General features: G+C 41.9%; 32 protein-coding genes (1 of these 32 only partly in view). 16 read left to right on the top strand and 16 right to left on the bottom strand.

Translation table 11 applies throughout. The annotated features are described in order from the left end of the window. Window positions 1–280 precede the first annotated feature (280 nt). The 8 genes from HMPREF1154_RS08285 to nth all read left to right on the top strand — a co-directional run bounded on the left by HMPREF1154_RS08285 (window position 281) and on the right by nth (window position 9,348). Window positions 281–514 carry a hypothetical protein gene (locus HMPREF1154_RS08285; RefSeq protein ID WP_034567165.1) on the top strand — a complete coding sequence of 78 codons (234 nt, stop codon included), beginning with the start codon at window positions 281–283 and terminating at the stop codon, window positions 512–514. A 68-nt stretch (window positions 515–582) separates the two neighbouring features. Continuing rightward, window positions 583–1,275, top strand: a complete 693-nt coding sequence (locus HMPREF1154_RS08280) for a GLPGLI family protein (RefSeq protein WP_009642075.1) — start codon at window positions 583–585, stop codon at window positions 1,273–1,275. A gap of 92 nt (window positions 1,276–1,367) precedes the next feature. After that, a complete protein-coding gene (locus HMPREF1154_RS08275) occupies window positions 1,368–3,989 on the top strand; it encodes a carboxypeptidase regulatory-like domain-containing protein (protein WP_009642071.1) in 2,622 nt (873 codons plus the stop codon). Between the two features lie 89 nt (window positions 3,990–4,078). Beyond that, window positions 4,079–5,512 carry a copper-containing nitrite reductase gene (gene nirK, locus HMPREF1154_RS08270; protein WP_009642115.1) on the top strand — a complete coding sequence of 478 codons (1,434 nt, stop codon included), beginning with the start codon at window positions 4,079–4,081 and terminating at the stop codon, window positions 5,510–5,512. A 52-nt stretch (window positions 5,513–5,564) separates the two neighbouring features. After that, complete coding sequence (locus HMPREF1154_RS08265; protein ID WP_009642105.1) at window positions 5,565–6,338, top strand: formylglycine-generating enzyme family protein; 774 nt, start codon at window positions 5,565–5,567, stop codon at window positions 6,336–6,338. A 188-nt stretch (window positions 6,339–6,526) separates the two neighbouring features. Further along, a complete protein-coding gene (locus HMPREF1154_RS08260; protein WP_034567164.1) occupies window positions 6,527–7,198 on the top strand; it encodes an SCO family protein in 672 nt (223 codons plus the stop codon). 91 nt (window positions 7,199–7,289) lie between these two features. Next, window positions 7,290–8,720 (top strand): L-serine ammonia-lyase, encoded by a 1,431-nt coding sequence (locus HMPREF1154_RS08255; protein ID WP_009642059.1) that lies wholly within the window; start codon window positions 7,290–7,292, stop codon window positions 8,718–8,720. Between the two features lies 1 nt (window position 8,721). Beyond that, window positions 8,722–9,348 (top strand): endonuclease III domain-containing protein, encoded by a 627-nt coding sequence (gene nth, locus HMPREF1154_RS08250; RefSeq protein WP_009642125.1) that lies wholly within the window; start codon window positions 8,722–8,724, stop codon window positions 9,346–9,348. 295 nt (window positions 9,349–9,643) lie between these two features. Here nth and metE read toward each other — a convergent pair whose 3' ends face one another. Further along, entirely contained in the window at window positions 9,644–11,950 is a 2,307-nt protein-coding gene (metE, locus tag HMPREF1154_RS08245) for a 5-methyltetrahydropteroyltriglutamate--homocysteine S-methyltransferase (RefSeq protein WP_034567162.1), read from the bottom strand. 289 nt (window positions 11,951–12,239) lie between these two features. Here metE and HMPREF1154_RS08240 point away from each other — a divergent pair, with 289 nt between their 5' ends. Then, window positions 12,240–15,062, top strand: a complete 2,823-nt coding sequence (locus tag HMPREF1154_RS08240; protein ID WP_009642083.1) for a TonB-dependent receptor — start codon at window positions 12,240–12,242, stop codon at window positions 15,060–15,062. A 65-nt stretch (window positions 15,063–15,127) separates the two neighbouring features. Here the strand turns inward: HMPREF1154_RS08240 and HMPREF1154_RS08235 are convergent, their stop codons facing one another. Together HMPREF1154_RS08235 and rpe are read right to left on the bottom strand one after the other, a co-directional pair. Continuing rightward, window positions 15,128–17,128, bottom strand: a complete 2,001-nt coding sequence (locus HMPREF1154_RS08235; RefSeq protein WP_009642116.1) for a hypothetical protein — start codon at window positions 17,126–17,128, stop codon at window positions 15,128–15,130. Between the two features lie 59 nt (window positions 17,129–17,187). Continuing rightward, the gene (rpe, locus tag HMPREF1154_RS08230; protein WP_009642065.1) at window positions 17,188–17,832 is read right to left on the bottom strand and encodes a ribulose-phosphate 3-epimerase; all 645 of its coding nucleotides are present in this window, start codon (window positions 17,830–17,832) and stop codon (window positions 17,188–17,190) included. Window positions 17,833–18,173: 341 nt separating this feature from the next. On the opposite strand from rpe, the gene HMPREF1154_RS08225 reads away from it, so the two are divergent. Beyond that, window positions 18,174–19,037, top strand: coding sequence for a sigma-70 family RNA polymerase sigma factor (locus HMPREF1154_RS08225; RefSeq protein WP_009642063.1), 864 nt, complete (start codon window positions 18,174–18,176; stop codon window positions 19,035–19,037). Window positions 19,038–19,088: 51 nt separating this feature from the next. Then, the gene (gene rlmD / locus HMPREF1154_RS08220) at window positions 19,089–20,507 is read left to right on the top strand and encodes a 23S rRNA (uracil(1939)-C(5))-methyltransferase RlmD (protein WP_009642100.1); all 1,419 of its coding nucleotides are present in this window, start codon (window positions 19,089–19,091) and stop codon (window positions 20,505–20,507) included. Here the strand turns inward: rlmD and HMPREF1154_RS08215 are convergent. After that, window positions 20,502–20,828 (bottom strand): MerR family transcriptional regulator, encoded by a 327-nt coding sequence (locus HMPREF1154_RS08215; RefSeq protein WP_009642061.1) that lies wholly within the window; start codon window positions 20,826–20,828, stop codon window positions 20,502–20,504. The genes rlmD and HMPREF1154_RS08215 overlap by 6 nt on opposite strands. Beyond that, complete coding sequence (locus tag HMPREF1154_RS08210; protein ID WP_009642124.1) at window positions 20,828–21,802, bottom strand: M23 family metallopeptidase; 975 nt, start codon at window positions 21,800–21,802, stop codon at window positions 20,828–20,830. Before HMPREF1154_RS08210 ends, HMPREF1154_RS08215 begins: the two co-directional genes overlap by 1 nt. 357 nt (window positions 21,803–22,159) lie before the next feature. Here HMPREF1154_RS08210 and HMPREF1154_RS08205 point away from each other — a divergent pair, with 357 nt between their 5' ends. The 3 genes from HMPREF1154_RS08205 to HMPREF1154_RS13530 all read left to right on the top strand — a co-directional run bounded on the left by HMPREF1154_RS08205 (window position 22,160) and on the right by HMPREF1154_RS13530 (window position 24,644). Continuing rightward, window positions 22,160–23,638 carry a YfcC family protein gene (locus HMPREF1154_RS08205; protein WP_009642066.1) on the top strand — a complete coding sequence of 493 codons (1,479 nt, stop codon included), beginning with the start codon at window positions 22,160–22,162 and terminating at the stop codon, window positions 23,636–23,638. 121 nt (window positions 23,639–23,759) lie between these two features. Continuing rightward, a complete protein-coding gene (locus HMPREF1154_RS13360; RefSeq protein ID WP_034567159.1) occupies window positions 23,760–24,215 on the top strand; it encodes a lipocalin family protein in 456 nt (151 codons plus the stop codon). A 183-nt stretch (window positions 24,216–24,398) separates the two neighbouring features. Next, the gene (locus HMPREF1154_RS13530; protein WP_009642087.1) at window positions 24,399–24,644 is read left to right on the top strand and encodes a hypothetical protein; all 246 of its coding nucleotides are present in this window, start codon (window positions 24,399–24,401) and stop codon (window positions 24,642–24,644) included. 89 nt (window positions 24,645–24,733) lie between these two features. On the opposite strand, the gene HMPREF1154_RS08190 is transcribed toward HMPREF1154_RS13530, so the two are convergent. Genes HMPREF1154_RS08190 through HMPREF1154_RS08175 form a run of 4 tightly spaced genes read right to left on the bottom strand, consistent with a single transcriptional unit; the run spans window position 24,734 to window position 30,400 of the window. Further along, window positions 24,734–25,522, bottom strand: coding sequence for a class I SAM-dependent methyltransferase (locus HMPREF1154_RS08190; RefSeq protein ID WP_009642064.1), 789 nt, complete (start codon window positions 25,520–25,522; stop codon window positions 24,734–24,736). Between the two features lie 31 nt (window positions 25,523–25,553). After that, window positions 25,554–26,783 (bottom strand): hypothetical protein, encoded by a 1,230-nt coding sequence (locus HMPREF1154_RS08185; protein WP_009642117.1) that lies wholly within the window; start codon window positions 26,781–26,783, stop codon window positions 25,554–25,556. A gap of 21 nt (window positions 26,784–26,804) precedes the next feature. Then, window positions 26,805–28,049, bottom strand: a complete 1,245-nt coding sequence (locus HMPREF1154_RS08180; protein WP_009642085.1) for a hypothetical protein — start codon at window positions 28,047–28,049, stop codon at window positions 26,805–26,807. A gap of 23 nt (window positions 28,050–28,072) precedes the next feature. After that, entirely contained in the window at window positions 28,073–30,400 is a 2,328-nt protein-coding gene (locus tag HMPREF1154_RS08175; RefSeq protein WP_009642109.1) for a TonB-dependent receptor, read from the bottom strand. Between the two features lie 182 nt (window positions 30,401–30,582). On the opposite strand from HMPREF1154_RS08175, the gene HMPREF1154_RS08170 reads away from it, so the two are divergent. After that, window positions 30,583–31,572: a helix-turn-helix domain-containing protein gene (locus HMPREF1154_RS08170; protein WP_009642088.1), complete on the top strand. Its 990-nt coding sequence runs from the start codon at window positions 30,583–30,585 to the stop codon at window positions 31,570–31,572. A gap of 49 nt (window positions 31,573–31,621) precedes the next feature. Here HMPREF1154_RS08170 and HMPREF1154_RS08165 read toward each other — a convergent pair whose 3' ends face one another. Continuing rightward, complete coding sequence (locus tag HMPREF1154_RS08165) at window positions 31,622–32,848, bottom strand: hypothetical protein (RefSeq protein WP_009642101.1); 1,227 nt, start codon at window positions 32,846–32,848, stop codon at window positions 31,622–31,624. 26 nt (window positions 32,849–32,874) lie between these two features. After that, window positions 32,875–35,199 carry a TonB-dependent receptor gene (locus HMPREF1154_RS08160; RefSeq protein WP_009642122.1) on the bottom strand — a complete coding sequence of 775 codons (2,325 nt, stop codon included), beginning with the start codon at window positions 35,197–35,199 and terminating at the stop codon, window positions 32,875–32,877. Window positions 35,200–35,432: 233 nt separating this feature from the next. Here HMPREF1154_RS08160 and HMPREF1154_RS08155 point away from each other — a divergent pair, with 233 nt between their 5' ends. Continuing rightward, entirely contained in the window at window positions 35,433–36,422 is a 990-nt protein-coding gene (locus tag HMPREF1154_RS08155; RefSeq protein WP_009642114.1) for a helix-turn-helix domain-containing protein, read from the top strand. A 1-nt stretch (window position 36,423) separates the two neighbouring features. Here HMPREF1154_RS08155 and HMPREF1154_RS08150 read toward each other — a convergent pair whose 3' ends face one another. From HMPREF1154_RS08150 to mtaB, 5 genes are all read right to left on the bottom strand, one after another. Then, on the bottom strand, window positions 36,424–36,831 hold the full coding sequence (locus HMPREF1154_RS08150) for a hypothetical protein (RefSeq protein ID WP_009642119.1): 408 nt from the start codon (window positions 36,829–36,831) through the stop codon (window positions 36,424–36,426). 11 nt (window positions 36,832–36,842) lie between these two features. Further along, the gene (locus tag HMPREF1154_RS08145; protein ID WP_009642072.1) at window positions 36,843–37,076 is read right to left on the bottom strand and encodes a hypothetical protein; all 234 of its coding nucleotides are present in this window, start codon (window positions 37,074–37,076) and stop codon (window positions 36,843–36,845) included. 131 nt (window positions 37,077–37,207) lie between these two features. Next, window positions 37,208–38,158 carry an acetyl-CoA carboxylase carboxyltransferase subunit alpha gene (locus HMPREF1154_RS08140; RefSeq protein ID WP_009642104.1) on the bottom strand — a complete coding sequence of 317 codons (951 nt, stop codon included), beginning with the start codon at window positions 38,156–38,158 and terminating at the stop codon, window positions 37,208–37,210. Window positions 38,159–38,303: 145 nt separating this feature from the next. Continuing rightward, entirely contained in the window at window positions 38,304–40,406 is a 2,103-nt protein-coding gene (gene recG, locus HMPREF1154_RS08135; protein WP_009642093.1) for an ATP-dependent DNA helicase RecG, read from the bottom strand. A 5-nt stretch (window positions 40,407–40,411) separates the two neighbouring features. After that, window positions 40,412–40,496, bottom strand: partial view of a tRNA (N(6)-L-threonylcarbamoyladenosine(37)-C(2))-methylthiotransferase MtaB gene (gene mtaB, locus HMPREF1154_RS08130; protein WP_009642077.1) — the 3' end only. It continues 1,232 nt past the right edge of the window; 85 of the gene's 1,317 nt are visible here — the last part of the coding sequence; the start codon falls outside the window, past its right edge; the stop codon is at window positions 40,412–40,414.

The raw sequence follows: 40,496 nt of genomic DNA, 5'->3' as shown, positions 1-40,496 counted from the left end.
AAAAGATAATAATTATATATATTATCATTTTGTTGTAAATTTATATTTATAAATAATATACGTATATTGTTATTAATTTGATATTTTCTATGGATTAGAAATATATAGGAATCTTGTTTACAGAACTTTGATTAGTTCTTAAGAATATGGTACTTATAAGATGGAAATTTGTAGAATATATCACATGAGGCGCAACTAACTAAATACAGCCCTTAAAGTCGTCTCCTAAGGTAAGGTGTTTTTTAGTAAGCATACAAGCAAATAGGGCACAAATTCAATTATGAAAAATTTATTTTTAATGGTAGCTTTTACATTTACAGCTACAGCAGTTTTCGCACACCAAAAGGAAACAAAGAAAGAGGAAACAAAGCAAGAAGCCAAAAAGGAACAACAGCAAAAAGAACAAAACTCTGATGATTTATATTGTAAAGTTAAGAAAGAGGATGGTTCAGTTGTAGTATGTCTTTTTTGTAATTGTGCAGAAGTAACAAAGGCAGCTTTGTCTGGTCAGTAAAATTATTTAAAGAAATATAGAGATATTGTATAATATCTCTATATTTTAATTATCTAAATTATTTAATTATGAAAAAATTACTAATTCTTTTATTCTTTTTGCCTTTTTCCTTTGTATATGGGCAAGGAAATGATAAGATATTAAAAGTAACTTATATTAGAGGAAATTTTATTTCTCCTGAGGGAGATTTTAAGGTTTATTTATATGCAGATGATAAGAAATCTCAATTTGTTTATCATCAAAAAAAAGGCGTATTTTCTAAAGGAGATTTTGAAATGTCACTTCCATTCTTGAAATACATAAATGACTATGATTTTTTAACACAAGAAGTACAAGATAATAGAGTGTTACAAGATAGTACATTGTTATTTTCCCAATGGAAAAATGATTTGATATGGGAAATCACTGATGAAGAATCAGAATTAGAAGGCTATAAAGTACGAAAAGCAATTGCAACCAATACACTTGAGAAGTATTATGGAAAAAAAGTAATAGCATGGTTCACAACAGATATACCACTACCTTTGGCTCCTGCTCGCTATTATGGTTTGCCTGGACTTGTCGTAAGATTGTATTATCAAAAAGAGAACGAACCTTTTTATACCTTAGATAAGGTAGAATATATCCCAAAAGATAAATATCATTTTGTTCCATTGGATAAGGAAAATTTGGTGGAAAAAGAGGATGTTGTGTACTATTTCCATAAAAATCCCAAAATGATAAAGGAAATTCAAAAAGCTGCCAAAAAGAAAAAGAAATGATTTCAGTCTCTTGTATTTTAATTAGTTAAAAAGAGGAAAGTGCTTATTTCCTCTTTTTTAATTTAAAGTCCTAACGCTCTAATAAAATAATTATGAAAAAATATATCTTTATATTTCTCTCTGTTCTAAGTAGTTATATCGTGAATGCACAGACACAGGTAAAGGGAAAAATCACCGAGGAAGGGAGTGGTACTCCACTTTCCAATGTGATGGTGCTCTTCTACAACGAAACTAATAACAAAATAGAGACCTATACCCAGAGCAACGAGCAAGGGGAATATACCCTTGGGAAGCGCTTTGCCGAGGGGATTTATAAGCTGGAGGCCTCCAAGTTGGGCTATCATAAGGATGCCAAGCGGATCGTGATAGGTACAGAGGCGGATAAGGTGGTAACCTTTGACTTTGTCCTAAAGTCCAAAGTATATGAGGTAGAGGAGGTTACCTTTGAGAAACGCGCGCCTATAGTGGTTAAAAAGGATACCATTATCTATGACATTCCCCACTTTACCGATACCCATGACGAGAGTTTGGAGGAGGTGTTGGCTAAGATTCAGGGCTTTAAGATCTTGCCCAACGGAGAGATAGAAGTCAATGGTAAGAAGATTCGTAAGGTGCTGGTAGATGGCAAGGAGGTATCGGACTTTGGGGCGGCGATGATCACCCGTTCGCTCTCCCCTGAGAAGGTGGAGAAGGTGGAGGTGCGTTTTGATGAAAAAAATGAGAAGCTCAAGGAAAGCCTTTTGGATGCAGAGAACTTCGTGGTACTGGATATTACCCTTAAGAAAAACGTAAAGAGATCTCTCTTTGGCAAGCAGCGGTTTTCGGCAGGCTATCAGCAGCGGCCTAAGATAGGGGGGCTGACCAATCTCTTTTCGCTTAACTCTAAGGCCAATATACAGTTCTTTGCCGAGAATAATAACTTTAATAAGAATGAAATAGACCTCTATGCCATACGCAATATAGGAGAGGAGGCCTTTGCCCGAATCTTCACTACTCCTGTGGATATGGAGGACATCAAAACCAGACAAACCTATCAGGAAGAGACCTTTGGTTTTGAGGATTTTATTACCAATGACAATGCTATTGTAGGGCTGTCCATGAACTTTCCACTGAGCAATACAACTGACCTCTATATAGGGAGCTTTAACAATTATCATTTCTTAGAAAAGGAATATGCCCAACAGAGTTTTTTTGATGGGCAGCAGGTCTATGCACAAGAGCAACAGCACTATAGCAACGAATACAACTCCAAGAACAAAATCCAGCTCAAGCATACCTCTGAGGGCTTGAAGGTGAATGCTGACCTGAACTATGTGTATTTTGACCAAGCCCTACAGGGCGATGTAAGGGACACCTACCAAAACCTTTTTAAAAAGAAGCACTATACGAGCAACTTCTATTTCAACCAACGTATGGAATACAAGCTCAGTGAGGCGTGGGGAGTGTTCTCGGATTTGTCCTTCTCCAAGGAGGATTTTACCATCCATTCGCGGCTCTTCACCAATCACCCTTTGGCGCTTTCTTTCTTTGGTATAGCGGAAGATTTTCGTCAGGAAAACAGAAATGTACAGCGCTTGTTGCAAACAAGGACAGGACTGGTCTACCAATCAGGACTTTTTGGTACTCATACTTTCGGATATAAGTATCATGGCAACAGTCTTGAGAACGAAAAGCTGTCCCAAGTAGCGGCTTTTGCAGCCCAACATAGGAAATACCATAGTGAGAACCGCTCTTTGTTCTATAAGAATGTGTTGTATCTAGGAGATTTTGATCTGCAATTGCAAGGAGAATACACCTCGGCTCGTTTTCCCTATGGTGATGGCAGTGGTTATGGAGAGAAAACCAAGTCATACTTCCAATACAATGCTCATGTGGGGTACAACTTTAGCAGTCGTAGTTCCTTATGGGCAGAAGTCTCTCACCTGTTGGATTACTATCCCTTGCAGAAAGCTACCTTTGGCGATGTACTGCAAGACTACCAAACCATATATAGAACCCAGCAAGGGATACAGCCTTTTTATAACACCTCTTATGCACTGCGCTTCTCCAATAGTTTTTACAATGGAGGAGAGCTATATGTGGCCTATCTGAGGGGGATTTCCAATAATGTAAATAGTCAGTCGTTTAATGACTATTTTATCTTTACCAATGCCAACCAGTTATCGAGCCATTATGACCTGTTTTCTTTCCAATATGAGGGCAAAATCAGCGACTGGAAGCTAAGCTATAGGGCAGAGCCAGAGTTTCTTTTTAATAGTTCAGAATACCTCTATAGGGGAGAGGTTGCTCATACGACCGCTTATCGCTTATTTGCAGGGCTGAAATTCACCTATACGCCCCATGAGCAGGTAAGGTTGTATTACTATCCTAAGTATAGCTATTTTATCTTTGACAACAGTATCTCGCAAGGGCAAGGGAAGTTTGATTTTCTAACGAATAAGTTGGAACTCACCACTTATTTCTTTGATAAAAAGCTATTGGCAGAAGCAGGATTTCAGCAGGTGAATTTCTTTCAAACGCCTACGAGCTTTAACAACCTGACCCTTAGGTTAGTGTATAAGACAAAGAAATACCGCTGGTATATAGAGGGGGACAACCTTTTGGGGTCTAAGTACTTTATGACCCAAGATTTCAACCAGTCGCTGCTAAATGTAGCCAACAATAGGGTTTTTGGCCGCTATCTCAATGTAGGGTTTGAGTTTAAGATTAATTAGTGGTTAGTGGTACTGAATTTTTTTTGAAAAATATTTGTATTTTTAAAAATAAAGTATTACTTTTGTGGCACGTATAAAAATACTAATAAATGAAGAAGTATACAGTAAAACTAATGACTATTGCTGCGTTCGCTTCCCTTTTGGGAGCTTGTGGAGGCAGCGAACCCGAACAAAAAACAACCTCTGTACCTGCTACTGATATTGTAGCAGAAGGAGAGCAAGAAGTAGCCGAGCTTACCTCTCCGCCATATGTACCTAAGCCAGTGGGCACTCGTCCTGCCAAGAAGCTCAAGGTAGATTTGGAAATCATAGAGAAAGAAGGCGAAATCATGGATGGCACCAAGTACCTATTCTGGACTTTCGGGGGTACTGTACCAGGTAGCTTTATCCGTACTCGTGTGGGAGATGAGGTAGAATTTACCCTCAAGAACCATCAGGACAACAAGCTCCCTCACAATATAGATCTACATGCCGTAACAGGCCCAGGAGGAGGTGCGGCAGCCAGCTTAGTGGCGCCAGGGCAACAGCGTACTTTTAGCTTTAAGTGTCTTAACCCAGGGCTTTATGTATATCACTGTGCGCAAGCACCTGTGCCTATGCATATTGCCAATGGTATGTACGGGCTTATCTTGGTAGAACCAGAAGGCGGACTTCCTCCAGTGGATAAGGAATACTACGTGATGCAAGGAGACTTCTATACTGATGGAGCTTATGGAGCAGGTGGTACTCAGGCTTTTAACCAAGAAAAAGCCTTGATGGAAAATCCTGATTATATCGTATTCAACGGTAAGGTAGGTTCGCTTACCCAAGATGGCGCCCTAACAGCTAACCCAGGGGAAACCGTGCGCTTATTCGTAGGAAATGGAGGGCCTAACAAGGTATCTTCTTTCCACGTAATTGGGGAAATCTTTGACCGCGTACATGTAGAAGGGGGTAGCCTTATGAATGAAAACGTACAAACTACCCTTATCCCAGCAGGGGGAGCTGCTATTGTAGAGTTCAAGGTAGATGTACCAGGCTCTTATGTACTAGTAGATCACTCTATCTTCCGTGCGTTCAACAAGGGAGCTTTGGGACTTTTGGTAGCCAAAGGAGAAGAGAACCGCAAGATATATGCTAAGAATGAACCTACTCCTTATGTGTCTGATCTAAAGATTTCTACCACTCCTAAGGACGATGCGATTGTTAATAAAACCAAAGAGCAACAAATCGCTGACGGTAAGGTAATATATACTAAGACCTGTGTGGCTTGTCACCAAGCACAAGGACAAGGTATGGAAGGAGCATTCCCTCCACTAGCCAAATCCGACTTCCTTAATGCCGATGTAGATAGAGCTATAGATATCGTACTACACGGAAAACAAGGAGAGGTTACCGTAAATGGAAAGAAATACAACAGTGTGATGACTCCTCAGCCACTTTCTGTACAGGAAGTAGCTGACGTGCTTACCTATGTATATAATACTTGGGATAATAGCAAGAAAGTCGTTACACCTGAAATGGTTCAGAAAATCAAAAAATAATCCAAGTGATAAGGGCGCACTTTTGCGCCCTTATTTTTTAATCTTATAACTTATGAAAAAACTATTGAGCATTACCTCCTTTCTTTTCTTTCTACAAGCTATGGCACAGTCGCCTACAGCTATGGTAGAGATCAAAGGGGGAACTTATATTCCTATGTATGGAGTTAAAGAAAAACAAAAGGAGACCAAGCCCGTGAAAGTCAAGTCTTTTCTCTTGGACGTATATCCTGTTACCAATGCCCAGTATAGGGATTTCTTGGAGAAGAACCCACAGTGGCAGCGCTCTAAGATCAAGGGTATCTATGCACAAAAGAGCTACCTCTCGGCATGGAAAGGGGACTTGGATTTTTCTCCTTTGGATCCAGAGGCACCTATTACCAATGTTTCTTGGTTTGCTGCTAAGAAGTATTGTGAGTGTCAGGGCAAGCGTCTCCCTACTACCGATGAATGGGAGTATGTAGCCCAAGCCGATGAGACTTCTATCAATGCACGAGAGAAGAAAAGCTATTCGGACTATATTACCAACTGGCTACAAACCCCCAGAACCTATGAGAACAAGATAGGTAGTACCAAGAAAAACTATTGGGGCGTATATGATATGTATGGCCTTGTATGGGAATGGGTCAGCGACTTCAATAGTGTATTCTTCTCAGGAGAAGCCCGTAAGGACAATTTTGGGGACGATGGTCTTTTCTGTGGGGGCAGTGCGCTGAACGCCTCTGACCTAACGAATTATGGGGCTTTTATGCGCTATTCCCTCCGTGGTAGCCTCAAGGCAAGCTATACCACTAAAAATCTGGGCTTTAGATGCGCGAAGGATAAGTAGCCAGAAGTCAGTAGTCAGAGGTCAGAGGTCAGTAGTCAGAGGTCAGTAGTCAGAAGTCAGAAGTCAGTTCAAACGACTAACCACTAATCACTAATCACTAAGAACTAACCACTAATCACTAATCACTAACCACTAATCACTAATCACTAACCACTAATCACTAAGAACTAACAACTAATAATGCAATTATGAAAAGGTTTTTTATTATGGCTTTAGGGGTGTTATTACTCCAAAGCTGCAAGAACAACACAACAGAATCTTCAGCAAAGGCAGAGGATCTCAATGAGTCAGCAATGACAACGCCTGCTGAAGGACAGCAGACAGAAAGTGCCAAACCTACCGAGATTTCGGATATTTCTATCTACAACTTGCCAGAGACATGGACAACCCAAAATGGCAATGATGTGCAATGGAAAGATTTCAAAGGGAATGTACTGGTGGTGGTGATGATCTACACCTCCTGCAAGGCAGCTTGCCCTATACTGATTGCTGATATGCGCGATATACGCAAAACGGTAGATGCCTCCGATATGCCTCATAAGAAAAAGGTGAAGTATATCTTGGTCAGCATAGACCCTAAGGTAGATACTCCTGAACACCTTAAGAAATTTGCCCAAGAAAGCGGTATGGATGATGACCAATGGGTATTTTTACGCTCCGATGAAGAGAAAACCCGTGAGTTTGCCGCTGTATTGGCAGTAAATTACAAGCAAATCTCTCCTGTGGATTTCTCCCACTCCAACATTATCAGTGTGTTCAATGCCGACGGTGAACTTGCTGCCCAACAAGAAGGGTTGGGTATAGACCGCACTAGCATTGTGCAGGAAATCAGAAAACAATTAGAGAAAGTAAAAGAATAACAAATAACTATTTTACGGGTGAAAAAATCAATCATTAACCTTAACCATTAATCATTATTTTTCGTAATTTTGCCCGCTTAAAAAAAATGTAATGGACTACGTAAGTGTTTTTGAAATGCTTAAGATAGGAGTAGGCCCTTCCAGTTCGCACACCTTGGGACCATGGCGTGCCGCGGAGGCCTTCCTAAAAGAACTCAGGGAAAAACAACTATTGGAAAAAGTACAAAAGGTGCGCGTGGATCTCTACGGTTCGCTTTCCCTTACAGGAAAAGGACATGCTACTGACCTTGCGGCTATGCTAGGCTTGAGTGGTACCGATCCAGAGTATATTCCTATAGATAGTATCTCAACTATTATTGAGGCTATTAATAAAGATAAAAAATTGCACTTGGCAGGAGCTTTCTATATAGATTTTGATCCTGCAACTCAGGTGGTATTCAATAAGAAATTTCTTCCTTTTCATGCCAATGGTATTACCTTCACAGCAGAAGGAATGGGGATGGATACCTATGCTTCTACCTTTTACTCTATAGGAGGCGGCTTCATTGTCAAGGAAAAGACAGAAGAAGACAAGGGGCAGAATGAGAGACAAATCCAGCACTTCTCTTATGAATTTGAGTCGGCTAAGGAGCTTTTAGCCCATTGCCAGCGTGAGGGAAAGAAGATTTCCGAAATTATCTTTGAAGACGAGAAGGTCTTGCGCGACGAGGCTAAGATTCATTCAGAGCTACTAAGGGTATGGCATACCATGGAAGAATGCGCCTATATAGGTTGCCATACTGAGGGCGTTCTTCCAGGAGGGCTCAATGTAAGGCGCAGGGCTTATGATATCCACAAGAAACTCTTAGGAGACACCCCCCCATATGAGGGCTTGGATGCTTGGCTTGCGGCTATTAGGAACAAGAAGGTGGAGTTCCGCGAAATACTCAAGTGGGTAACTTGTTTCTCCTTGGCCGTTAATGAGGTCAATGCCTCCTTAGGACGTGTGGTAACTGCCCCTACCAACGGTAGTTCTGGGGTGATACCTGCTGTATTGCTCTATTACTTAGCTATAGATAATCACCAAGGAGGAGACAAGCAGATAGAACAGTTCTTGCTCACGGCAGGGATCATAGGTAGCCTTTTCAAGAAAGGAGCCACTATCTCGGCTGCTATGGGTGGTTGTCAGGCTGAAATAGGCGTCTCCTCGGCTATGGCAGCAGCAGGCTTGTGCGAACTCTGGGGCGGTACGCCCGAACAGGTGATGATTGCTGCGGAGATCGCTATGGAGCACCACTTAGGCCTTACTTGTGACCCTATAGGCGGCTTAGTGCAAATCCCTTGTATAGAACGCAATGCTATGGGAGCAGTAAAGGCAATCAATGCGGCTGAACTCGCCCTTGAGACCGATCCTAAGAATGCAAAAGTACCTTTGGATAAGGTGATTCAGACCATGTGGCAGACTGCTCAAGACATGAATACCAAGTACAAAGAAACCTCCGAGGCAGGCCTTGCGGTAGCCGTAAGTATAGCCGATTGCTAAGATGACCAAAAGAGAGAAAGTACGTTTTATCATGGAGAAGCTCGATGAGCTTTTTCCCGATCCGCCTGTTCCCTTAAATCACAAAGACCCTTATACGCTGCTTATAGCCGTAATCCTCTCAGCCCAATGTACTGATGCGCGGGTGAACCAGATTACCCCCTTGCTCTTTGCCAAAGCCGATAACCCTTATGATATGGTCAAGCTCAGCGAAGAGCAGATACGAGAGATTATAAAGCCTGTGGGACTTTCTCCTATGAAAGCACATGGGATCTATCATCTTTCTCATATTCTTATAGAGAAGTATGAGGGACAGGTTCCCCAGTCCTTTGAAGCCTTGGAAGCTCTTCCTTCGGTGGGGCATAAAACAGCTAGTGTGGTGATGAGTACCGCCTTTGGAGTGCCTGCTTTCCCTGTAGATACACATATACATCGTATGCTCTTTCGCTGGGGACTCTCCGATGGTTCATCGGTTGTACAAAGCGAAAAAGATGCTAAAAAGGCCTTTCCTAAGGGCAAATGGAACAAACTCCACTTGCAAATCATCTACTACGCTAGGGAGTATTCCCCAGCTCGTGCCTGGGATCTTGACAAAGATGTAATCACGAAAATAGTGACTAATGACAAGTGACAAGTGATAAGTGACGAGAGACAAGTGACAAATGACAAATGACAAGTGACTAATGACAAGTGACTAATGACAAATGACTAATGACAAATGACAAGTGATTAATGACTAGTGACAAGTAAAGAGTGATGAATAAAAGAAAGGAGGCTATCCAAAATGGGTAGCCTCCTTTTATTTATTAATGAATGTGACTTATTAGGATTAGTTGTTATTAGCTATTCACTATTCATTGTCACTAGTCACTAGTCACTAGTCGTTAGTCACTAGTCGTTAGTCACTAGTCATTAGTCGTTAGTCACTATTTTTTGTATTCCTCGCGGAGTTTCTTAGCGGTTTCCACCATAGCGGTTAGCGCTAATTTGGTTTCTTCCCAGTGGCGTGTTTTAAGACCACAGTCAGGGTTCACCCAAAGGTTACGGAAAGGTACTACCGCGATGGCTTTCTTCATCAAGTGATAGATTTCATCCTTAGAAGGTACACGAGGGGAGTGGATGTCGTATACTCCAGGGCCTATTTCGTTAGGATATTTGAAGTCAGCAAATACATCCAAGAGTTCCATTTGTGAGCGAGAGCACTCTATGGTGATCACATCGGCGTCCATATCGGCTATAGCCTCGATCATATCGTTGAACTCAGAGTAGCACATGTGGGTATGGATCTGGGTTTGGTCTTCCACGCCAGAGGCAGAGATACGGAAAGCCTTGATAGCCCAGTCAAAATACGCCTGCCAGTCAGCCTTGCGCAATGGTAAGCCCTCACGGATAGCAGGCTCGTCGATTTGGATAACTTTGATACCTGCTTTTTCAAGATCCACTACTTCATCACGAATAGCAAGAGCTATCTGGGTAGCTGTTTCAGAACGAGGTTGGTCATCACGAACGAAAGACCACTGTAGGATAGTTACAGGCCCAGTGAGCATACCCTTTACAGGGAGCTTAGTGAGGGACTGTGCGAACTTACTCCAGCGAACAGTCATAGGTTTAGGGCGAGATACATCTCCGTAGATGATGGGAGGTTTCACGCAGCGAGAACCGTAGCTCTGTACCCAACCAAATTTGGAGAAGGTATAGCCGCTGAGAAGTTCTCCGAAGTATTCTACCATGTCGTTACGCTCGAACTCACCATGTACCAGTACATCAATACCTGTTTGTTCTTGCCAACGGATAGATTCTTCAATTTCTTTTTCCAACTTCTTATCATATTCCGCTTGAGATAGGGTACCTTTGTTAAAGGAAGCTCTCCAAGAACGTACCTCAGGTGTCTGAGGGAAAGAACCAATGGTAGTGGTAGGGAATAGCGGTAAGTGTAGCGCTTCTTCTTGTACCTTTTGGCGGATAGCAAAAGCACTCTTGCGCTGGCTATCCTTATCGGTGATAGCCTTGACGCGAGCCTTTACTTCAGGATTGTGGATAAGGGTAGAAGTCTTGCGGTTTTGGGCAGCCTTCTTGTTTTCTTCAAAGATAGCTTTTACCTCAGGGCTAAGGTCATGGCCTAAAGCAAGCGTCTTGAGGGTAGCGATTTCTTTTACTTTTTGTTTGGCAAAAGCCAGCCATTGCTTGATCTCAGGAGTAAGTACCTTTTCGTTGTTCTCAAGCTCCAAGTTACAAGGAGAGTGCAACAAGGAAGAGGAAGAGGCAATGTATATGCGGTCGCTGCTGATCACTTCTTTTACCTTTTCAATGAGGGCAAGGGAGTGTTCAAAGTTGTTTTTCCAAATGTTACGACCATCTACAATACCCAAGGAGAGTTTTTTATCCTTAGGAAGCACCTTTAGTACACTATCAAGCTGAGCAGCAGCACGTACTAGATCAATGTGTAGCACATCAAAAGGAAGTGATACAGCTAGTTCTGTATTGTTTTCCAAAGCACCGAAGTAAGTGGTAAGGATGAATTCGGTGTTAGGGAACTGCGCCTTAAGGGCAGTATACACCTTTTTGTAAGCTTCAGCAGCTCCTTGAGGAAGGTCAAGCACTAGGTAAGGCTCATCTATCTGGATGGTCTTAGCACCTGCCTCTACTAGGCTTTTTACAAGCTCTATATATACAGGAAGTAGGCGGTCAGCTAGTTCCAAACGGTGGAAGCCCGCTTCTTTTTCTTTACCTAAGAGTAAGTAGGTGATAATTCCAAGGAGTACAGGTTTGGTTTCAAACCCATGTTTTTTAGCTAAGTTGTATTCTTGTAGAGGTTTATTTACCTTAATAGAAAAGGCTTGGTTTTTAGTAAATTCAGGAACGATATAGTGGTAATTGGTATCGAACCATTTGGTCATTTCGGAGGCAGTCACATCGATGCCGTCTTTTTGGTAGCCACGAGCGATAGCAAAGTATTGTTTTAGCTCGGAGAGGCTTTGTGTAGGGGCAAAGCGTTCAGGAATTGCATTGATAGTAAAGGAGAAGTCCAATACTTGGTCATACAATGAAAAGTCATTAGAAGGAATCAGGTCAATGCCAGCTTCTTTTTGCAGTGTCCAGTTATGTACACGGATGTTCTCCGCTACGGCCAGCAGCTCTTCTTCACTGAGGTTTCCCTCCCAAAAGGCTTCGTTGGCTTTTTTCAGTTCGCGCTTCTCACCGATACGCGGATAGCCTAACACATTTGTTTTCATATTCACTTAATTTATTTCTTATGAGACTTAAAATAATTTCTTTTTACTTTCAGGGTGCAAAGATATAATATAATATTCTAACAACCAAATTTTTTTCAAAAAAAAATTCTGATGCACATGAAAAGTTTTATTTTTCAAGCGGCACAAAATAATTTATGAACAGGTTAGTAAAGTTTTCAACAATTAATGTGGATAAATAGCCTTTAAGATTAACAAATTATTATGTATAAGGTGGCGAAAAATGACTAAATTTGCGACATAGAACAACAATATAATACTACTTAATAAGATGAATAAAGTCAAGTATTGGCTGAGTTTGTTAGTCTTTTTTATTATGACAACGCTCTCAGCACAGACCATTATAGGTACAGTTATAGATGAGGAACTAAAGGAGCCTCTGTTGGGAGCCAATGTGCTCATAAAGGGCAGCACTCATGGAGCTTCTACTGATAATAAAGGGCATTTTACCCTTAAGACTACCCAAAAGAAGGGCGTATTGGAGGTTTCTTTTATTGGTTTCAAGACCAAAGAGGTGCCATTTACTATTGTCAAAGGCAAGGCAACGCTCCAGATTGTCCTACAGCCCGATGCTGAGGAGCTTACTGGGATAGTGATCACAGGCAATACACTCTTGGACATAGCCAAAGAGCGCAAGACACCAGTGGCTGTTTCTACCATACGGGCGGCTGAGATTGTGAACAAATTGGGTAACCAAGAGTTTCCTGAGCTACTCAAGAAAACCCCTTCGGTATATGCTACCAAGTCCGGTGGGGGGTATGGAGATTCCAAGATTAACATTCGCGGTTTCGGTAATGAAAATATAGCGGTGATGATCAACGGGATGCCTATTAATGATATGGAGAATGGTAGGGTGTATTGGAGTAACTGGGCAGGAATATCTGATGTTACTTCCTCCATGCAGGTACAGAGAGGATTGGGAGCCTCCAAGATTGCCATTGCTTCGGTAGGGGGTACCATAAATATAGTAACCCGTGCGGCAGATATGACAGAGGGCGGATTGGTATCGGCTACTTTGGCAAATGATGGCTTCTACAAGGGATTGGCCGCTTATAACACAGGAAAGCAGAAGAATGGTTTTTCCGCTTCTGTATTGCTTAGCCGTACGGCAGGGGCTACTTATGTAGATAGCTCTGAGTTTGAGGCTTACAATTACTTCTTGGCATTGGGGTATTCGCCTAATGAGAAGCATGCACTTCAGTTCATGTTCACAGGGGCGCCCCAATGGCACAACCAGCGCAGCAATTACATCTCTATCCAAGATTACTTAAAATATGGATCCGATGGTGAGCCTAATCGCCGTTATAACTCCGATTGGGGAAGCTATAAAGGAAAAGCGTTCAACTTCCGTCACAATGTGTATCACAAGCCAGTGATGATGCTCAACTGGGATTGGACAATTGATGACCATTCTACTTTGAGCACCGTAGCCTATGCCTCTTTCGGGCGTGGGGCAGGTACTCGTGATGTAGGAGCGGCTTGGACAGGTGGTTTTGGTAGAGATGGGCGTCCTATTTCCTTGTATGCCGATAATTTTAGAACCAGCGATGGGCAGATAGACTTGGAACGTATTGTCAATTATAACCGTGGAGAGGACGTTTCTGTTCCTGGTCAGCCGGTGGCTACTCATGGGACACCTTATGTAGCCAATGCAAGAAGGAATGTTACCAATCCTAATAACAATAGAGACTATGGTATAACTGAAGGGTTTGCTCGTAAGGCAGCAGTGAACTCCCACAACTGGTTTGGCTTTTTGACCAATTTTAGTCATAAACTCTCTGACAAACTTTCCTTTAGTGTGGGGCTTGATGGCCGTTATTACAAAGGCTACCACTATGAAGTCCCCAGTAACCTCTTAGGTACAGAGTTCTATTCCGATGGTTCTAATAGAAACCTATCCCAGCCACGTAATATCACCTATACCATCTCAGATAGACCCAGTTTCAATCCTTTTGGAGGTAGTATAGACCCCTTAGAAGCACAAATCACTTATAGAAATGATGGAAATGTACGCTGGATGGGTGCTTTTGGTCAAGTGGAATATACCGACGATAAACTCTCTGCCTTTGTACAATGGTCAAGCTCTATACAGTCTTTCCAGCGTATAGACCTCTTTACAAAACCTGGTACCCTTGCTCTTAAGGGGCGACCAGAGACCGCTATGCCAGAGACCACTTCCTATAAGGGAATCCCAGGTTACAATATGAAGGGAGGGGCTAACTATAACATAGACAAACACCACAATGTATTTGTCAATATAGGTTATTACTCTCGTCAGCCTTTCTTTGATGCGGTGTATCCTAATTACAAAAACTTCCTTAATACAGGGCTGACCAATGAAAAGATCTTGGGATTGGAATTAGGCTATGGCTTTAAGATGGAAAACTTAACTGCTAATGTAAACCTATATCGTACCACTTGGAAAGACCGCTATATCCGACGCGATAGTCAATGGGATGGAAACACTCAGTATTTTGTAGAGCTACACGGAGTGGGGGAAGTGCACCAAGGAATAGAGCTAGATGCTTCTTATCGTATGAATGACTATTTGAAGTTTGTAGGTATGTTCTCTGCAGGAGATTGGTATTATGAAGGTAAGACAAATGTACGTACTTTCCTTTCTGCAGATAATAGCGAATATATACTTACAGGTAAGCGTTCGCCTGAGTTTGACCTTAACTTAGATAATATCAAAGTAGGGGAGTCGGCGCATATGACCGCTAGCCTAGGGGTGGATGTGACCCCTATTGAGAACCTCAACATAGATCTAAGTTGGCACTATGTCAATAACCTCTATGCGAGAATGGATATTACCGCTATGGTTAATAATCCTAACCTTAATAGCCTTAAGCTCCCAGATTATAGCCTTTTTGAAGGAGGGGTTTCTTACAAATATCCTTTTGGAAAGAGACAAGCCATTACTGTCTTGGCCAATGTGAATAATATCTTGGATACTACTTATATAGCGGAATCCACTACTAACCAAGCCATAGACAACAAAACCACTGATACCTACAAAGGTATAGATGTGAGAAATAGAGTCTTCTTTGGTTTTGGACGTACTTGGAATGTCGGACTGAAGTATCAGTTCTAAAAGGTATAAACATTAAAAAACTACCTCCCGAAAGAGGTAGTTTTTTTATTGACCATGGAAAGAATTTAACTAAACCAAGATTTTATTTTGCCCCAAAGTCCTTTGGGAAGTATATCAATTCCTAAGCCAAAGTTACTATCACCTATGCGATTGTAATCGTCCTTAAGCTCTTGGATTCTACTAAGGGTAATCTCTATATTGGTCAGCGGATTGTAGGAAATTTCTACTTTTCCAAAGGTTTTCCCAATGGTTTTCTTACTTGTGTAAGCAAAAAAATCATTACAGATATCCAATTCTTGAGTGGTGTATTTCTCTTTGGTATCAATAGGCTTATCCGCATATAGCTCTATGATATAGTGTTCGCTGTCATAGTTATGCCAATAGCTGCTATCCTTATGGCGGAAATCAAGTAAGTCTTTCTTGAGTACCGAATGATCAAAGTACATGAGAAACTCTCGTCCTTCCTTGTTAGTAAAGTAAGGTTTTAGAATAGTGGCCTCGTAGGCAATGGTCAGTTCGTTTTCTTCTTTGTCGTCCTTTTCTATCTTGATACTGGCATCCTTGAAAATCTCACGGATGTCTTGTTCGCTTCTATCGTTGATATAATTGAGGTTATAGAAGAGGAAGCGGTTCCAGCCGTCAATGAGTTCTTTCTTGTTGGTCTGCTTGAAATAATTGCGCATATTGTTGGCGCGGTTGTAGCGATAGGTGGTATTGAGACTTATTTTTCCTTTATCACCATTTACTACGACCTTTACATGTTCGTCAATACAAGGTAGGTCAAAGAAAGTAGCTGCTCGTACTTGGAGGCTTGCATTTTCCTTGATTTCCATGTAGTGGCAGAAGCTTAGCACGGTGCGTTTCTCCAAGCGGCCAAATTCGTTGCGAGAGGTAGCATCTATGAAATAATCCTTGGCATGGTGGTTTATTTTTACGATAACATGATTGAATGATAGCAACGAAGGTAGGTAATACTTCAGGTAAAAATCTGCATTGTAATTGACAAGCACGATAGAGGAATCTACCTCCAAGTAATCAAGTATTGTCTTGAGCAGTACACATTTTGCCTTGCAATCGCCCTGCTTGTTTTGAAAGGTGATAGCAGGCTCTTGAGGCTTATGTCCGTTCATCTCATCCGCATTGTAAGTATAATAGATGTTGTTCTGTACGTACTCAATGGCGAACTGCATCTGTTCGTCTAAGGAAGGTAGTTGGTCTAACTTCTCTACCAGCTCAGGGGCAAAGGCTCTGAGGTCGGACTGTTTCAGTACGTCCTCATACAAGGGATAGATGTAGTTGGAGAGCTCTTTCCAAGTGCTTTCGGTAGCGAAATCAATGAAAGGGAAGATCTCCCGATTGGGATCCACGGGATTGATATAGTTGGTGTGTTCTATCTCAAACACCCCACCTTTTTCCAAGTACTCAACGGGCTGCTCTATGGCATTTCCTTCACTATCGCGGAAGAAAAAGCGCTTATAGGCCACTTTTTTCTCTCGGTTATTGATAAATTTGTAATGGTACTTTCCATACGCCCAATAAGTATCGGGGGTCAGGTAGATATGCTTTACAAAATCACGGCGTACAAACTCTTTTTCAGAAAACACCTTGGTACGGGTGTCCTCCAAGATAAGAATGTCATAGAGGCGTAGATCGCGGATAGAAACGTTGATTTTCTTAGATTTGCTAAGAATACCTCCGTTGCTATTGTTTTCATTGTCAAGTACTTTGATATTGGTATCGGGGAGCTTATCTATATACTCGCCCTCACGGATCACCGCAATACGATGGATCTCATAGCACTCGTTTTCCTCCAAGACCATATCGTTCATGGAGGCACGTTCCAGGTTCTCAGGTTGGGTAAGGGTATAAGCCATTAGGGCATAGTCTGCATTTTGCTGGTCATCTACATAATAATACTTATTGAGTAGATAGCAGAAATCCCTTCCCTCCTCAATTTGTTCTGTAGCGAAAGGAGAATCTTCGCACAGCTTGATGAGCTGTTCGTCGGTTAAGGTATCCGCCCATTGTGGAGCGGCTTGTATTTTATACCCTTGTTCTATTTCCATATTTTAGTCTTTTATGTTTTAGTTTATTAAGTGTAGAAACATAATGTTTCAGTAGTTTGTCAGTCTTTTTTTAGCTCGGCAATGGTTTTCTCAGGATCAGAGGCAGAGAAAACAAAATTTCCTGCCACCAATACATCGGCACCAGCGCTTACCAATTTGGGAGCATTTTTGGCATTGACCCCACCGTCTACCTCTATCAAAGTTTTGGCATGAGATTTGAGGATCAACTCCTTAGCTTGAGATACTTTTTTGTAGGTGTTTTCTATAAAAGATTGCCCACCAAAACCAGGGTTAACACTCATGATAAGCAGCAAATCCACCTCAGTGATAATATCCTCCAGTACATGGATAGGAGTATGAGGATTCAGGGCGACTCCTGCGAGTATGCCCTCATGCTTTATAGCTTGAAGGGTACGATGCAAGTGGGTACAAGCCTCGTAATGTACCGAGAGGGTATAGCTACCCAAGCGAGCAAATTCGGAAATATATCGGTCAGGATCCACAATCATCAAGTGTACATCCAAGGGTTTTTGAGCATGTGCTTTGATGGCCTTGACCACAGGCATCCCATAGGAGATGTTGGGCACAAAAAGCCCATCCATAATATCTATATGGAACCAATCGGCTTGGCTACGGTTGACCATCTCAATGTCTCTCTGTAAGTTGGCAAAATCTGCCGCTAATAAGGAAGGTGCAATAAGCATAATGAAAAATAATAGCTGTATTTCTAGCTACAAAGATACGTTTTTTTTTAAGGAAACAAAATAAAAATGGAAAAATGTCGTATATACTCAACTGACATTTTTTCTTTAAGACACTGTCAGCGAATCTGACACTTTTCATGACAAACACAAGGAAAATGAATTATAAAGAGGAAGTTAGGGTTAAATGTAGTTATATTATAAGGTTTGTAAGTTAAATGTAGCTAACAAACTATAATTTGGAATGGTTTTTGTTAATTACACTTCTCTAGTGACTAACCACTAATCCTTGACAACTAATAACTGACAACTAACAATTAACAATTAACAATTGATCACTATAAATGAGACAGCTTAAAATCACCAAGCAGGTTACCAATAGAGAGACAGCCTCTTTGGATAAGTACTTACAAGAGATTGGTAAGGTAGATTTGATTTCTGCCGATGAGGAAGTGGAGCTTGCCCAACGTATTAAGGCAGGAGATAAGATCGCTCTTGAACGCCTAACTAAGGCCAACTTGCGCTTTGTGGTCTCTGTAGCCAAGCAATACCAAAACCAAGGACTTACCTTGCCTGACCTTATCAATGAGGGGAATATGGGACTAATTAAGGCTGCCCAACGCTTTGATGAGACACGTGGGTTCAAGTTCATCTCCTATGCGGTATGGTGGATTCGCCAGTCTATCTTGCAGGCCTTGGCAGAACAGTCGCGTATTGTGCGCTTGCCGCTGAACAAAATAGGCTCTATCAATAAGATTAATAAGACTTATGCCTATTTGGAACAGACCCATGAGCGTGTGCCTTCGGCTGAGGAAATTGCAAAGGAACTGGATATGTCGGTCAATGATGTAAAAGAATCCATGAAGAATTCGGGTAGACATATTTCCATGGATGCCCCCTTGGTAGAAGGGGAGGACTCCAACCTATACGATGTCTTGCGCAGTGGGGAGTCACCTAATCCTGATAAGGAACTCATGCACGAATCGCTCAAAACAGAGATAGAACGCGCCTTAGAAACCCTCACCCCACGTGAGGCCGATGTGATACGTCTCTACTTTGGGCTTGGGGAAAACTACCCTATGACCCTTGAGGAAATTGGAGAGACTTTCGAGCTGACCCGCGAACGCGTACGACAAATTAAGGAGAAGGCTATTCGCCGACTTAAGCACACTTCAAGAAGTAAAATCCTTAAAACTTATTTAGGATAATACCAATAGGGGTTAGCAGTTGTCTAACCCCTAAAATCTGTCTTCTAAAGAATGAAAAAAGAAAAGAAACCTCTCTTATTAGAAAATATTACCATAACCGATGCTGGGGCAAAAGGCAAAAGCATCGCGCACGCCCCCGATGGGCGTGTTATCTTTGTTGAAAATGCTGTTCCTGAAGATGTGGTGGATATACAAGTTACCAAGAAAAAAAAGGCTTTCTATGAGGGAATAGCGGTAAAGTTTCACCAGTATTCACCACAGAGGGAGACGCCTGTATGCGAACACTTTACCTATTGTGGGGGCTGTCAGTGGCAGCATATGAACTACCAGAGCCAACTCTTCTATAAGCAGCAAGAGGTGGTCAATAACCTCAAGCGCTTGGGAGGAATAGTCCCAGAGGAGACCTTGCCTATTTTGGGCTGTGAGAAACCGTATTTCTACCGCAATAAAATAGAATTCTCCTTTAGCGAGACCCGCTGGCTTACCCCCGAAGAGATAGCTTCCAAAGAGACCATAGACAGTCGCAATGGCTTGGGCTTTCATATAGCAGGGGCGTGGGACAAGGTATTGGATATTCATAAGTGTCACCTCCAGCAAGATCCGTCCAATGCTATTCGCAATACGCTGAAGGCATACGCGCTCTCCCAAGGGTATACCTTCTACAATCCTAGAACCCATACAGGTTGGTTGCGTACTATTATGATACGTATTACTTCCCTAGGCGAGCTGATGGTTGTCATTCAGTTCTTAGAGGAGCAGCAACATGAGCGAGAGCAGCTCTTGGATTATCTTTTGGCACAATTTCCTCAAATTACCTCCCTACAATATATCATCAATAATAAGCCCAATGATACTATTTATGACCAAGAGGTGATATGTTACCATGGGCGAGACTTCATCTATGAGCAGATGGAAGGCTTACGGTTTAAGATCAATGCCAAGTCGTTCTTCCAAACCAATTCCACTCAGGCCTATGAGCTTTATAAGGTTACCCGTGATTTTGCTGCCCTAACAGGTGAAGAGCTCGTCTATGACCTCTATACAGGGACAGGCACCATTGCCCAATTTGTTGCTCGAAAAGCTAAAAAAGTCATAGGGGTAGAGGCCGTACCTGAAGCTATAGCCGATGCCAAGGAGAATGCGCGTAACAACCAGATAGACAATGTGGAATTTTTCGTAGGAGATATGAAAAATATCTTCAATGAAGAGTTTATCGCCACTCATGGCACTCCCGATGTGATTATTACCGATCCTCCTCGCGATGGTATGCACAAGGACGTGGTAGCTCAGATTCTCAGGATCGCTCCCCAGCGGGTGGTCTATGTCAGCTGTAACAGTGCTACCCAAGCCAGAGACTTGGCACTGATGGCACCTATGTACAGAGTGGTCAAGATACGCCCAGTGGATATGTTTCCCCAGACCTATCATATTGAAAATGTAGCACTATTGCAACTGAGGGAGGACTTATAGTTCATTTTTGATAGCCACTAATTGTTCCTTGATAGCCTTGAGTTTGTCTATGATTTCAACGGTGGAGAGCAGTTGCTTGGGTTGTCTTTTGAGTTTTGCTTTAGCACCCTCCAGCGTATAGCCTTCTTCTTCTACTAGGTGATAAACCAAGCGGAAATTTTCTATATCTTTTTGGGTATAGCGTCGGGTGCCCGATAGGCTTTTGCAGGGGGAAAGAAAGTCAAATTCTTTCTCCCAAAAGCGAATTTTCGAGGTATTCACCCCAAAGGCTTCGGCCAGTTCTCCTATAGAATAGTAGCGCTTTTGGTTAGGGATTTCCATTAGTCTAAGGATTGGTTACCTTGGTTAGATTTCTTAAGCATTTCGGCATATTCCTCGGCAGAGAGGCTGCCATAGTAGAAGTTGATAGGGTTGAGGTGTTCGCCGTTTTTCTTTACCTCGTAGTGCAAGTGAGGCGCTTCGGAGCGGCCTGTACTACCTACAAAGCCGATCACATCACCACGTTTTACCTTTTGTCCTGGGCGTACATTGTATTGGCTGAGGTGTCCATAGAGCGTTTCGTAGCCATAGCCATGGTCTATACGTATATGCTCTCCATAACCAGAGGAATTGTTATCAGCACGGGTAACCACTCCATCGCCAGTGGCATAGACAGAAGTGCCTGTAGGGGCGGAGAAGTCCATACCATAGTGGAATTTTCTAACCTTTGTGAAAGGGTCGGTACGGAAACCATAGCCCGATGCCATACGCTTGAGGTCTTTGTTCTGAACGGGCTGAATAGCAGGAAGGGATTGTAGGAGTTTTTCTTTCTCCTTGGCCAAGGCTGCAATATCGTCCAAGGATTTGGATTGTATAGCCAGCTGTTTCTCTAGGGTTTCCAAGCGCTTAGTCATATCGATAAGCAACGTAGAGTTGGTGTATTTTTCTAAATCTTCATATCGGTTCACCCCTCCGAAGCCACTTTTTCGCTGAGCGTCGGGGATAGGTGCCATTTCAAAATAAGTACGGTAAAGCGTATTGTCCCTGTCAGCAATATGGTCTAATACCTCTTCCATTTGCTGCATTTTCCTATTGAGAATGGCAAATTGTGTTTCATTTTCCTTCAGCTCCCGCCTTAGAGAAAGCTCCTTAGGGGTCTGCATGAAGTTGATATTATAGAGGATCACTACCAAAATCAGGGCAAAAAGAAAAGAAGAAAGCAAGAAAAAAAACATATACTTCAGGCGCCTCTTTCGATTATTGATTTGCTTGAAAGAAAGCGTTTCGGAGTCATAATAGTATTTGATTTTTGCCATAAATAATGCTTTTATATAGTATATGTTGTTTATGTGTGGCAAAGATACAAATTTCATGCCAAAGGAAAAAATGAATTAACTAATTAGTTAATTAGAAAAAAGCTAATTATTATGGGCAAAAAACTAATTAATAGCTATATGGGTAAAAATTCCTATAAATTAAGATTATCGGAAAATACTTTTGGAAAATAGGTAATAAATTTGTACTTTTGTTCCCTGAGCTGATTTTCTTTTTTAGAGGTATAATTGTGGTAGATGAGTGGCTCTAAGTGTAATGAATTTTAGCTTTTTTGTTAAGTAATTATTTTGTCATATGCAAAATATGATATCTTTTTTCATAACCCTTTAATCCTAAAAATGAAGAAGCTAAAATTTCCTACACCCTATACAGTCCTTGTGATTGTGATGTGTTTGGCGGCCGCCCTTACTTATTTACTGCCTGCTGGTGGCTATGATACCCTTTGGTATGATAAGGACAAAGATGTATTTGTTATTCAGAGTGCGGACAAGACTTATGAAGAGGCCGCTACCAAAGAGACTCTTACCAGCCACAATATCTCCATTGGCCTAGAGAAGTTCAAGGAGCAGAAGATCAAGAACCCTATCTCTGTCCCCAATACCTACAAGCAGCGAGAGGCTACTCCACAAGGCTTTTTGGAAATTCTTTTTGCTCCAATCAAGGGGATTTATGAGACGGTGAGCCTGATTCTTTTTGTCCTCTTTATAGGAGGATTCATCGGTGTCTTCAACAGTTCGGGGGCACTGAACGAGGGAGTGGGCTATTTGGCACATCGTTTTAAGGGAAAGGAAGGAATACTTATTATCGTACTCTCTACCCTTATGGCATTAGGAGGTACTTCTTTTGGTTTGGCAGAAGAAACCTTAGCTTTTTACCCTATGTTGGTGCCTATCTTTTTAGCAGCGGGGTATGACTTGTTAGTGCCTTTGGCGGTGATTTTTATAGGAGCTAATATAGGTTCTATGGCCTCCACTACCAATCCATTTGCAGTAATTATTGCTTCCGATGCAGCAGGGGTTGATTGGACTTCAGGTCTTACTATACGTGCGATAGCCTTGGTACTATGCCTTGTTATCAGTATTGTATATATCATTCGCTATGCAGAGAAGGTAAGGAAATATCCTGAAAAATCGTTAGTTTATGGAGTAGCACTTCCAGAAATCTATGCTACCAATACAGCAGAGGCTACCACAAAACTCAAAACTTCTACCAAAATACAGTTATTTATATTTGCCCTGACTTTCATAGTGATGATCATAGGTGTTTCCCAGTGGGGCTGGTGGTTCCAAGAGATGACAGGTCTCTTTTTGGTAGCGGCCATAGTGATAGCTATAATCCAGCGTACAGGGGAACAACCCTTTATAGATCATTTTCTTACAGGCGCGAGAGACCTTTTGGGAGTAGCCTTTATCATAGGGATTGCTAGAGGGGTTTCTTTTATCCTTAACGAAGGACAAATATCAGGTACTATCCTCTACTATGCTACTGAACTTGTACAAGGCATGTCGCCTATGGTTTTTTTGCCTATACTCATGTTAGTTTTTGCTGTATTGAGTCTATTTATTGCATCTTCTTCGGGTATGGCAGTGCTTACCATGCCTATCATGGGAGCTTTGGCCACTGTCGTAGGGATAGAGGGAGACAAGGTCGTGAGTGCTTACCTCTTTGGTATGGGAATCATGGGACTGATTACTCCTACAGGTATGATACTCCCTTCATTGACTATGGTCAATATCAACTATAACCAATGGCTTAAGTTTGTTTGGCCATTGATTGCTATCTTTACAGTAGTACTGACAGTTTTGCTATGGTTCTAAATAAGTGAAGAGTGAATAGTGAATAGTGAAAAGCGAAGAATGGTTAATATTTTTATAAATAGTTTTTTATTAGAGAAAAAGTAGTATCTTTGCCCTTATAAAAACCGAAATATTGATTTTTATGAAAAGAATTTTTCTAGGGGCAACAGCTTTTGCAGCTTTGCTATTTTCTTCTTGTGGGAAGAATGATAATGCTTCAACAGACCTTACAGGGGCTTGGCAATTGGAATCAGCTACAGTTGCAGGACAATCACAAATACTTGGTGATTGTGATAAAAAAACTGTGTATGTTTTTACTCAGAATCAATTGACTTTTCATGAGTTTGAGACAAACAGAAGTACAAGAAATTGTAATTACGACAATCATGTAGAAACCTACAAAATAGAAGGTAATCTTATCAAGGATGCCAATGATCCAAATGGAAAAGGGATTCTTTTTTCTATTTCAGGCAATACACTTACACTAACCATAGAAGAAAATGGACAGAAGGAAACCTTAAATCTCAAAAAGATTAACCAAGCACAGTTAGATGCTATTTTAGCAACCATTAATAATGGCGGTGGTAACAACAATTGAGGAGGTAACAACAATGGAGGAGGCAACAATAATGGGGGCGGTAATAACAATGGGGGCGGTAATAACAATGGAGGCGGTAATATAGGAAAAACAATTGCAAATCTTGATGGGATTTGGCAGGTAGTTTCCGTGATAGAAAATGATGTTATAGAAATACTTGGTGATTGTCAGAAGAAAATTTCAATGAAAATCACAGGAAATCAAGTATTACTCTATGAATTTGAAGAAGAGACAGGAGTTTGTCGTTACAAAACAGACAGAGAGGTTTTTACTATTCTCAATGAAACCACTATTGAAATAGAAGGAACTAGAATTTTTGTTTCTATAACAGGAGATAACTTAACCTTGACCACTGTAAAAAATGGTAGAAGAAATATAACTGTATATAAACGAATTACTCAAGCACAATTAGATGCTTTATTGCGATAAAATAGACACAATAGTAGAATAAGCTATAAAAAGAGGCTAACCTTTGGGATAGCCTCTTTTTTCACTTTTCACTCTTCACTTTTCACTCTTCACTTTTCACTAATTTCTGCTCTTATGACTCTTTGGTTAAACCGTTTGTAAAAATAAGGGAGCTTATAGAGCATTCTAAAGATAAAGGGATAGCGTCCACGGTTGTAGTCACTCATATAGTACTCTTGACCAATATGCAGATGCGGATGCCACTGCTCCAAGGTGTGGCTGTCAAGTTCGCTCCATCTAAATTCGGGGCGCTGCTTCTTGTCCATAGAGCCGAGAGAATCGTGATTTTTGGCATGACCCACAAGACTATAAGCTAACATATCAAAGAGAAGGGTAGCTTTCTCGCACTTTTGGCAAAGGCTCTCAAAGAAAGCCTTCACTTCTGTGCGCTCAAAGTACATCAGTACCCCCTCTACAATGATAAGGATCGGCTTCTGATGTGCCTTTATGGTCTCTATCCATTGGTAATCAAAGAGGGAAAGAGGGATAAAGGTACGCCTATCATTCTCCTTGAAGAACTTCTTACGCAATTCAATCACTTCAGGTAAGTCCAATTCGTACCAATGAGTCACCGCTGGGCTTCCCAAGCGTTCATAACGAGCGTCTAAGCCAGCGCCCAACTGTATTACTACCGCATCGGGATGGGTAGAGAGGAAGGCTTGAGCTTCCTTATCTATAAGACTTGCCCTGAGACAGACCCCCGCTTGGCTGAATTTGGATCGGCTGAACTTGGAGAAGTCATAATCTATCTGAGGAATCATCTCTTCAGCTTTCTTATCTACTAGAAAAGGCGGATTGTAGTGGCGTTCCTCAGCTTTTGCCCATAAGGTAATGAGCATGGTTTCGGGTATTTTTCCTAATTTCATAATTCTATTCAAAAGCGTGGAAATAGGCGGGGTTTCCCTGAGTGCTAAGGAGTTGCTGTACGGCTCCTGTAGCAGGGTCAAAGGAGAACAGACCTACCTTATCGGTTCCAAAAGCAGCAAATATAACCTTGTCTTTCATCTTGGTAATGAATACGCTATGTCCGTCGGTAAGGGGAATACCGTCTATCTTCTTGATAGTTTTGCCCTTAAGGTCAACTAAGATGGCCAAAGCACTCTTGGAGGTATAAGGATTGTCGGTATAGAGTTCGCGAATACCTACGTAAGCAACTACCTTGTCGTTACCTATATATTGTGTAGCTAAGATTGTGGAGGCCTTATGCTCATAGCCTTCAATGGCAGTAGTGGAGATATCCCAAGACTTATTAGTGTCAAACTCAGTAGCTCCTTTAGGAATACAGATAAAGCCACACTTGGTGTTATTAGGGTTGAACCCAAAATACCCTACTGTAGCGGCATAGAGGTCACCAGCTTCGTTAGTGAAGAGCATACCACTACATTGGGACATAGGACGTGTAGGGAAAGTAAGCCCTGTAGCCTTTTCAGAAGCTATCTTTTCTACCTTATCGGTTTGGATATCAATAATGGCTACATCACTCTGCTGATAGTCAGCATAGGGCTGCCAACCTTTTCCAGAGTCTACTTGGGTGAGACATAAGTAGTATTTGCCATCACGGATAAGCCCCATAGCAGGTTCAGGGTTGGTATCTCCATGCGCATATTGGTTTAGGGCAATTTCCCCTGTTTTCTCCATAGTTTTGGGATTGATAATCCATACTACTCCTTGACCATAGAGGGGTAAGTAAGCCTTGGTATCACTTACTTTTTCAAGGTGTCCTACCATAGAGCCGGCAGGGGCAGGGAGGTTAGTCCCTTTGGTGAGTTTTTTAGTGTTAGGGTCATAGCTCCAACGAGTTATTCCTCCAACACCTTTCATGGTATCAAAGAGATAGACATCATTACCTGCCACTTGTACAGAAGCGCCAAATTCTATTTGTTCTCCTTGAGTGTTGCCTATACTTCCCTCTAACTTATCAGTCAGCTGTATATAGGAGACACCACTCATTCCATCCTCATTTTTTACAGAGGTTTCCAATAAGTATTTACCACTACTTTTAGAAGTATAAGCTTTCGCTTCTTCTTCTTTTTCATCTTTCTTGCAGGCAGTACCCAGTACAGCGCAAGCACATAGGGTTAAGAAAAATTTTGAATACATGATATATGATGATTTTTTAGTTTATTCAAATGCATAGAAAAAGTCAGCACCTCCTGTGGTGGTAAGTAGTTGTTGGGTAGTACCAGTGGTAGGGTTATAACCGAATAGCCCTCTTTTCTCTTTGCCAGATACACCAAAAACAACAAGATCCTTATATTTGGCGATACCTACACTATGGCTGTCGGTATAAGGAATACCATCTATCTTTTTGATTGTTCTCGCATTTAAGTCCATAAGTACCGCAATACCATTCTTATCTGTAAAAGGATCTTTTACATTGAGTTCAGCAGCTGATACAAAAGCAGCCACTTTGCCACCTCCTAAATATACTACACTGTATATAGTGTTAGGCTTATAGGGAGTGCCTTCTATAGGGGTGGAGGAGATGTCCCATGATTTAGAACTGTCAAAATCTGTTTGGGCAAGTTCTCCCTTATTAGGAATGCAAACGAGACCTGAGTGTGTATTCTCTGGGTTGAAGCCAAAATATCCAGCACACATGATGTAGATATCCTTGTTCTCGTTCATAAAAATACAGCTGTTATAAGAAGGCTGAGAAGGCATAGCCAAGAGGGTAGCAGTTTCAGAAATGAGTTTTTCTACTTTATCAGTTTGTATATTGATTACCAGTACATCACTTTGTAAGTGATTTGCATATGGGGCATAATCAGGACCTAACTGTAATAGAGGGAGGTAGTAATAATCGCCACGGATTACACCAAAGCCAGCATCAGGACTGTTGTCACTATGAGCATAGGAGGTGATGTCTATCTCTCCTGTTTTCTGCATGGTTTGTGGGTTGAATATCCATACAGTTCCTGAGTTATACAAAGGGAGATAAGCTTTGGTATTGCTTACCTTGACAAAGTTGCAAGGCATAGCGTGTGCAGGTGTATCCATTTTCGCTCCTCTGGTGAGTTTTCCATTACTGCGATCATATTGGAACTTGACTACTCCATAAGCTCCATCTATAGCGTCAAGAGAATATACTTCATTGTCATAGATTATTACACTGGACATATAAGGCACTTGTTCAGCCTTGGAATTATCTACACTTTCGGTAGCACTAAGTTTGTTAATAGCTTGTAGATAAGAGCTCCCACTCTTTCCATCTTCGTTTTTTAGTGATGTCTTCAGAATATAATTTCCTGTATATTCCTTAGCATCAGGGGTTGGGGTAGGTTGAGGGTCTTTGTTATCCTCTTTCTTGCAGGCAGTACCCAGTACAGCGCAAGCACATAGGGTTAAGAAAAATTTTGAATACATGATAATATGATTTTTAGTTGATTTTAGAATATAACACGGAGTTTTACCCCTCCATTGATCCCCGGAAGGGGACGGTTGAACTCGGTGAGTACTTTTTGGTCGGTAAGATTACGTATTTTTCCTGAGATAAAGAGTTTGTTGTTGAGAAAACTATGCTCAAAGCCCAGATCAAAGGTCATACTACGAGGAATACGGCGCTTGTCGAGCTTGGTCATCTCAAAATCGTAGAAATATTCTTCAACAAAGGCATAATCCAAGAAGATACGGGTGTTCTGTCCAGTACCTCCAAAGAGGTTTTCTCGGTGAAACTCTAATCCTATATTTCCCATAAGGTAGGGGATATTGGGCATACGCTTGTCCTTGGTAGGGTTGGGTACGGTGCTGGCAGGCTCATAATCGCGAACGTCCCTAAGGTCTTGAAGGGTAGTATTTGCATAAGCATAGAGCGAAGGAAGCACATCGGCCTTAGCTTCAAATTCTATTCCCACGGTGCGCATCTCTCCAAAATTTTGGTATTGGGCACCAATAAGCCCTGCTGTATAACGAATCATATCCTTTAGGTGCATATAGAAAAAGTTGAGTTCTATTTGGGCATTGGAGGGGTGCTTGCCGACCAAGTCAAAGAGGCAACCTATATTGGCACTTGTATTGTGCTCTGGGAGCAAATCACCACTGGGGACAATAGCAATCCCATCGCCTAAGAGTTCGTTTTCGGTAGGAATACGTACATCATGACCTATGGAGAGTTTCCCCATAAAAGAGGGAAGAAAGCGGTAACGTAAGGCATCATTGAAGCCAAAACTACCCTTATTCAGATCCACATCATACTTTCCAGGAACGAAAAGGGGTGCCCGCTGGGTATGCATGGTATAGAGATAATAGCGTCCTGTGAGGGAGTTGAGGAACTTGTCGTCTGAAGTACGAAAATCGTAAGTAAGCCCACTGACCCAACTGAGCATATGAGAATCAAAATTGACCTGCTTTCCTAAACTTAACCTCTTGAGATCGTCCTTGGGAGTACCTTTGGCCACAGAGAGTACGGTATTGAAATTAAGCGAATGCTGCTGATTGATAAGGTATTCCAAGTTGGTTTTGTTTACAAAAGAGAATTTTCGATCATCGGAATCCGAAGGGAAGTTGTAGCCCGCTTCGCCCCCATAGCGTGAGGGGGTAGGGTAGGAGGAACCGTCCCATTCGTAGCGACGAGTGGCCTTATCTATAAAGTTCATTTGGGTAAGTACCAAGCCATTGAGCATATCAAAATTCAGCCCTTCTAAGAAAAAGTTATCCTTCTTGAGTTTGGTAGCCAGTCCAGCCATAAGCGAACGGCTATGTGCCTCGCGGATATCATATTCTATTCCTTGTACTTCTTTGTAAGTTTTGACCACAACAGGTTCTATTTCCACTTCGTCAAACCACCATTTGTGAGCTTTAAAGCTACCTCCTACCAGTATTTTTTGGTATTTATCATGATTGCGGGTGATATATAGGCCTTTGTGATAAGGGGATTCAAAGGTATAGTTATTATCAGCGGTAGTATAACTACCACCAACCCCAAAGGTAAGCCCCTTTTCCTTGAGGTTGCGCTTGAAGACCGCTTGCAGTTTGTGGGTATTGAAAGATTCTAAACCATAACTAAGGTCGGCATATTTCTCAGGATACTCACGAATGACGATATTGACTGCCCCACCAAGGGAAGACCCACCGAAGCGGGCGGGCACTACCCCTTTGTAGATTTCTATACGGTCAATCATATCCACAGGAATATCGTTGATGTCAATATAATCTGTCTGTTCACTCAAGGGGAGTTCGTCTATAAAAAAGCCAATACGCTTACCCTCCAAGCCACGTACAGAAAGGCGAGAGGCGCTTCCTACGCCGCCGGAGGAGCGGATGGTAACCCCCACGGTTTTAATCAATATATCTTGTACGCTGCTCACGGTACCCCGCATATTGGATAGGTCAATCACCGTAACAGGCATGGCCTCTTCTTTCTTTTGATGTGCGATGGTCTTGGCGGAGAATACTACCTCACCGATTTCCTGCTTCTCCTGCGAGAGGGCTATATTTTGCTTGGTATCTCCGCTGATAGTGATTTTCTTGTTAACACTTTGGTAACCAAGATAATAATACCCTACGGTATAGCTACCCTTGGGCAAAGAAGGAAGCGAGTAAAAGCCTTTTTCATTGGTAGCGGTGCCTTTTCCTGTTTCCTTGATAATGACCTCGGCATTGACTAAGGGTTCGCCTGTGGTCTTGTCTATCACTTTTCCTGAGAGACTACCCTTTTGTTGGGCATAGCCAAAAGCAGAAAAAAGCAATAGTAAGTAAAAAATCTTTTTAAATAACATAAATGTAATGAGTTGATTCAGTGTGTTTTATTTTATTTGTTCTATGCAAAAATGAAAATAAATTTGTGAGATTTGGAAATATTATTTATCTTTGTTCTAAATAATTGATTTCGTAAGGCAAACGTACGTTTTTTTATTTTAATCTTAATAGCAAAGATTTTAATCTCAATAGCAAATTTACGATGAAGCGATTGACCAAACAAGATATACAAGAACTGAGTTTAGAGCAGGTAGAGGTGCCTTTGGTAAAGAGTGAGGCAGAGATGGAGATCTATTATGGCCGTCTTGAGAACAAATTAGCTACCTTTACTACCCATGGCAAGGAGATAGGTAAGCATGCTTATTACAGCTGGCAGGCTGAGGTAAGGGATAATTATTCCTTTGAGGGGCGTATGGCGATTCCCTCGGTGCGGTTCTATTTTGTAACTAAGTCGCAAAAAGGAATGCATGTGGATATAGATGGGCAGATTTTCACAGCTAAGCAGGGCGAACATAATTTGTTCTTTTGCAAAGACGAATGCTTAGGGAGAGATATTTTCTTGAAAAATGATACTATGGAGGTGATTACCATAGCCATAAGTGAGGAGGAGTTTGCCCAAATGGCGCAGCAATACCCCGATAGCTTTATGGCGATCTATAAGAGATACCAAAGTGGGGACAACTTTCTGCTCAGTCGTCAGGGAGGTTTTCTCACTTCTATGCAGATGCAGGCAGTCTTGCAACAGCTCAACAATACAGAACTTTTAGGCAATGCCGCAGGGGTATATGCTGACCTTAAAGTGTTGGAATTGTTTCTGTTACAGTTTCACCAAATGGACACTCAGAAGTACCAAAACTACCAATATTGTAAGACCCATACGGATATAGATAAGATATATGAGGTAAGTGAACTCATTACCCATAACTTGCGATACACGCCCTCTATCAGTGAATTAGCAAGGGAAATGGGAATGAATGAGAAGAAATTGTGCTATGGGTTTAAGGAGATTTTCGGCAATACCATCTTCGGCTATCTCTATGATTATAAGATGAATCTTGCCCAGCAGTTGCTACTACATACCGATAAGTCAATAGGTGAAATAGCCCTCCAATGTGGCTATGAGCACCTATCGCATTTTTCTACCGCTTTCAAGCGCAAGTTTGGACTAAGTCCACAAGAGATGAGAAGGTAAAATGTACCCATGTTCATTCATCAACATGGGTACATTGTTATGTAAAAATCTATTTAAAAGCATGGAAATAAGCAGGATTTCCCACGGTAGAGAGTACCTGCTGTACAGCACCTGTACTAGGGTCAAAGGTAAATAAGCCAGCCTTATCTGTTCCGAAAGCAGCAAAAACAGCCTTATTTTCCAGTTTGCCAATAGCTATACTATGTCCGTCGCTAAAGGGAATACCATCTATCTTCTTGATAGTTTTAGCACTAAGGTCAATGATAACAGCCATGACATTTTTGGCAATATAAGGATTTTGCCCATTTAGTTCACGAATACCTACATAGGCTGCTACTTTGTTATTGCCTATATATTGAGTATTAATGACAGTGGCAGCCTTATGCTCATAGCCTTCGATCGGAGTAGTGGAGATATCCCATGACCTATTGGTATCAAACTCAGTAGCTCTTTTAGGAATACAGAGGAAGCCACACTTGGTATTGGCAGGATTGAACCCAAAATATCCTGAAGTAGCTATATAGAGGTCGCCAGCTTCGTTAGTAAACATCATACCGCTATGTGGAGCCATAGAACGGGTAGGATAGATGAGTCCAGAGGTCTTCTCTGAAGCTATTTTTTCAACTTTATCGGTTTGGACATCTATGATAACTACATCACTTTGTAGATAGTCAGCATAGGGAGCACTTGCATTAGGATCTATTTGGTTAAGAGATAAGTAGTATTTACCATCTCGCACGAATCCCATAGCAGGGTCAGCACTATTATCTCCATGGGCATACTCTTGGAGGGCAATTTCACCTGTTTTTTTCATGGTTTGTGGATTGATAATCCATACTACTCCTTGAGTATAGAGCGGCATATAGGCTTTGGTATCACTTACTTTTTCTAGGTGTCCGACAAAGGAACCTACAGGAGTAGGAAGGCTGGCTCCTTTACTGAGCTTTTTAGCAGCAGGATCATATACCCAATGGGTAACATTTGTCCCTTTCATCAAGTCAAAGATATAGACATCTTTGCCTGTCACTTGTACACAGGAGGCGAACTCTAATTGTTCGGCATTATCATTGGTGATAGTTCCAGATAATTTTTGGAACACTTGTACATAGGAGCTTCCGCTCATACCATCAGGGTTTTTCACAGTGGTTTCCAATAGAAAATCTCCTGTGTATTCCTTGCCCTCTGGAGTAGGTGCAGGTGTTGGTTCATCATCTTTTTTGCAAGCGGTGCTTAGTACAGCGCAAGCACATAGGGTTAAGAAAATTTTTGAATACATAATAATATGATTTTTTAGTTAATTTCTTAGAATATAACACGGAGTTTTACTCCTCCATTGATACCAGGAAGAGGTTTGTTGAACTCGGTAACTACTTTTTGGTTGGTAAGGTTGCGTATTTTTCCTGAGATAAAGAACTTATTATTGAAAAAACTATGCTCAAAGCCCCAATCAAAGGTTATACTACGGGGAATACGGCGCTTGTCGCGCTTGGTCATCTCGAAATCATAGTAATATTCCTCTACAAAGGCATAGTCTAAGAAGATACGGGTGTTCTGTCCAGTACCTCCAAAAAGATTTTCTCGGTGAAATTCTAATCCCATATTGCTCATAAGGTAGGGAATATTGGGCATACGCTTGTCCTTGGTAGGGTTGGGTACGCTACTGTTAGGCTCATAGTTGCGGACATCTCTCAGGTCTTGGTAGGTAGTATTCACATAGGCATATAACCAAGGAAGTACATCGGCTTTGGCTTCGAACTCTACCCCTAAGGTACGCATCTGACCGAAGTTTTGATATTGTGCACCTATAACCCCTGCGGTATAGCGGATCATATCCCTCAGATACATATAGAAGAAGTTCAGTTCCACTTGAGCATTGGTAGGGTGCTTGCCAACCAAGTCAAGGAGACAGCCAATATTGACACTGGTATTGCGTTCAGGGAGCAAATTCCCACTAGGTACTACAGCGATACCATCACCTAAGAGTTCCGTTTCAGAGGGGATACGGACATCATACCCTACAGAAAATTTTCCCATAAAGGAAGGAAGAAAGCGATAACGCATAGCATCATTGATACCGAAATCCTTTTTGTTGAGATCTATATCATATTGTCCTGGTACGAAAAGAGGAGCCATTTGGGTGTGCATGGTATAGAGATAGTAGCGCCCCGTAAGGGAGTTAAGGAACTTGTCGTCTAAAGAACGGAAGTCATAGGTAAGCCCGCTGACCCAACTGAGCATATGAGCGTCAAAATTCACTTGCTTGCCTAAGCTCATTTGCTTGAGTTCGTCCTTGGGTTTTCCCCTAGCAAAGGCCAGTACCGAATTGAAATTAAGCGAGTGCTGCTGGTTTATCAAATACTCCAAGTTGGTTTTATTGCCAATGGTAAATTTTTGGTCATCGGAATCAGAAGGATATCTATAGCCTGCTTCCCCTCCATAACGAGAAGCAGTGGGGTAGGAGGAGCCATCCCATTCGTAACGGCGGGTAGCCTTGTCTATAAAATTCATACGGGAGAGCGCTATTACATTGAGCATGTCAAGGTTAAGCCCATCCCAAAAGAAATGATTCTTTTGGAGTTTGATAGGCAATCCTACCACAAAGGAACGACTATGTGCCTCGCGGATATCATACTCTATTCCTTGTATTTCCTTGTAGGTTCTTATGGCAACAGCTTCTATCTCTACCTTATCAAACCACCATTTTTTAGCTTCAAGCCCAGCACTTGCCAATATTTTTTGATATTTGTCATGATTGCGGGTCAGGCGCAAGCCTTCGCGATAGGGAGAGTCAAAAGAATAATTGTTATCTGAGCTGGTATAACCTCCTCCGACTCCGAAGGTAAGTCCTTGCTCCTTAAGGTTGCGCTTGAAGATGGCTTGTACCTTATGGGTATTATAGGATTCAAGGCCGTAACTAAGGTCTGCATATTTATCAGGATATTCACGAGTTACGATATTGACCGCCCCACCAAGGGAAGACCCACCGAGTCGGGCAGGTACCACTCCCTTATAGATCTCGATACGGTCAATCATATCCACAGGAATATCGTTGTAGTCAATATAATCTGTTTGATCGGTCATAGGTACTTCGTCTATAAAAAAACCGATGCGCTTACCCTCCAAGCCACGGACAGAAAGGCGAGAGCTACTACCTACCCCTCCAGAGGTACGCAGGGTAACCCCTACGGTCTTGATCAATATATCTTGTACACTGCTGACGGTACCTCGCATATTGGACAAGTCAATCACCGTAACAGGCATGGCTTCTTCTTTCTTTTGGTGAGCAATGGTCTTGGCAGTAACCACTACCTCTCCGATTTCCTGCTTCTCAGGGGTAAGCGCTATATTTTGCTTAGTATCTCCACTAATAGTAATTTTTTTACTAATACTCTGATAGCCAAGATAATAGAAGCCTATGGTGTAGCTTCCCTTAGGTAGAGACAATGAGTAGAATCCCTTTTCATTGGTAGCGGTTCCCTTTCCTGTTTCCTTGATGATAATCTCGGCATTGATTAAGGGTTCGCCTGTGCTCTTATCTACAATTCTCCCTGAAAGCATTCCTTTATTTTGTGCGAAGCTAAGGGAAGAAAAAAAGAGTAATAGATAAAAAAACTTCTTAACAGACATAAATGTAATGATTTGATTAATTGTGTTTTAGTTTATTTAGTCTTGTTAAATAGTAAAAAAGACTTGTGAGATTTAAAATGATTATTTATTTTTGTTCTAAGTATCAAGGTTAAGTATGCAAATTTACATCTAATATACTTAATTTATTTTAATCTCAATAGCAAAAATTTTAATTTTAATAGCGAAAATTTTAATCTCAATAGCAGAATTTTAATCTCAATAGCAAATTTATGATGAAGCGATTGACAGCGGAAGACTTGCAGGAATTGACTGTAGAACAAGAAGTTCCTTTGATAAAAGATGAGAGGGAAATGGAGCGTTATTATGGGTGTCTTCAGAATGATATAGTTACCTTTGTAACTTGTGGTAAGCAGATAGGTGAGCATACCTATTATAATTGGCAAGCTCAGATAAAGGAAAATTACTCCTTTGAGGGGCGAATGTCAATTCCTTCGGTACGATTTCATTTTGCTATCAAATCTAGAAAGAAATCATGTGTGGATGTAGCAGGGCAGTTAGTTTCTGCCAGTCAAGGAGAGCACAATGTTTTTTTCTGTAAGGAGGAATGTTCAGGGAAGGATATTTTTATCAAAAATGATAATTTAGAAATAATTACAATTGCAATAAGTGAAGCGGAGTTTGTTCAAATGGCGCAGCAATACCCTGATAGTTTTATGGCTATCTATGAGCGATACCAGAGAGGAGGAAGTTTCTTGCTCAATCCTTATGGCTGTTATTGTACTCCTGTTCAAATGCAAACTATCTTGCAACAACTCAATAATACGGAACTTTTGGGCAATGCCGCAGGGGTATATGCCGACTTGAAAGTGCTGGAATTATTCCTATTGCAGTTTCACCTTTTGAACACTCAGAAGTACCAAAACTACCAATATTGTAAGACCCACACGGATATAGATAAGATACATGAGGTAAGTGAGTTGATTATTCACGATTTGCAACATACCCCCTCTATCTCGGAACTGGCAAAGGGAGTAGGTATGAATGAGAAGAAATTGTGCTATGGATTTAAGGAGGTTTTTGGCAATACCATCTTCGGCTATCTCTATGATTATAAAATGAATCTCGCCCAACAACTGTTACTACATACTGATAAGCCTATTAGCGAAATAGCCTATCAGTGTGGCTATGAGCATCTGTCACACTTTTCTAGCGCTTTCAAGCGCAAGTTTGGTCGTAGCCCGCAGGGGGTAAGGGGAAACTAAATTACCAAGGAGCTTTGGCTAAGAAAGTAAGTCGGATAAAGGTGATAACCGTCTCAGGGGTAATGGTAAGGGGAGCGTCCAAGGCTTTGACTTCCTCGTCATCTACAAAGACAGCAAAGAGCCCATCGGTAAAGGCAAGAAAAGCAGTGTCCAAGGCCACGGAGAGGTCGGCCAAGGTTCTATTTTCCTTATCCCCAAAGGTGATTTTTCCCTCTTGGGCTTGCTCTCCTATTTCTTGGGCAGAGAGGAAAGGAATCAGAGAAGTATCCTCTCTCGAATCATTGAAGCGTTTTACTTCGCTTTTGACACACTCCGAGATCAGTTCTCGGAGCGTTTCAGGTTGCTTTTCTAAGGTTACTTCAATGATTTTGATTTTTTTCTTGCCTAATTTCTTGAGTTGTATCTGCATGAGCTAGGGATTTAGAATTGTCGTATGCCCTTTAAGAAAATCCAGCGCATAAGCAATACCTCCTTACCCTCATCCTCATAAGCAGCAAAGCGGGGCGAGAGTACTATGGCCAATACGCCCGTAATGGCAAAGATAACAAGATAAGGAAGATTAGGAAAAAAACAGATAATTCCTAAGCGAATCAAGATAAACAACGCTCCAAAACAGAGGAAGTTGAATAGAAAAGCACGTACTTTGGCCGACATAGATAGGGTTTTAGGTTAGCATCTTCTGCCATGAGGGCAAGCAAAGCCCTGAAAGGCCCCACAACTACTAGCCAAAAGACCTAAAGAGAGGGCAATACATACGATTTTAAACCAATTTTTCATTCTTATAATTATTTATACACACCATAGCTGGTGTATTTTTCCATTCTTTTTTCAATGAGTTTCTCTACAGAGAGTTTGGAAAGTTTCTTGTAGGTATCTTCAATTGCTTTTTTGACACTTTCAAAAACAGCTTCTCTGTTTCGGTGAGCACCTCCAAGGGGTTCTGGGATAATTTCGTCAATAAGGCCATTGGCTTTCATATCCTTAGCGGTGAGTTTAAGGGCATCGGCAGCACGTTCCTTGTACTCCCAAGTACGCCAAAGGATGGAGGAGCAAGACTCTGGAGAAATTACAGAATACCAAGTATTCTCTAGCATAAATACCTTATCACCCACTCCTATACCGAGGGCACCTCCTGAGGCGCCTTCTCCTATGATAAAGACAATGATAGGCACTTGCAGCCGAGACATTTCCAATAGGTTACGGGCGATAGCTTCTCCCTGACCTCTTTCCTCTGCTTCAATACCAGGGTAAGCACCTGGGGTGTCAATAAAGGTAACTACAGGTAGGTTGAACTTCTCAGCCGACTTCATCAGGCGCAAGGCCTTGCGATAGCCTTCGGGGTTAGGCATCCCAAAGTTACGATACTGGCGGCTCTTGGTATTGTTACCTTTCTGCTGTCCGATAAACATATAAGATTGATCGCCTATTTTTCCCAATCCTCCGATCATAGCCTTGTCATCCCCCACGGTACGGTCACCATGGAGTTCTATAAAGGTATTACCACAGAGAGCATTGATATAGTCAAGCGCATAGGGGCGGTCAATATGTCGGGATACCTGTACACGTTGCCAAGGAGTAAGGTTCTGATAGATGTCCTTTTTTACTTGTTCCAAGCGTTTGTTAAGTTTTTTACAAGTATCAGAGACATCTACATTAGTTTCATTTCCAAGGGCAACACATTTATCTAATTGTTCTTCAAGTTCTTTGATAGGTAGCTCAAAATCTAAATATTCCATATCTTTAAGTTTGATTTAAAGTGGTTGCAAAAATCACTTAATTAGCGCCGCAAAAGTACGGATTTTTTCCGAAAAAAGCAACAATTAAGTTTTAAGTTTTAAGTTCTGAGTTTTAAGTTAGTCATTAGTCGTTAGTCACTATTCACTAACTAATGAGGTTCCATATCCCTTTATTCCTCTTGAGCATATTGAGTGTATGGGCAACATGCTGGTGAGCGGGGTCGGCCAGTTCAGGGTCTATACGGATGAGGTCAGTGGCATAGTCGCGGGCTATTTTGAGTAGCCCCCCGTCCTTGACCAAATCAGCTATTTTCAGGGCAAGTACTCCGCTCTGTTGTTTTCCCATAAGGTCGCCAGGGCCTCGGAGTTTTAGATCCACTTCGGCGATTTGGAAACCATCACAAGTGGCGACCATGGTCTCCATACGGGTACGGGAGTCATGGCTAAGCTTTACATCGGTCATTAGGATACAATAGCTCTGCTCGGCACCGCGCCCCACACGGCCACGCAATTGGTGTAGTTGGGAAAGGCCAAAGCGCTCGGCACTCTCTATGAGCATCACCGAGGCATTAGGCACATTGACCCCGACCTCTATTACGGTGGTAGCTACCATGATTTGCGCTTTGCCCTCTGAGAAAAGGCGCATTTGGGCATCTTTCTCCTCAGGCTTGAGCTGGCCATGTACCATGGCTATGGTGTATTTCGGTGGAGGAAAGGTGGTGTAAAGCTGGTTATAACCTTCGGTAAGGTTCTTGAAAGCCAATGCTTCAGACTCTTCAATCAGTGGATATACTACATATACTTGTCGTCCTTTGGCGATTTCATCATGGAGGAACTGATACACCCTCGCTCTATGGGTTTCATATTGGTGGATTGTCTTGATGGGCTTTCTTCCAGGAGGAAGTTCATCAATTACCGAGACGTCCAGATCCCCATAGAGACTCATGGCCAAAGTACGAGGAATAGGAGTAGCCGACATGATCAGCACATGAGGCGGCAACTGGTTCTTATGCCAGAGCTTAGAGCGCTGTTCCACTCCGAAGCGATGCTGTTCGTCAATAATGGCTAAGCCCAAATTCTGAAACTTGACCTTGTCCTCCAGCAGTGCGTGAGTGCCCACAACAATCTGTAATTGGCCACTTTCCAAGCCCTCATGTATCTCTCGGCGTTCCTTCGTCTTAGTACTTCCTGTAAGCAGAGCAATGCGTATATCCATAGGCGCGAGCAGTGAGGCGATACTCTCATAATGCTGCTGAGCGAGAATTTCGGTAGGTGCCATAAGGCAGGCTTGGAACTGATTGTCAAGGGCTAAGAGCATAGCAAATAGTGCAACTATGGTCTTACCTGCCCCCACATCCCCCTGCAGGAGTCGGTTCATCTGGGCACCAGTGGCTACATCGTTACGAATTTCCTTGATGACCCGCTTTTGGGCATTGGTCAAAGGGAAAGGAAGATACTGGTGGTAGAAAGTATTGAAATAATCACCTACCTTTGGGAAAACATACCCTTGGAGTTTTTTGTTTAGGTAATTCTTCTGTATGAGTTGTAGTTGTATATAAAAAAGCTCTTCCACCTTGAGTCTGAATTGTGCCTTAGCCAAGAGTTCTTGGGACTGAGGAAAATGAATTTGCAAGAGTGCCTCTCCCTTGGGCAGTAGCCGTAGGGGTTGTATCATCTCATGGGGGAGTGTCTCCTGAAAGTGCTTACCCACTTCGGTGAAAAGGTTCTCAAGGAACTTGCGCATAACCCGTTGGCTGATGCCCTTTTTGGTGAGTTTTTCAGTAGAAGGATACACGGCTTGTATATTTCCTTGCAGCGTATTTTGGTGTTCCTCAAGGGTTTCCATCTCAGGGTGAGCCATGGAGAAGACTCCAGCAAAGAGGGCACATTTGCCGAAAATCACATAAGGCACATTGATTAGCAAATGATCTTTGAGCCACTGTGAAGGGCGAAACCACACCAGCTCCATACTACCTGTATCATCAACAAAGGTAGCCACGAGCCGCTGTTGAGCTTTGCTTTTACCCTCTACAGTTTTCAGGTGAATGATACGCCCGATGATCTGAACCTCGGCCGAAGAATCCTGTAGGTCTTGGATTTTATAGTATTGTGTGCGGTCAATATAGCGCGTAGGAAACAAGTGTAGCAAATCCTGAAAATTGGCTACTTGAAGCTCATTCTTGAGTAGGGTAGCCCGCTGGGGGCCTACTCCTTTTAAGTATTCAATAGGAGTTTCCAAAACGCTCATATCTCTCAAGGGTTTATAAGATCCACTGTAACAATCCCATCTGTATCTATTTTCTTGAGTACCACAGGCTGTAGGGTATTGATCAGCTCA

Source organism: Capnocytophaga sp. CM59 (assembly GCF_000293175.1).
Lineage (GTDB): Bacteria > Bacteroidota > Bacteroidia > Flavobacteriales > Flavobacteriaceae > Capnocytophaga > Capnocytophaga granulosa.
The sequence above is the reverse complement of the archived record's forward strand: the minus strand, read 5'-3'. Positions and strand labels throughout refer to the sequence as shown.

Excerpts from the sequence above, each read along its gene's own strand:
- HMPREF1154_RS08285 (WP_034567165.1), top strand. The coding sequence starts at position 281 with ATGAAAAATTTATTTTTAATGGTAGCTTTTACATTTACAGCTACAGCA.
- HMPREF1154_RS08280 (WP_009642075.1), top strand. The coding sequence starts at position 583 with ATGAAAAAATTACTAATTCTTTTATTCTTTTTGCCTTTTTCCTTTGTA.
- HMPREF1154_RS08275 (WP_009642071.1), top strand. The coding sequence starts at position 1,368 with ATGAAAAAATATATCTTTATATTTCTCTCTGTTCTAAGTAGTTATATC.
- nirK (WP_009642115.1), top strand. The coding sequence starts at position 4,079 with ATGAAGAAGTATACAGTAAAACTAATGACTATTGCTGCGTTCGCTTCC.
- HMPREF1154_RS08265 (WP_009642105.1), top strand. The coding sequence starts at position 5,565 with ATGAAAAAACTATTGAGCATTACCTCCTTTCTTTTCTTTCTACAAGCT.
- HMPREF1154_RS08260 (WP_034567164.1), top strand. The coding sequence starts at position 6,527 with ATGAAAAGGTTTTTTATTATGGCTTTAGGGGTGTTATTACTCCAAAGC.
- HMPREF1154_RS08255 (WP_009642059.1), top strand. The coding sequence starts at position 7,290 with ATGGACTACGTAAGTGTTTTTGAAATGCTTAAGATAGGAGTAGGCCCT.
- nth (WP_009642125.1), top strand. The coding sequence starts at position 8,722 with ATGACCAAAAGAGAGAAAGTACGTTTTATCATGGAGAAGCTCGATGAG.
- metE (WP_034567162.1), bottom strand. The coding sequence starts at position 11,950 with ATGAAAACAAATGTGTTAGGCTATCCGCGTATCGGTGAGAAGCGCGAA.
- HMPREF1154_RS08240 (WP_009642083.1), top strand. The coding sequence starts at position 12,240 with ATGAATAAAGTCAAGTATTGGCTGAGTTTGTTAGTCTTTTTTATTATG.
- HMPREF1154_RS08235 (WP_009642116.1), bottom strand. The coding sequence starts at position 17,128 with ATGGAAATAGAACAAGGGTATAAAATACAAGCCGCTCCACAATGGGCG.
- rpe (WP_009642065.1), bottom strand. The coding sequence starts at position 17,832 with ATGCTTATTGCACCTTCCTTATTAGCGGCAGATTTTGCCAACTTACAG.
- HMPREF1154_RS08225 (WP_009642063.1), top strand. The coding sequence starts at position 18,174 with ATGAGACAGCTTAAAATCACCAAGCAGGTTACCAATAGAGAGACAGCC.
- rlmD (WP_009642100.1), top strand. The coding sequence starts at position 19,089 with ATGAAAAAAGAAAAGAAACCTCTCTTATTAGAAAATATTACCATAACC.
- HMPREF1154_RS08215 (WP_009642061.1), bottom strand. The coding sequence starts at position 20,828 with ATGGAAATCCCTAACCAAAAGCGCTACTATTCTATAGGAGAACTGGCC.
- HMPREF1154_RS08210 (WP_009642124.1), bottom strand. The coding sequence starts at position 21,802 with ATGGCAAAAATCAAATACTATTATGACTCCGAAACGCTTTCTTTCAAG.
- HMPREF1154_RS08205 (WP_009642066.1), top strand. The coding sequence starts at position 22,160 with ATGAAGAAGCTAAAATTTCCTACACCCTATACAGTCCTTGTGATTGTG.
- HMPREF1154_RS13360 (WP_034567159.1), top strand. The coding sequence starts at position 23,760 with ATGAAAAGAATTTTTCTAGGGGCAACAGCTTTTGCAGCTTTGCTATTT.
- HMPREF1154_RS13530 (WP_009642087.1), top strand. The coding sequence starts at position 24,399 with ATGAAAATCACAGGAAATCAAGTATTACTCTATGAATTTGAAGAAGAG.
- HMPREF1154_RS08190 (WP_009642064.1), bottom strand. The coding sequence starts at position 25,522 with ATGCTCATTACCTTATGGGCAAAAGCTGAGGAACGCCACTACAATCCG.
- HMPREF1154_RS08185 (WP_009642117.1), bottom strand. The coding sequence starts at position 26,783 with ATGTATTCAAAATTTTTCTTAACCCTATGTGCTTGCGCTGTACTGGGT.
- HMPREF1154_RS08180 (WP_009642085.1), bottom strand. The coding sequence starts at position 28,049 with ATGTATTCAAAATTTTTCTTAACCCTATGTGCTTGCGCTGTACTGGGT.
- HMPREF1154_RS08175 (WP_009642109.1), bottom strand. The coding sequence starts at position 30,400 with ATGTTATTTAAAAAGATTTTTTACTTACTATTGCTTTTTTCTGCTTTT.
- HMPREF1154_RS08170 (WP_009642088.1), top strand. The coding sequence starts at position 30,583 with ATGAAGCGATTGACCAAACAAGATATACAAGAACTGAGTTTAGAGCAG.
- HMPREF1154_RS08165 (WP_009642101.1), bottom strand. The coding sequence starts at position 32,848 with ATGTATTCAAAAATTTTCTTAACCCTATGTGCTTGCGCTGTACTAAGC.
- HMPREF1154_RS08160 (WP_009642122.1), bottom strand. The coding sequence starts at position 35,199 with ATGTCTGTTAAGAAGTTTTTTTATCTATTACTCTTTTTTTCTTCCCTT.
- HMPREF1154_RS08155 (WP_009642114.1), top strand. The coding sequence starts at position 35,433 with ATGAAGCGATTGACAGCGGAAGACTTGCAGGAATTGACTGTAGAACAA.
- HMPREF1154_RS08150 (WP_009642119.1), bottom strand. The coding sequence starts at position 36,831 with ATGCAGATACAACTCAAGAAATTAGGCAAGAAAAAAATCAAAATCATT.
- HMPREF1154_RS08145 (WP_009642072.1), bottom strand. The coding sequence starts at position 37,076 with ATGTCGGCCAAAGTACGTGCTTTTCTATTCAACTTCCTCTGTTTTGGA.
- HMPREF1154_RS08140 (WP_009642104.1), bottom strand. The coding sequence starts at position 38,158 with ATGGAATATTTAGATTTTGAGCTACCTATCAAAGAACTTGAAGAACAA.
- recG (WP_009642093.1), bottom strand. The coding sequence starts at position 40,406 with ATGAGCGTTTTGGAAACTCCTATTGAATACTTAAAAGGAGTAGGCCCC.